The following is a 57,017-nucleotide window of genomic DNA, read 5'->3' on the forward strand; positions in this document are numbered from 1 at the left end:
GCTGGCCGCCGGCATGCTGGCCGGTGTGCTGCTGCGCTTCGGGCTGGATGTGTTCGTCGCCATGAACACCCAGCTGGTGCTCGCGCTGGCAATGTTCGCCACCTGGCTGGCCGGGCGCCGGCTGTTCCCGCGCTATGCGGTGATCGCCACGTTGCTGGTCGGCATCGCCGTCGCCGCGAGCCGTGGCCTGCTGCACGCCCAGCAGGTGCATCTGCAACTGGCGATCCCGCAGTGGGTGACGCCCTCGCTGTCGTGGACCGCCGTGGCCGGCATTGCCCTGCCCCTGTTCGTGGTCACCATGGCCTCGCAGAACATTCCCGGTGTGGCGGTGATGCGCGCGTCCGGCTACGACGCCCCGGTGTCGCCGTTGATCGGCTGGATCGGTGTAGTCAATACGCTGCTGGCGCCGTTCGGCGCGTATGCACTGAACCTGGCGGCGATCACCGCCGCCATCTGCATGGGCCGCGATGCGCACGAGGATCCGGCGCGCCGCTACACCGCAGCGATGGCGGCCGGCGCCTTCTACATTGTCATCGGGCTGTTCGGCGCCACGGTGGCCGCACTGTTCGCAGCCTTCCCCAGGGAGCTGGTGGCCTGCGTGGCCGGTATCGCGCTGTTCGGCACCATCGGCAACAGCCTGGCCAGCGCCCTGGCGGTGGAGCGCGACCGCGAGGCTGCACTCGTCACCTTCCTGGTCACCGCCTCGGGGGTCTCCCTGGCCGGGATCGGTTCGGCGTTCTGGGGACTGCTGGCCGGTGCACTCTGCCTGCTGGTGTTGCGGGCACGGACAGCGGCCTGAGCAACCCTATCAGGCCGGCATGATCAGGCCGCCATGCGGGCGACGGTATTGATCACCGCGTTGGCCGCCATGCCGATCACCACCGCCCACACGCTGGTGCCGCCACGACGCTGCAGTTCGGCACGGATGCGGTTGTGCTGCCCGGCGTGGGCGGCCTTCACTTTGCCCAGCAGTCGCGTGCAGTAGCGCAGGTACAGGGTGTTGGCGGTCACCGCGATGGCGAACCGAGGCACCGCCAGCAACGCCACCGTGAGCAGCGGGTTGGCGCGTGCCGCCAGCAGCGCGATGCCGATCAGGACCAGCTCGAAGAGGATGGCTGCCAGGTACATCTTCCGGTGCAGCAGCCAGTACGTCGGCACCAGGAAGGCGGGCCAGTGCCACGGTCGCGGCGGCTTCGGCACCGGGCTGCCCAGGTGCCAGCGCTGGCGATAGAGCGCCGCGTTGGGGCCGACGAGGAGGTTCAGGTAGTCCGCGTCGGACGGAGCGGGCGCGTCGTCCACCTCTGTGGCGGGCGCAAGATAGGGATTGTCATCCGCCGGGGAAACCGGCGGAGTATCCAGATGATTCATGTCGGCGATTCCTTGCCCAGGACGATCCCGCGGTAGCGGCAGCCACCGCTGGATCTGAAGCCTTCCCGGCCTCAGCCTGCCAGCGCCTGCCCCACCAGCATCACCGCAACGACGGCGATGGCCACCACCGCCGCCGCCAGTGCATTGGTGTCACCCCGTCTGGCCAGCTCGCTGCGCAGGCGCGCCTCGTCATCTCCCACCAACGCGCGCGCTCGGGCGATCTCACGCTGGCAATGCGCCAGGTACCAGCGGTTGGCATACACCGCGGCGGTGATGTTGATGACGAGGGTGATGACCGTCGACACGCCTTCCGGAACGCCCAGCAACGCCTCGGCGATGCTGAAGAACACCAGCACGCCGGCCCAGATCGCCGCCAGCCGGTACATCCTGCGGTACACCATCCAGATCACGCCGATCAGGAACGCCGGCCAGTGCCAGGTGCCGTTGCCGTCGGCAATGCCCTGGTCGAGCCGCCAGCGCTGTCGATAGATCGGGAAGTTGCCGCCGACCACGGCGGCGTACAAGGCGATGTCGCCTTCCAGCTGCGGCGCGGTCGCGGCCACCGGCGAAGCTGCCGGCGCACGATAGGGGTCGGACGGATCAGCGGTCGATGCGCCGCTGGCGCTGACGGCCTGCGCCGGTTCAATCGACGGCGGGGTCGGATCCATCGGCGCCACCGAAGGATCCAGCTCGGCCAGCGGCCGCCACGATGCCATTCCTTCCCGCCACATCAGCGTACGGGCGGTTACCGTGCCGTCCTGCTGCAGACGGCGCAGCCCGGCCAGGTCCACCGGCCCTTCGCTCTGCTTGCTGTTGGCGTACCACCACCGTGCGTCCTGCATGCCATCCATTCCTGTCGATCCCATGGTTACTCCGAACACCCCGCCACGGCCTGCAGCGGTTCACTGGCCAGTACCTGCACCAGCTGGTGGCGCGCGCCGGGTGCAAGGGCAATCTGCTCCGGCCCGGCATTGGCTACTTCCAGGCACACGTAATCGTGCCAACCGTCGCCGACATCGGCCATCTTCGCCGCCGCCTCCGCGCCCGGATTCCACGCCACCAGGGTCTGGCTGCCTTCGCTGCGGATCTCGATCCGCCGCTGCAGGACGGGATCGCGAAGCACGTAGTGGCCACCGGCACCGGTATAGATGCGGTCGCTGCGCCCCGGATCGCGCGGGTCACGCAGCGACCAGGGCCCCTGCTGCCGGCGCAGCTGCGTGTAATCCTCGTACTTGTCCAGATAGTGCAGGCCATCGAGGCCATCAACCTCGACACGACGGGCATCGCCTACCCGGAAGTAGCTGTGCAGGGCCTGTGTGAAAGCCACCGGGGACGGGCCGGTGTTCTCGGTGGTCAACTGCTGGCGCAGCTGGCGACCGATGCGCAGCTGCATCTGCAGGCGCAGGCCACACTCGGCAATCGACAGGGGCGCCAGCTGCAGCTCCAGTTCACCGTCATCGTCCTGGCGGGCCTGCAGCAGCTCCCAGCGCGCGGTGCGTACCAGGCCGTGTGCCGGCACGTCATCACCCTGGCCCTGGCGACCGAACCACGGCCAGCACACTGGAACGCCACCCCGGATCGGCGTGGGCAGCCCGGCCCGTTTCGGCGACAGCCACAGCAGGTCCGGCTGCCCCTCCGGGATGAACGACAGCAGCTGTCCGCCGAACACGCTGATGACCGCGGTGGCGCTGGGCGTGCGTATCTGCCAGGCCTCGAGCCCGTGGTACAGGCCGGTGCTGATGTCCGGGTTCGACTGCATGCTATGACGCTCCTTGAAGACCGCGGCGATGATGTCGCGGCCAGCCTGTGATCGGCAAGGTCTAGCGGGTGGCAGGCGTCCCTGCGGCTGCCTCCTGCTGCAACGCGCGCAGGATGCGCTGGCCGGCGCGCCCATCCGCATTGGCCCAGCCCAGGCGCTGCTGCTCGGCCTGGATCGCGCGGCGCGTGGCGGTGCCGATCATGCCGTCCGCGCTGCCGATGTCGTGGCCGCGGGCCAGCAGCAGGGTCTGCAGCTGGCGGCGTTCATCGCGGCCGATGCCGGGATCATCGGTCGGCCAGGCGGTGGCCAGGCCGGTGCCGCCACGCAGCTGGTCGGCCAGCGTGGCGATGGCCAGTGCATAGCTTTCGGCGGCGTTGTAGCTGTAGATCGCATCGTAGTTGCGGAACACCAGCAGCGCCGGGCCCTTGATGCCGGCCGGCAGCAGCAGGGCGGCGCGCGCGTCGGCCGGCAGATTGGGCGGCACCAGCGCGCTGCCATCCAGCGCGGTCACGCCCTGCACGCGCCAATCGGCGAGGGCTCTACGTTGGGTGCGGCCCGCTTGGCTGGCATTGAAACCGGGGGGAACACGGACCTCCATGCCCCACGGTTCGCCACTGCGCCAACCCGCACGCTTGAGGTAGTTGGCGGTGGACGCCAGCGCGTCGGGAATGCTGCCGACCAGATCGCGGCGGCCATCGCCATCACCATCGACCGCGATACGTGCGTAGGTGCTGGGCATGAACTGCGTATGCCCGAAGGCGCCGGCCCAGGAACCGGTGAGCCCCTGGGCCTGCAGGTCGCCGCGGTCGATCAGCTTGAGCAGCGCCAGCAGTTCGCCACGGAAGAAGGCCTGGCGGCGGCCGGCGCAGGACAGCGTGGCCAGCGACTGCAGCAGCGGGCGCTTGCCGAAGACGCGGCCATAGTCGCTCTCCACCCCCCAGACCGCGACGATGGTGGCCGGGTCGACGCCATACTGCGCGGAGACGCGATCGAGCAGATCGCGATGTTGCTGCAGCAGGGTGCGCCCATCATCGACGCGCTGGCGGTCGACCAGCGCGGCCAGGTAATCCCAGATCGGCGTGGTGAATTCCGGCTGTGCGTCCAGCAGTCCGAGCACGCTCGGGTCCGGCGTGAGCCCGGTGGTGATCTCGTTGAAACGGTCGGCGCCGATGCCCTGGGTTGCGGCGGTGGCCTGCAGGCCCGCCAGGCAGCGGCTGAACGCCGGATCGTTGCTGGCGGCGGGGGCTGCAGGCAGCGTCGGGGTCGACGCGAGGGCGGCCGCCAGGCCGAGCGTGGTCAGAATGGGCATGGCGTCCTCCGTGTTGCCGTTGCACGGCCATCTTAGGGGCAGCAGTGCGGCCGAACCTGAAGGGGCACCGGCTGGCCGTCCCCCCTAGGCAACGCGCAGCAGGCGCAGGCCATAGGCGGGACTTTCGGCATCCCAACGCTGTGCGACCTGCAGGCCCGCCTGCTGCAACAGCGCGTCGAAGCTGTCATCGGTGTACTTGTGGCTGTACTCGACGCGGATGGGTTCACCGGCAGCAAAGTGGAAGGTGCGGCCACCGAGGTGGACGTCCTGCGGCCACTGGCTGACCAGGTCGGTTTCGATGCGCAGCCGCGCGGTGCTGTAACGGGCGCGGTGGCGGAACCCATCGAGATCGAAATCGCTTCCGATCTCACGGTTGAGGCGGGCCAGCAGGTTGAGGGTGAATGCCGCAGTGACGCCCTGCGCATCGTTGTAGGCCGCTTCGATCAGCGCCGTGTCCTTGTGCAGGTCGATGCCGATCAGGGCCAGGCCGTCGCGGCCCATCGTCTGGCGCATCGCCCGCAACAGGGCGACGGCCTCCACTTCGGCGAAATTGCCCAATGTGGAACCGGGGAAAAACAGCAGCCGTCGCGCGGGTTCGCGTTCGGGCATGGGCACGGCGACGGCGCGGGTGAAGTCCGCGCAGACCGGCAGCATCTCGACCTCGGGCAGCGCCGGCGCCAGGTGGTCGATGCTGGACAGCAGTGCGGCCCGCGAGATCTCGATCGGCGTATAGGCCACCGGATCCTGGAGCGCGGCCAGCAGCAACGCGGTCTTGCGGCCACTGCCGCTGCCCAGCTCGACCACATGCAGGCGCGGGCCGACCACGCGCGCGACATCGGGCAGCACCCGGGCCAGCAGCGCCAGCTCGGTGCGCGTGGGGTAGTACTCGCGGGTCTGGGTGATCTGTTCAAACAGACGCGAGCCGCGGGCATCGTAGAAGTACTTGGAAGGCAGCTGCCGCGATGCGCAAGACAGACCGGCCAGCGCATCGGCCAGGATCTGCTGGCGGCTGGGGGTCAGGTCGGTCAGCGCCTGCAGCGCGTCATGCACCGTGCTCATATGAGGTCCCTGGCCAGGCGCAATCCGGAGAACTGCCAGCGCGCCGGCGGCATGAAGAAATTGCGGTAGCTGGCGCGCACATGGTCGCGGGGCGTGGCACAGCTGCCGCCGCGCAGCACCCATTGCCCGCACATGAACTTGCCGTTGTATTCGCCGAGGTTGCCGTCAAAAGGACGGAAGCCCGGGTAGGCGCCATAGGCGCTGGCGGTCCACTCCCAGACGTCACCGAACAGTTGCCGCAGCCCACTGCCCTGCCCGGCCTGCGGGTGCAGGTGATCGTCATCGGCGAAATGACCGCGCAGGGGCTGCGACGCGGCGGCCGCTTCCCACTCGAACTCGCTGGGCAGGCGCGCACCGGCCCAGCGGGCGCAGGCGTCGGCCTCGTAGTAGCTGAGGTGGCAGACCGGCGCATGCGGATCCAGCTCGCGCCAACCACCCAGCGTGTACTCCCGCTGCAGGGCATCATCCCAGTACAGGGGGTGCTGCCAGCCTTCGGCTTCACGCAGCGCCCAACCTTCGCTGAGCCACCAGCGCGGCTCGCGGTAGCCCCCCGCCTCGATGAAGCTGCGGTACTCGGCATTGCTGACGGGGCGTTCGGCCAAGGCATGCGCGGGCAGCAGCACACGGTGTGGCGGCGATTCGTTGTCGTAGGCGAAGGCGGCGTGCCGGGGCCATGCCGCGGCACCGACGGTGACGATGCGTTCGGGCGATTCGATCCAGCCCTGCGCCGTGGCGGTGCTGGCGCCGGGCCGCAGGTCCTCGCGATACGGTGGCTGCAGTGGATTGCACCAGAACGCATGCTTGATGTCGGTCAGCAACAGTTCCTGGTGCTGTTGTTCGTGCTGCAGCCCCAACTGCAGATGGTGCAGCGCCTGCGCGTCGAGGTCACCGGCCGCCAGCCGTGACTGCACCTGCATGTCGACCTGTTGCCGGTAGTCGCGCACCTGCTGCAGCGAGGGCCGCGACAGCAGCCCGCGCTGCGGCCGCGCATGCGCCGGGCCGATGCTCTTGTAGTAGCTGTTGAACAGATAGTCCCAGGCCGGGTCATGCGCGGGCGTGGTGGCGAAACCGGCCAGCACGAAGCGTTCGAAAAACCAGGTGGTATGGGCCAGGTGCCACTTGCTGGGACTGGCGTCGGCCATGCTCTGCAGCATGGCGTCCTCGGCACTGAGCGGCGCGGCCAGCTGCAGGCTGCGCGCCCGCACCTGTGCGAAGCGGCGGGCGAGATCGCGCTGCGGGGCAGCGACGGCGGTGGGTACGCTGTCCATGCCGGAAGCATCGGCGCAGGACGGTGAGCGCAACGTCATGGCACCACATCACCACGTTCACATGACAGCGGGCACGCGCATTCAAGAAGCGCGTGGGGACGCCGCTAACGGCAATGTTGCGGCCGCATCGTCACCGCACTGGACTTACCGCGTGCCCCTGCATCCGCTCCGCCAGCCTGCGCATTACCTGTTCGTGCTGCCCGCCGTGCTGGTCGTCCTGGTGCTGTGGATGGCGCTGGGCACCGAGGATGTCGCCAGCCCGGCGCAGCGCATCCTGCCCTGGCTGCTGGCCTGTCTCGGTGCAGGCCTGGCCCTGCTCTACCACCAGATGCGCACGTTGTGCCTGCTGCTGGTGGTGGCGGTGGTATTCGCCCTGCTGCACCGGGACGTCGGTGGCTACCTGCGCAGCGGCCATGTCGACGCCTTGACCCCGCTGCGCTTCCACGCGATCTCGGCGTGGGTGCCGCTGCTGTTCGCCGGACTGGCACGATGGCCGGAACGCGGACGCCGACGCCAGGACCTGCTGCTGCGCGGCGTAGTGTGCGGCGCGGCGCTGATGATCTTCCTGCTGCTGGCGGCACAGCAGCCGCAGGGATGCACGATCTGCTGTCGAACCGTCACTGGGCCTGGATTCCCGCCAACTGGAACGCGTTGGCGCAGTTGCCGGCGCTGCTGTTCCTGCTGGCGACCGCAGCATTGGGCTGGCAGGCGTGGCGGCATCCGCGGCCACTGCACACGGCAATGCTGCTGGCCCTGCTGTGCCTGTGGTGGATGCTGCCGCGGATCTTCCTGCAGCCGGTGCTGCTGCCGGCGCTGAGCAGTGCCGCCCTGCTGCTGATGCTGGGCGCGATGCTGCAGGAATCCTTCCACATGGCCTTCCGCGATGAGCTGACCGGCCTGCCGGGGCGACGGGCGTTCAACGAGACCCTGCAGCGGGCACGCGGTACCTACAGCATCGCGATGGTGGACGTTGACCACTTCAAGTCATTCAACGACACCCATGGTCACGACACCGGCGACGATGTGCTGCGCCTGGTGGCGTCGCGGCTGGCGCGGGTGGGCGACGGTGGCCGTGCGTTCCGCTATGGCGGCGAGGAGTTCGCGGTGGTGTTCCTGGACCGGCCGGCGGCAGCCTGTGTCGATGCCGTGGAAGCATTGCGGCAGAGCATCGAGGACACCCGCATGCAGCTTCGCGACCGCAGCACCCGCAGCCGTGACGACGAAGCCGGCCGCCAGCGGCGCGGACGCGGTGGCAGCGGCCAGGTGGTGCAGGTGACGGTGAGCATCGGGCTGGCCGACAGCTGCGTGGATCCGCGGCCGATGGCCGTGGTCAAGGCCGCCGACCAGGCCCTGTATGTGGCCAAGGACGGGGGCCGCAACCAGGTGCGCGCGCACGGCGGCCAGCGCGTTCTGGCAGCGCACAGCGCGTAGTGCTCAGACCGCGTCGAGGTAGTACCAGCGGCCGTCGATGCGTTGGAAGCGGCTATGCTCGGTCATCCTCACCGCGCTGCCGCCGCCGATGCGGTAGCGCGCGGTGAAGCGGACTTCGGCGCTGTCAGCACCGGTGACAGTGTGCTCGTGCACGGTCAGGCCCAGCCAATGGGTGCGCTGGCCGGGGGCATCGTCCAGCGACAGCTCGGCCGGACGCGTGTCCGGATGCCAGGACTGGCGCAGGTAGTCAGCCAGGCCACGCACATAGGCGCTGTAGCGCGAACGCATCAGGTGCTCTGCATCAGGCGCGGCTTCACCGGCATGGAAACGGCCACAGCAGGCGGCATAGTCGGCGGGAAGGCCACAGGGGCAGGGATCGGCGGGTTTTCGGCTCATGCCGGCATTGTCGCCGGGTTGCCGGGATTGATCCACGCGGGGCCGCAGTCGCCCGGAGCAGGACAGGCGTATGCTGTCGCGCCCCCTCCTTGATTGATCGCCGTGCTGGAACTGGTTCCCCCTGAGTTGTGGTGGCTGGTGGTGATCGCCTTCATCGCCGGCCTTGTGGATGCCGCCGTCGGTGGCGGTGGCCTGGTGCAGCTGCCCGGCCTGTTCACGGTGCTGCCGCAGCAGACGCCGGCGATGCTGTTCGGTACCAACAAGTTCAGTTCGATGTTCGGTACCGGTGCGGCCGCCTGGCGCTATGCGCGCAACGTGCGCTTCCCGTGGAAGCCGGTACTGTTCGCGGCCGGTACCGCCTTCATCTTCTCCTTCGCCGGGGCCACCGCGGTGAGCCTGCTGCCCAAGGACGCGGTGCGCCCACTGGTGCTGGTGCTGCTGATCGCGATGCTGGCCTACACGTTGTGGAAGAAGGACTTCGGCGCGTTGCACCGGCCGCAGGAGATCGGCCGCCGCGAACTGGCGATCGCGCTGGCGATCGGTGCGGCGATCGGCTTCTACGACGGCTTCTTCGGGCCGGGCACCGGCAGCTTCCTGATCTTCCTGTTCGTGCGCTTCTTCGGCCTGGATTTCCTGCGTGCGTCAGCGGCGTCGAAGGTGGTGAACCTGGCGACCAATGTGGCGGCAATCTCGTTCTTCGTACCGACCGGCAACATCCTGTGGCTGTTCGCGCTGCCGATGGCGGCGGCCAACATCATCGGCTCGGTGGTGGGCACGCGCCTGGCGTTGAAGGGCGGCACGCCGTTCATCCGCAAGTTGTTCGTGGGGCTGGTGGTGGTACTGATCGCGCGGATGGCGTGGGATACCTTCCGCGGTGCGTGAATGCGGTTGCCGGCCAGCGGCCGGCACTACCGGGTCATGAACGCTGCCCATGGGTAGTGCCGGCCGCTGGCCGGCATCCCCATCCGATCAGGTCGTGAACCCCGCCCATGGGTAATGCCGGCCGCTGGCCGGCATCCCCATTCAATCGACCGGGTCAGGCTTCGGCTTCTTCCGGTTCGTTGGCCTGCTGGCGGCTGCGCTCGGGCAGCTTCAGGCGCTTGCCTTCTTCGTCGTACTCGATCAGCAGCACGCCGGAGTCGTGGCGGCCGCTGATCTCGACGAAGCAGGCGCCACCGATGAACGGCTCCAGCGTCATCACCGACTTCAGCGGGGTGGCGACCACCATCTGGAAACCGAAGTTGTCGAAGATGTTCATCGCCAGCGCGGTGAACTCGTTGTCGGCCTTGTCGAAGGCTTCGTCAAGCACGACGGCGGCGTAGCTGGGCAGCTGGCTGTCGGCGCCGCCGAGCTGGTAGCGCAGTGCCGCAGCCAGGCAGGTGGTGGCCAGTTTCTGGCGCTGGCCACCGGACTTGCCCGCGCCACTACGGTAGATCTCGACCTGCTGGCGCGTTTCCGCATCCAGCTCGACGCCGATGAACTCCACGTGCATGCGTACGTCCAGCACCAGCTCGCGCCAGCGCTTGTCCTCGCCTTCCTGCGAACCCAGGCGGTTGACCAGCTGGCGCAGCACGGTGAACTGCGATTCGGCCAGCTCGCGCTGCTCGGTCTGCTGCTGCGCCAGCACCTCGCGCAGCTGCAGGTGGAACTCGCCGACTTCCGGCAGGCGGCGGTCGCTCAGTTCGATGGTCAGCAGCGTGCCACGGTTGAACGGCACCTGCTCCAGGCTGGCGTTCACTTCGTCCAGGCGCTGGCCGATCGACTTGCGGGCCTCGGCGCTGTGGCGCTGCAGGGCCAGCAGGTTGTTCTTGCTCTGGTTCTGCAGCAGATCGAAGAAGCGTTCTTCGTGCTGCGGCAGGCCGTCGCGCTCCAGGCGCTCGAGGCGGGCAAGGAAATCCTCGGCCGAGGCCACCGATACGGTGAAGTCGCCCGATTCCTCCGGCCACTGCTGGATGAAGCGACGGAAGCAACCGATCAGCTGGTTCTCGATGCGGTTGAGGTCCTGCTGCGAGGTCGACAGCTGCTCGTTCAGCGCGTTGCTGACCTGGCGCATGTGCGCCTCCAGCGTTTCCAGGCTGAGCGGGCCCTGCTCCTGCAGGCGCTCGGCGAGCCCGGCTTCCTGCTCCTGGGCCAGGCTCGGCAGCACCAGCGCACGGCTCTGCTGGCGGGCGCGGTCGAGGCGATCGCGTTCCTTGACCAGCTGGCCGCGCTCGACGCGGACGTCTTCATAGGTGCGGCGGGCCTGCTCGATGTCGGCGCGCACGGCGTCGATCTGCTTGGCCAGCTTGGCCAGGTCGGCATTGCCTTCGCGCAGGTCGCGCAGGGTGGCCTCGATATCGGTCAGGCGCTGCTGCGGGGCGGCGATGTCGATCTCGTTCCAGCTGATGCTGACCAGCTCGTGGCAGGCCAGGCGACGTTCGTTGTCGCGGTCACGCTGCCCACGCAGGCGCGCGATGTCGGTCTCGCAGCTGGCGATGCGCTTGGCCAGTTCCTGGGCTTCGCGCTCGAAGGCGCCCACCTTGTCGTGGTTGTTGAAGCCGAGGATCCAGCGACGGCGGTCGCCCACCGCACTGCGGTCGTCCTTCTCGAAGCGGTCGCCGGGATGCTTGACCTGGCCTTCTCGGGTGATGCCGCGGTCGACGTTGCGCAGCTGCTTGGCATCCACGCACTCGTAGTCGAAGCGCTTGCCGAGCTCACGGCGCAGCCAGCTTTCGAATACGTGCTCGCGCAGCTCCAGCTTGTGCAGCAGCGACTTCGCCGACGGCTCGCGCGCGAACGCATCATCGTTGCGGCGCACACGGTAGTAGGTGAAGCGCATGCCCAGGTGAGTGCGATTCACCCACTCGGCGACGTCGTTGTAGTGCTTGTCATCGACCAGCAGCGACAGCGCGAAGCCACCCAGCACACGCTCGATGGCACCCTGCCAGCCCTGCTCTTCCGAGCGGACCTGGATCAGCTCGCCGACGAACGGCAGCGCCGCCTCGGCAATGCCGGTTTCCTCGGCCAGGCGCGCGCGCAGCTTCTGCATCGGCGCCGGGATGTTGGAGGGCGTGCGCTGCATCGCTTCGAGTTCCGCACGGACTTCGCCGAAACGGCGCTCGTCATCGCGCTTGCCACCCAGGCGATCGCTGATCGCATCGTCCAGCGCCGAAGAGGCACGCTGGCGGTCCTGCAGTTCGTTCTGCGCACGCTCGACCAGCTCGGCGAAGCCGTGTGCGTCGTCCGGAAGTTCAGCCCCGAGCTGCTGCGCGGCCAGGCTTGCCTGCTCGCGCTTGGCTTGGCGGCGGTCACGCTCGGCTTCGGCGCGGCCCTGCTCGCGTTCCAGTTCCTCGATGCGCTCACCGCCCTGCTGGCGACGCTGCAGTTCCAGTTCGGCCAGGCGCTCGGTGTGGTTGTCCAGTGCGGCACGGCGCTGGGCTTCTTCCCCGAGCAGGCCACGGTCACGCACGTCCATCTCGCGCAGGCGCGCCTCGATCAGCGCCTGGCGGCGGCTTTCACGGAAGCTGTCGACGCCAAGCTTGAGGGCTTCGTCGTCGCCGCGCCGGCGGTGCATTTCCTTCAGGTCGTTGTAGTAGGCGCGTGCCGGCAGCAGGGTCTCCACCTGGCGGCGGGCGGTGACCACGGCCTGGTGCGCGCCATCGAGTTCGGCGAAGTCGCTGACCAGGCGCTCGGCGGCGTCGAAGGTCTTCGGCGTGTCGAGCATGAAGTCGCGCAGGAAGACGTTGAGGTCGCCCAGGTTCTTCGCCGACTGCGTCTTGTGCAGCAGGCGCAGCGCCATCTCGTTGTCGATGCCGAGCAGGTCGCGGAAGCGCTCGGCGTAGCCGGAGAAGGTGTCGAAGTGGTGCAGGTCGGACAACTTCTGCTTGAGCTTGCGCAGGTCCAGGTCGAAGCCGCCAAGATCCTTGGCGATGTCGAACGGACGCTCGGCGATCATGTAGTGCTTGCGCACGTCACCGGCCGAGGTTCCGTTGCCGGAGATCCACAGCAGGCGCACCAGGCTGACCACGCGGCCATCGCCGGCGCGGTACTCCAGCACCAGCGCAGTCCAGGTCGCGCCCTTGCGCAGGTACTGGGTGGCGATTTCGCCGGTGCCGCTGTCCTGCTGGTCGGCCCACGCGCCACGCACGTAGGACACCAGGTTGCGGTCGCGGCCACTGCGCTCGGCTTCACGCGCGGCGGCGTTGAAATCGACGATGGCCGGCGGCGTCAGCAGCGCGGACATGGCATCGAGCAGGGTCGACTTGCCCGAGCCGGAACGGCCGACGAACAGGAAGCCACGCTCGGCGATCGGTACTTCGGTCAGGCCGTTGAACGTGCCCCAGTTGTGCACCTGCAGGCGACGCATGCGGAACTGCTGCAGGCGCGGGTCCGGCAGGCCTTCGTTGAACAGGGCGGGAGTGTGCTTGGAGATAGCCATGCGATGGTCGGGTCTCTCAGGCCTCGGCGGCCGGGGTGTCACGCAGCTGGCGGTAGACCGCCGAAAGCTGGGATACGTCTTCGGCGGAGAACAGCAGCTTCAGCGCCGGCGAGACTTCGTGGCGGTCTTCCTGGCCGCTGAGGCGGGTCAGGATGTGGTTGTCCTTCATCTTCTGCACCGCCGAAGCGACGCGGCGATTGAAGCCGGCGCGGTCGGTGGACAGGTTCTTTTCGTAGATGGCCAGCGCTTCGGCCATCTCGGCGTCGGCGACCACCGCGCGGTTGCCGCGCGCATCGGCCTCGGCCAGCTGCTGGCGCAGGTACAGCAGCAGCACCGAGTCGATGAAGGTCAGCGGCGAGGTGCGCAGCAGCACCGGCGCATCCACGTCTTCGGTATCGGCCTGGCGGGTGAAGGCCACGCCGCTGTCACGGTCGAGCACCAGTTCCAGGAACAGGTCCGCCAGCGAGGAGCGGATGGCCGCCTCGCTGCGGATCAGTGCCGGCCACAGCTTGGCGTGGCGCAGCTGGTCGATGCTGGGGCCGATCAGCAGCTGGCACAGCGCGCGGCGTGCATCCAGCGGCAGGCGCCCGGTGTCGCCGAGGTAATACACGTCATTGCCACGGCGGGGCTGCGCCACGGCCGCCACCGGTTCGGCTTCGTAGGCGTCTTCCGCCACGTCGGCCTGCGGTGCGTCGATGGGATCTTCATGCCAGCTCATGGCGTCTCTCCTGGGTGAACCAAACCAGCGGGATGCGGGCGCGACGGACCTGGCCGTCGCCACCACGCCATTCGGCAAGCTCCTGCTCACCAGCGATCACGTTGCCGAAGCGCGTGCCCAGCGACAGGTAGCCGATGACGCTGCCAAGACCCTGCGGCGCTTCGCGCTGCGACAGTGCCTGGGCGATGCTGAGCCGCGGCTGTGCATCGAGCAGGTCGTGCAGGTCGCGGCGCAGGGTGCGGAAGTCGATTTCAGACGAAGCGACCAGATCACCGACGCTCTCCAGACTGATGGCTGCGGCGTCGTTGTACTCGACGTTGCCATCGACCTGGGCGCTGCGCGGATCGTGCAGCTTCCACTGCGACCACGAGCGCAGGCGGCTGGTGGTCAGCTGCAGGTCGCGGCCGATGCCGCGTTGTGCGGGGAATTCGTCGCGCAGGGCCAGCGCTTCGGACTGCGCCTGCTTCAGCAGCTGGTTGAGGCGGCGCTGTTCCAGATAGCCACGGCTCTGCACGAAGCCACGCAGGCTGCGCGCGAAATTCTGCAGCACGTCGTGCACCTGGCCACCGCGCTCGAGCATGGTGCTGGTGAAGCCGCGCAGGAAGTTCCGTTCATTGCGGTCCAGGCGGCGGGCGAAGCCACGCGCCAGCACCGCTTCCAGCGCGGCATCGAGCTGGGCGCTCTGTTCGGCGTCGTTGAGCAGGCGCCAGAAGGCCTGGAAGCTGCGACCGGCATCGCTCTCGCCGATCACATCCACGCCTTCGAACAGCTGCGACAGCACATCGCCGCGCTCGCCCTCGTCGTCGATGATGCGTTCGCGGAAGTCGCGGTTGAGCTGCTCGAAATCGTCGCGCACGCGACGGAAATCCTCGGTCAGCTCGTCGGCCAGGCCGATGATCTGGCGCGCGCGCTCCAGCGCGCGCTTGCCATCCAGCGCGATCACACGTCCGGCACCGACGCGGGCGATCTCGGCGTCGATGCGGTCGCGCTCGTCGCGCAGTGCTGACAGGCGTGCATCCGGGTCGGACTCGGTCTGCGCGGCCAACTGCGAGAGCTGTTCGATGACCAGCGCCAGGCGGCTTTCGGTGGCGGCCACGCGGGCCTGCTCAAGACCATCGGCGAAGCGGATGGCCTGCAGTGCCGCAGTCGACAGCTCGTACTGCTCCTGGTCGGCGCCTTCGGGCAGGCGGCGTTCCAGCCAGCCCTGGGCCAGCCAGTGCGCGATGTAGGCCTGCGCGGTACGCGGCAGCTCACGCGACAGTTCGTCGCCGTTGAGCTGGTCCAGCGCACGCTGCAGGCGCTCGTTGAGCACCGACGACGGCAGCGTGCGCTCGCCGTCCATCAGCAGCCCCTGCAGCAGGCCGATGATTTCCGGGGCGTGGTCGGCGGCAAGCAGCTTCCACTGGGGCTGTTCGCGCAGATGGCGGTAACGGGAGATGCGTTCGCGGTGCTTCATGCAGCGAAAGGAGTCATGAGGGCTGGCGGGGACGAGCAGCCGCCCGCGGCGGCCGCGCGGGCAGCCGTGGGCATGCCGGCCCGCAGAGGACGGCGCAGTGCGGTCAAGCGGCTCAGCGCTTGCCGCCCACTTCGATGAAGCGCAGGAACTCGGCGCGGGTACGCGCGTCGTCGCGGAAGCTGCCCAGCATCTTCGAGGTGACCATGCTGACGCCGCGCTTGTGGATGCCGCGGGTGGTCATGCATTCGTGGGCACCTTCGACGACCACACCGACGCCGATCGGCTGCAGCACATCCTGGATGCACTGGGCGATCTGCGCGGTCATCTTCTCCTGCACCTGGAAACGGCGGGCGTAGGCTTCGACAACGCGGGCCAGCTTGCTGATGCCCACCACCTTGCCGGCCGGCAGGTAGCCGACGTGGACGCGGCCGATGATCGGCGCCATGTGGTGCTCGCAGTGGCTTTCGTACTCGATGTCACGCAGGACGATCAGTTCGTCGTAACCGGCCACTTCCTCGAAGGTCCGCTCCATGTAGGCGCGCGGGTCGTCGCGGTAACCGCTGAACCAGTCGCCATAGGCTTCGGCGACACGGCGGGGGGTATCCAGCAGGCCTTCGCGGGACGGGTCCTCACCGGCCCAGCGCAGCAGGGTGCGCACGGCATCCTCGGCCTGGTCCTGGGTCACGTCGCCCTGCGGGGCGGCCTTTTCGTTGTTCTTGCTCATTGCGTACAGCGTCCCGAACGGGGGGCGAGCATCGTACCCGACCGGGGGGTGGGTCGTCCTGTTGGGACGGTTCATCGGGGGGTTCTTCCGGCGCCTCGTCGCTGCTGAGCGAGAGGGGGAAGGGGCAGGCCGGGCAGGACACGCCGCAAGTACGTCCCTGTAGGCTCGGCCACGGCATCCATGCCGTGGACGGTCCTGCCCGGCCTGCCCCTCCCCCTCTCCGACGGTTTCCTGCGGGCGCGGCCGGACCGCCCGAAAGCGGGGGCAAAAGCGGGGGTTCATGGCTTCGGAAGCACCGCGGGCCGCTGCTGCGGTGGGTGCGGGCCGTTGGTCCGCACTGCTCCTGCCTTTAAAGAGCCAACCCACCGCGCTCGCGGGGTGATGGGAGGGCAGCGGGGGCCGGGCGGGGCAGGACCGTCCGCGGCATGGATGCCGCGGCCGAGCCTACAGGGACGTACTTGCGGCGTGTCCTGCACCGTCCGGCCCCCGCTGCCCCACCCGACACCAAGCGGGCGCAACGCTTTCCTCAGTATTCCTGCCCACCCATTCAGCAATACCTATTGATAGGAATGAAATTAGTAGTATCCTATCTATCTCTTATGGACCGACCCCTCGACGAGCGCACCGTGCTGCAGATGCAGCTCAGCTCCGGCCTGCTGTACGCAGGGCGGCAGTGGCAGCGCCTGGCCGACAGCCGGCTCGGCAGCTACGGCATCTCCACCGCCTGCACCATGCCCCTGCTGATGATCGGCCGCTCCGGCGGTGGCATCCGCCAGGTGGCGCTGGCCCAGCAGCTGGGCATGGAGGGTCCTTCCCTGGTGCGCCTGCTGGACAAGCTGTGCGCCAGCGACCTGGTCCGCCGCGAGAGCGACGCCAGCGACCGCCGCGCCAACCTGCTGTGGCTGACCGACGCGGGCCATGCGCTGGTCAGCGAGCTGGAAGACCAGTTGATCGGCCTGCGCCAGGACGTGTTCGGCGAGCTTTCCATGGATGAACTGCACGCCGTGCTGAAGGCATGGCGCCTGCTGGCCGAGGCCGCCGACCGCATCACGTAAGACCGCTGCCCCCGAATACCGCCGCTGCCGTGCACACGCCAGCGGCTTTTACCCGTTTCTGTTGTTTCGTTGTTCCTCCCCTCCCCCACCTCGCCCCCGCCCCTACCGATGCCCGGTGAATTCAGTCTCCACGGAGTGTTCGTCCCGACCCTGCTCGGGCTGATGTTGTTGGCCTACCTGGTCAACAGCGGCCTGCACGCGCTGCTGCAGCGTGCCGGCGCCTATCGCCACGTATGGCACCCGGCGCTGTTCAACCTGGCCCTGTACGGGATCGTGCTTGGCCTGCTGTTCCACCTCCTGCGTTGGATGCAATCGTGAACAAGATCGTGAAGAAGACCCTGCCGGTGCTGCTCACCAGCGCAGCCGTGATCATCGCCCTGCTGGTGCTGCGCCAGCTGTGGGTCTATTACATGGATGAGCCGTGGACCCGCGATGCCCATGTCGGCGCCGACGTGGTGCAGGTGGCGCCGGACGTGTCCGGGCTGGTGGAAACGGTGCAGGTGGCCGACAACCAGGCGGTGAAGAAGGGTGACCTGCTGTTCGTGGTCGACCGCGCCCGCTACCGCATCGCGCTGGAGCAGGCCCGCGCCAACCTGGCCGAGCGCCAGGCATCGGTGGCGCAGCTGCGCCGCGAGATCGGCCGTGACCGCAGCCTGCAGGACCTGGTCGCCGCCGAGGACGCCGAAGTGCGCCGCGCCAAGCTGCAGGCCGCACAGGCTGCGCTGGCCACCGCACAGGCGGCGGTCGACCTGGCCGAGCTCAACCTGGGCCGCACCGAAGTGCGCGCACCGGCCGATGGCCGGGTCAACGACCGCACCCTGCGCGTGGGCGACTACGTGGTAGCCGGCAAGCCGGTGCTGGCGCTGCTGGATACCGGCTCGTTCCGCATCGATGGCTACTTCGAGGAAACCCGCCTGCGCGGCGTGGCCCCGGGGCAGCGCGTGGACATCCGCCTGATGGGCGAGTCGGCCCCGCTGCGTGGCCATGTGGAGAGCATCGCCGCCGGCATCGAAGACCGCTACCGCAGCAACGGCAGCACCCTGCTGCCGAACGTGACCCCGGCCTTCGACTGGGTGCGGCTGGCACAACGCATTCCGGTGCGCATCGCCATCGACGAAGTACCCAAGGGCGTGGAACTGATCGCCGGCCGTACCGCCACGGTGACCGTGGACACCGGCCGCCATCCGCACACCGACAAGGCCGGCACTGCGCCGACACAGGCGGGCCTGTGAACGCCGCCCTGCCCCGTCTCGGCCTGATCGTTGCGCTGGCCAGCCTGGCGGCCTGCAAGACCGTCGGCCCGGATTACGCCCTGCCGGAAGGCTCGGCCTTCAAGCGCCCGCAGGCCAATGCGGCCTTCATCGATACGCAGAACCCGCAGGTGGCCGCCAACCAGGCGCTGCCCGACCGCTGGTGGTCGCTGTACAACGACCCGGTGCTGGACGGCCTGATCACGCAGGCGCTGCGTGACAACGTCGAGCTGAAGGCCGCCGATGCACACCTGCGCCGTGCCGCGGCGGTGTACGAGCAGGCGCTGGACGCCGGTGGCTTCGAGTACGAGGCCGAGGCCGGGGTCAGCCGCGCGCAGCTGTCGGCCGAATCGTTCCTGCAGGAGCACGAGCTGCCGGTGATCAACCTGGCCGATGGCAAGTTCGCGGTCAGCTACCAGTTCGACCTGTTCGGCAAGCTCAAGCGCGGCGCCGAGGCAGCGCGTGCCGACGAGCAGTCCGTTGCTGCCGCGCGCGACCTGGCCCAGGTCAGCGTGGTCGCGCAGGTGGCCGACAGCTATCTGGAAATCTGCCACGCCAACCACGAGCTGCACGTGGCCGAACATTCGCTGCAGCTGCAGCAACGCAGCCGTACGGTCACTCAGCGCCTGATCGCGGCTGGCCGTGGCACGCCGCCGGAACTGGCCCGCGCCAATGCCCAGGTCGCGCTGCTGGAAGCCGCGCTGCCGCCGCTGCGCGCGCAGCGTTCGGCGGCCGCCTATTCGCTGGCCGCCCTGCTCGGGCAGACCCCGGGCCAGCTGCCGGCCGGCGTGATCGACTGTGCACACGCCCCCGGCCTGGCGCAGCCGCTGCCGGTCGGTGATGGCCGTGCACTGCTGCAGCGCCGCCCGGACGTGCGCCAGGCCGAACGCAAGCTGGCTTCGGCCACCGCGCGGATTGGCGTCGCCACCGCTGAGCTGTATCCGGACATCCGCCTGGGGGCCTCGCTCGGTGCCGCCGGCCTGCTGGAGGATTTCGGCACGCCGATGACCCAGCAGTGGTCGATCGGCCCGCTGATCTCGTGGACGCTGCCGTCGTCCGGCACGCACGCACGCATCCACGCTGCCGAAGCGGGCGCCGATGCGGCCCTGGCCGAGTTCGACCACACCGTGCTGCAGGCGCTGCGCGAGACCCAGACCGCGCTGGACCGCTACGCGCAGGACCTGCGCCGGCTGCAGTCGCTGCGCACTGCGCAGGAACAGGCCGCATTGGCCGCCGAGCAGAACCGCCGGCTGTACCAGGGTGGCCGCACGCCGTACCTGTCCAGCCTGGATGCCGACCGCAGCCTGGCCACCAGCGATGCCACCCTGGCGGCCGCCGAAGCGCAGGTCTCGCGCGACCAGATCCATCTGTTCCTGGTGCTGGGCGGTGGCTGGCAGGCAAGCGCCACCGCGCCCAACGCCTCGACCGCAGCGAAGTAAACCATGAACGCGCTGACCGACCGCCAGGCCTGGCTGTTCTCGATCAAGACCTACCTGGCCGCGGTGGCCGCGCTGTACATCGCCATGGCCGGCAACCTGTCGCGCCCGTACTGGGCGATGGGCACGGTGTACATCGTCAGCCAGCCGCTGCTGGGCCCGACCCGCGCCAAGGGCGTGTACCGCATCGTTGGCACCCTGGTGGCCGGCCTGGCCACCCTGCTGGTGCTGCCGGCGCTGGTGGAAACGCCGCTGGTGCTGAGCGCGGCGATGTCGATCTGGCTGGCCGGCTGCCTGTTCATGGCCCTGCTCAACCGCGGCCCGCGCGGTTACGCGTTCCTGCTGGCCGGCTACACCACCGCCTTCATCGGTTTCCCTGCGGTGACTTCGCCGGAGACCATCTTCGACACGGTGGTGGCACGCAGCGAGGAGATCATCCTCGGCACGGTCGTGGCGGTGCTGGCCGCTTCGCTGCTGTTCCCGGCCTCGGTACGCCCGATGCTGCGCGCGCGCATCGGCAACTGGATGGAGGACGCCGCGCAGTGGTGCCGGCAGATCCTTGAACGTGGACGCGCGCACGCGCCGCGCAACCGGCTGGCCGCCGACCTGGTGCAGTTCGAGGCACTGATCGAATTCCTGCGCCGCGATGATCCGCGCCATGCCGGGTCTGCGGTGTCGATGGACCGCCTGCGTGAGCGCATGCTGCTGCTGTTGCCAGTGCTGTCCTCGATTGCCGATCGCCTGAGTGCGCTGCGCAGCGACGGCCAGGCCCTGCCCGAAGGGCTGCCGGCGCTGGTCGATGACATCCACGATTGGCTGGATGGCCCGACCAACGCCAGTGAATACGCCCGCCTGCGCGCGCGCATCAGCGCGCTGAAGCCGCAGGTGGACCGCGACCTGCAGCATCTGCAGCTGGCCAGCCTGCTGCTGCGCCTGGAGGAACTGGTGGACCTGTGGCAGGACTGCCGCACCCTGCAGCACGCCATCGACCACGGCACCGCGCCGCTGGACCGCGCGCATTACCGCATCCGTACCGAACGCGTGGCCGCCGACAAGCACGTCGACTACGGCATGGCGCTGTTCTCCGCGCTCAGTGCCGGCGTGGCACTGATGAGCTACTGCGTGCTGTGGATCGCGCTGGGTTGGGAGGGCGGTGGCAACGGCGCGATGATGGCGGCGGTGACGGCGGCGTTCTTCGCCGCGCAGGACGACCCGGCACCGAGCATGGTGTCGTTCCTGGTGTGGGCCATGGTCGCCTCGGTGGTGGCCGGCGTGTACCTGTTCGGCGTGTTCCCGGCCGTGCACGACTTCGGCCTGCTGGCGCTGGTGCTGGCGGTGGCGTTCCTGCCGCTGGGGCTGATGCTGCACCACCCCAAGAGCGCGCTGTTCGCACTGCCGCTGACGGTGAACCTGGCCGCGCTGCTGAGCCTGCAGAACACCTACAGCGCCAACATCCAGACCTTCCTCAACTCGTCGATCGCGATGTTCATCGGCATTGGCTTTGCGGTGGTGATGACCCGCCTGTTCCGTTCGGTGGGTGCCGAGTGGACCGCGCGCCGGCTGGTGCGGCAGGGCTGGACCACGCTGGCCGAGGCCGCCGAAGGGCGCGGCCAGCAGGACCGCCAGCGCTTCGCCGCACGCATGCTCGACCTGCTGGGCCTGCTCGCGCCGCGCCTGGCGGCGACGCCGGAGGGCAGCGACATCGCCTCGGTGGACATGCTCAATGAAGCACGCATCGGCCTGAACATCCTGCAGCTGCGCCGCGCGCGGCTGGAACTGCCCGAGCGCAGCCGCGAAGCGGTCGAGCACATCCTGGAAGAGGTCGCCGTGCACTACCGGCGGCAGATTGCCGCACGCAAGCCGATGGTGGCGGCCGACGCATTGCGCGAGCGGCTGGATACCTCGCTGGGACGGGTCGGCAGCGTAGCCGCCTGCAAGGCACGCGACGAGGCGCTGATGGGCCTGATCGGCCTGCGCTTCGCGCTGTTCCCGGAGGCGAAGGCGCTGGCGCCGGGCCTGGCCATGAGTGCAGCCGAACAGCCGTAGCGCGATACCCTGTGCGTCCACAGCCCCCGTTGCCGGGGTCGGATCCTTCGCCGCCGGCGAAGGCGCTGACCCCTGCTCTGCACAGGAAGCTCCAATGAGTTACGACATGATGGTGTTCGAGGCCAGCGCCGCGCCACGCGAGGCGGCAGCCTTCATCGCCTGGTTCGAAAAGCAGACGCAGTGGAACGAGCGCCACGAGTACGACGACCCGGCAGTCAGCAGCGCGGCGCTGCAGGCGTGGTTCGCGGAGATGGCGCAGGACTTCCCGCCGTTGAACGGTCCATTGAGCAACGACGATGACGACCGCGCCGAGGTGACCGAGTACAGCATCGGCCGGCAGGTGATCTACGGTGCGTTTGCCTATTCGGTGGCCGAGCGTGCGCATGGCCGCGTGCAGGACCTGGCCGAGAAGCACGGCGTGGGCTTCTTCGATGTGAGTGCCGATGAAGCGGCGATCGTGTTCCCGGATGGGCTGGTGTTGATCGCGGAATAGGTGTGGCGGCAGGGCTGCGCCCTGCACCTGCCGAATCAACGTCAACGTCAGCGGCAAAAGCCTGCATTCCGTGGGTTGGCGGGGTGGGTCCGGTTGCGGGGGACGCTGCAAGTACATCCCTGTAAGCTCGGTCACCGCATCCATGCGGCTCACGCCCCCGCAACCGGACCCACCCCGCCTTCGACAGTTTCCTGCGATCTGTCGGCGCGGCGTTCTGCTCTGGTGGGTGTCGACCTTGGTCGACACGGTAGATCCACGCCATGCGTGGATGAACGTCGGAATGATCGAAGTACGCTTTTGTAGAGTCGAGCCATGCTCGACTGCTTCTGGCTAGCGATTCAGGAACAGATCAACCGCTTCGTCAGCCTCGTAAGCGGTTATCTGCCCAAGCATCCGCGCGACACCTGTGTTCTCATGGACCAGGGCAAGCGCTGTCAGCAACGCTGAACTCATACTCTTGTCATGTTTATCAAGAATTACGCTTGCGGCGAAGCGTGCGAGGCTTTGAAACGCTTCCGAGTACTCAGGCTCCACGAGTTCAGGAATCGAGATTTCGGCCTCTCGTCGCTCTATCTCGATTGTGATCGGCAGTTCGATGAAGTTAAACATGAAGAGCTCTGGCTGCTGCAGAAGCGCATCAACAATGTGCGGCACAGCCGCAAACGAAGCGCTGTAGACATCCCCTTGATGGCACAAGCTGCTCCAAAGTTCCTCCCAGGTATCTTCAATCGGATCGTCGTCCGCTCTTTCACCCTTCGGAATACTCAGATTCGCCAGCAACTCCGGAATGTCATCCGCAGCCCCGTAGGCATGCTGCAGTTCGGCCCAGCGCGGGTCATCCAGGGCGATAAGTGCCATGTGCCGGTTCCTGTGTCGTGGGGTAGCAACGCAGGATAGGTAGCGCCGACGGCGTCATCAAAGGGCAAATGCGACATCGGGGCGACCGGGGTTAGAGCCCATTCCCGGTGGGAAGGGGATCCGACCCCGATTCAGAACAACTGGCCCTGCACCGTGGGCTGTTCGGCGCGCGTTGGTGCTTCAACCACGTCTTCCGCACCCAGCCGCCAGGCCAGGCCACCCAACCGACTGGCATGCCGCTTCAACGCTGCCTGCAGCACCTCTGCGCTGCCCGCCACATGCAGCACCTGGCGGGCGCGGGTGAGGCCGGTGTAGACCAGTTCGCGCGACAGCACACGGCTGTCCTGGCGTGGCAGCTGCAACCACACTTCATCGAACTCCGAGCCCTGTGCCTTGTGCACGGTCATCGCAAAGGCGCTTTCGTGCGCGGGCAGTGCCGCCGGGTGGAAGGCGCGCGGCTGCTCGACGGTGTCGCCGGGGAACCAGGCCACCATCGCGCCGCTGCGGTCGCGCAGGCAGATGCCGATATCGCCGTTGAACAGGCGGTGCCGGTAGCTGTTCTCGGTCACCAGCAGCAGGCGGCCCTGGAAGTAGCCCGGGGTGTTGCCCGCCAGGAGTTGCTCGATACGGCTGTTGAGGCCACGCGCGCCCTGCGGGCCTTCGCGCAGCGCGGTCAGCACGCGCAGGCGCCCGGCCTGCTGCAGGGCAAGCACCGGATCGGCGGCGTCGGCCAACGCACGCCAATGGCCCAGCAGGTGCTCGCGCTGGCCGCGCAGCGGGTCTGCCTCGCCTTCATGGAAATGCACGCCTGCCAGTTCACCGCCGCGCAGCAGCTGCAAAGCGGCGACGGCGTCACCCTCGCGCACGGCATCTGCCAACGGGGCCAGCACCAGTGCATCGCTCTGCCGGTACCCTCGTTGCAGCTGCACGCGGCGGCCGGCGAAGGTGTTCGGTTCGGCCTGGGGCTGCAGCGTGGACGGCGCCAGCAATCCACGCAGCGCCTGCGCGTCATCGGCGCGGGTGCCGATGCCATCACCGCTGGCACGCAGGATCGCACTGAGTACGTCGCCGGCCTCCACCGACGGCAGCTGGTCGGGATCGCCGAGCAGGATCAGCCGCGTGCCGCTGGCGATCGCATCGACCAGCTTGGCCATCATCGGCAGATCGATCATCGAGGCTTCGTCGACCACCACCACGTCCACCGGCAGCGGGTTGTCGGCGTGGTGGCGGAAGCGCGGCGAATCCGGGATCACGCCGAGCAGGCGATGCAGGGTGGTGCCGGAACTGGGCAGTGCCGCGCACAGCGCCGGGTCCACGCCGTGCTCCTGCAGGCGCTGCACGGCCAGCCGCAGGCTCTCGGCCATGCGTTCGGCGGCGCGCCCGGTGGGCGCGGCCAGCGCCACCTCGGGCAGCGGCTGGCCAGCGTGCCGGGCCTGTGCGGCCAGCAGCAGCAACAGCCGCGCGATGGTGGTGGTCTTGCCGGTGCCGGGACCGCCGGTGACCAGCGCCAGCGGATGGCGCAGGGTCACGCCGGCGGCGCGTGCCTGGTGATCCTCGCTGCCCAGTGCCTGCGGGAACAGCTGCGCGAACAACGGTGCCAGCGCGGCCATGTCCGGTGCCGGCAGCGGATGCCGGCCGATGCGCTGCAGCCCGGCCGCCAACTGCCGCTCGTACTCGCGATAGCGGCGCAGGTAGAGCAGGCCGTTCTCCAGCACCAGCGGCGCATCCTCGGCGATGGCATCGGCCTGCTCCGGCGTCGCTACCCAGGGCGATGCGCGCAGCTGCGCCAGCCAGTCCTGCGCGGCAGGCCACTCGGGCACGCCGTCCAGCAACCGCTGCGGCTGTGCCGGATCAAACCCGGCGTGGCCCTGCGACACCGCCAGCGAGGCGAGCGCGGCCGCCAGCGCCACACTGTCCGGCGTGTCGTCGCGCAACCGCTGCAGGCTGATCGCCAACGCGTGATCGAGGGTGCGCAGCAGGCCCTTCTGGTGCAGTTCCTTCAGCAGGCTCATGCGCTGGCCCCACGGGCACGTGCGGCCAGTTCGGCCTGGGCCTGCTCGCCACCTGCGAACAGCGCGTCGAGTGCATCCACCAGCGCGAACGGGAAGCGGTCCACATGCACGCCGTTGCCGGCTGCATCCAGGCCGCGGCAGAACAGGTAGCGGATGCCCCCCATGTCGCGCTCGTAATCGTAGGCCGCGCCCAGACGGAAGCGCAGCCAGCGATGCAAGGCCACGGTATAGATCAGCGCCTGCAGGTCGTACTCGCTGTGGCGCATGGCAATGGCCAGCAGGTCCGGACTGTAGCCGGGCAGCCGGTTGGATTTGTAGTCGAGCACGTACCAGCGCCCGTCGCGCACGTAGGTCAGGTCGATCATGCCGGTCATCAGCCCTTCCAGGCGGCGGCGCTGGCCGAAGCCGCGACGCGCACTGGAAACCCCATGTGCATGCAGCAGCTGCAACAGCGCCGGTACCGTGGTCGGTTCGATGGCGAAATGGAAGTCGATTTCCGCGCGCCGCTCGCCTTCGCCCAGGCTGTGCAGCGCACCGCCCTCGGGCAGTGGCACGGTGAGCGTGTGGCCGACCAACGGCACCAGCACCGCCACGCCATCGTCCAGGTCGACGTCGGCATAGCCTTCATCGTGCAGCGCCTTGCGCAGCACCTCGGCCTGGCCCTCGGGCGCTTCCAGGCCCGGCTGCCAGCCCCCCCACGCAGCGAAGTCGACGTTCTCCATCGCCTCGTGCAGCACGTTGCCGAAGCGGCTGCCCATGAAGCGCGGGTCGACCGGCGGGCTGTCTTCGACGGCGGCGGGTTCCGGCAGCGCGGGCTCCAGCGGCAGTTCCGGGCCCGCGGGTTCGTCGGCGGCGGGCGCCGGCAGCTCGGTGGCGGCGGCTTCAATATCACTGCCAGCGCCCGCGTCGGCATGCGCCAGCTGGGTGAAGCTGTACACCCACCAGTCGTGCGGCACGCGCCGGGTCAGTGCACGCACTGCCGGAAGATCCCCTTCCACTTCGGCCGCCAGCTGCGGCAGCGCGGCCACTGTCTCACTGTCATCGATGTGCACGTCGGCGTGCGCGCGCAGCGCCTGCAGGTCGCCCAGCAGCGGCGCCAGGCGCGTCTTGCCAAGCCCGGCCAGATCACCCACGGCGATCCACAGCGCATGCTCGGCGCGGGTCAGTCCCACATACAACAGGCGCGCATCCTCGGCCCGCTGCTCACGCTCGCGCTGTGTGCTGGCCGCTTCCCAGGCCTCGTCCCTGTCCAGCTTCCAGTGCAGCTGGCGCTGGCCATCGACGTGCACGGTGCAGTGCGAGGCGGTGTTCGGTGCGCCGCCGTCGATGCCGACGAAGGGCAGGAACACCAGCGGATACTCCAGGCCCTTGCTCTTGTGCAGGGTGATGATCTGCACGCGGCGCGCATCCGATTCCAGGCGCAGCAACTGCTGCTCGTCATCCTGGTCGGCGCTGGCCATCTGCCCCTGCAGCCAGTCCAGCAGGCCATGCATGCCCAGCGCCTGCGCCGAGGCTTCCTGCAGCAGTTCGCCCAGTTGCAGGTAGTTGGTCAGACGGCGCTCGCCGTCGATCAGCGCCAGCAGGCGTTCGCCGTGCGCGGCACAGACATCGGCGATCACCGCGAACGGACCACCGCGCTGCCAGCGCTCGCGCCAGTGCAGCAGCTGCGCCTGGAACCCGCGCTGCAGGTCGCCCTCGCGCTCCATCGCCGCGATCGCACTGGCCCGCTGGCCCAGCAACACCGTGGCCAGCGCTGCACGCAGGCGGCCTTCGTCTGCCGGTTGCAGCAGCGCCAGCAGCAGCGCGCGCAGATCACGTGCCTCACTGGTGGCGAACAGGCTCTGCTTGCCCGCCGCCACTGCGGGTATGCCCACCGCAGCCAGCGCGCGCTGCACCAGCGTCGCCTCGCGATGCGAGCGCACCAGCACCGCGATATCACCAGGCTGCACCGGGCGCCCACGCAACACCGCTTTGCCCGCACGCGCCTCGACCAGGGCCTGGTGGATCGCAGCCACGCAGGCCTGGGTCGCTGCCTCACGCGAGGCATCGGCACTCATCGCCTTGTCACCCCCGCTGCGCAGCACGCGCAGGGTGAGTGCCTTGGCGGCGTGGCCGTCGTGCAGATAGTCCTCATCGGTGCGCACGCCACCGGGACGCACCGGCTCGAACTGGATGTCACGCTCGAGGAAGGCGTCCTCACCCCCGTTGTCGTACAGCGCCTGCAACGCGCGCAGCACTGACGGTCGCGAGCGGAAGTTCTGGTCCAGCACCGGCGCCTGCTGCGCCACCTGCTTGGCCTTCAGGTAGGTGTGGATGTCGCCGCCGCGGAACCCGTAGATCGCCTGCTTGGGATCGCCGATCAGGAACAGCGCCGGTGCCAGGCCGAGTTCGCGCACCTCCGGCGAATTGCCGAACACGGTGTGGAAGATGTTCCACTGGCGATCATCGGCGTCCTGGAACTCATCGACCAGCGCAATGCGGTACTGCGCGCGCAGCTGCCTTACCAGCGGCAGCCGCTGCGGGCCTTCCAGGGCCAGTGCCACGCCATCGATCAGATCGTCATAGGTCTGCACCCGGCGCGTGCGCTTCAGCGCCTGCAGGCGCTGCATGGCTTCGGCGCGAAGCGCGTGCAGGAAATTCAGCGCGGTACCACGCAGCCAGGCATCGCGTTCGGCCAGCAGCGCGACATAGCGCGCCAACGGCACCTGCACTGGCGACGACGGCGTGCGGTCGGGGAACTTCTTGTTGGTCTTGTCGGCCAGCACCTCCGGCAGCAGTGCCGGCAGGCGCTCGCTGGCCAGCAGCTCGCGCGGGTCGCCCCGCTCGGCCCAGGCCAGCAGCTGCCGGCCCAGCGTGTGCAGCCAACCCAGCTTGTAGGACACCCCGTTGATCCACTTGTTGTCGACGGCATCGCAGAGGTCGATGAAGAACTGCTCGCCATGCCCGCGCAGCGCCTGCTGCAGTTCGGTGGCGGCGGCCCGCAATGCCGGCTGTGGATCGGCCAGCGCCACCGGCCGTGGCAACGGGCGCAGAGGCGGCGCAGCCAGCAACGCGCGCAGATCGGTGGCCAGCGCGTCCGGGTTGGACCACAGCCAGGTCAGCGGCTCCAGCGTGGCCGCGTCGTTGGCGTGCACCCGCCACAGATCGGCCGCCAGTTCCTCCAACAGCTCACGGTCGCTGGCCAGTAGTTCCGGCGGATCGAAGGTATGGCCGCTCTCCAGCGCATGCTCGCGCAGCACGCGGGTGCAGAAGCCGTGGATGGTGAAGATCGACGCCAGGTCGATCTCATCGGCGGCCACCTGCAGGCGGCGCTTCAGTGCGGCGGCGCTCTCGGTGCCCCCCTGCAGATGGCGCTGCAGCACCTGGCGGGTCAGCCTCGTGTCCGGTGCTTCGCCCTCGGCCGGTTCCAGATCGACCAGGCGCGCGGCCAGCGACAGGCGCTCGCGGATGCGCTTGCGCAGTTCCTGGGTGGCGGCATCGGTGAAGGTCACCGCCAGGATCTGGCCGATGCGCAGGCCCTGCTCCACCACCAGGCGGGTGAACAGCGTGGCCAGGGTGAAGGTCTTGCCGGTACCGGCGCTGGCCTCGATCAGGCGGATACCATCCAGCGGCAGGGCCAGATAGGGATCGCCCGCCATGCGCTGGGAGTCCTCATCGACGATGGCGGTGCTCATGTGCTGCCCTCCTGGCGTGCATCGGCGCCAAGGGTGCGGCCTTCGCGCACCGCGCTGAAGACCACCTGGCTGTTGCACAGCAGATCGGCATAGCCGGCGTCGGTGGCAAATGGATCGGCACCGCGCAGCAGCAGCTGCCAGGCGTCGCTGCTGGATTCACCCCAACTGCGGTCGCTGCCGTGCCACTGCTTCCAGCCTTCGCTGCGCTGCTTTTCGGCCGGCGCGTTGTACAGCACCCAGCCGGTGTAGGGGGCAAAGCGCAGCGGTTCACGCAGTCCGCGTTGGCGCAACTGCAGCAATGCGCGCAATGCCGCGCGTGCAGCAGGAGCGCTCAGTGCCGGCAGTACATGCGGGCCGGGACCGGCGTCGCCGCCATCATGGAACTGCACCAGCGGCAGGGCATCGCCGGCAGCGTTGGCCAGCAGCCAATCCAGGCCCTGGCGGATCACCGCAGTGCCATTGAGGGTGCCAGCGCGCAGGCGCACCAGCCCGTCGGGGTGTCGATCGGCCACACGGCCATGCAGGCGCACGCCATCGATCTCCACTTCATAGCGGCGGCTTTCCAGCGGCTCGCCCCGCATCCAGCCCAGCAATGCACTGGCATACGGGCGGGTCTTCAACTGCTCCACCTCGAACTGGCGCTCACCCAGGGGGCCCGACGGCAGCAGGCCACGCGCGCGCAGCCGCGGATACAACGGCTCGGTATCGCCACTGAGCGTGGCGCGTACCACCGCCGCCTGCACGCTGCGCTTTTCCGGCCCGCGCGAGGACAGCACCAGCGGTTCCAGGTCATCGACCTCCTCGACATCGTCGGCCAGGCGCAGGCCCAGCGACTGCGCCAGGAACTGCCCGGCCGGATCGCACAGGAAGCGGCGCAGGGTATCGAGTGCAACGTCGTCTTCCACCGCATCGTCGAGCGGCGGCAACGCGGCATCGAACCACGGCTGCAGGCCTCCGCGCGCGCCGGTGAGGCGACCGGCGGCCGGATGCCATTGGCGGCGATAGCTGAAGCGGCGTGGATCACCGTCACCGAACGCCGCCGGAGAGAACGGCTGCAGTGCGTGGCGCACGGTGAAGTCGCGGACCGCCGCAGGCGGATCGAGGTGATACGCAGCGGCGGCATCGATCAGTTCACTGACCAGCACCGACGGCTCACGCGCGCTGCCATCGCGCGGATCGGCACCGAGGTAGCTCAGGTAGAACACCTCCTGCGCGGCGGCGAACAGCTGCAGGAACAGGAAGCGGTCGTCTTCGCGGGTGGAGCGGTCGCCGGGCCGGCGGCGCGGCGTGTCCAGCTCGGCAGTAAGCTGGTTGAGACCGGCAGCCGGGTCACGGCGCGGGAAATCGCCATCATTGAGACCGAGCACGCAGATCACCCGGAACGGCAGCAGGCGCATCGGCACCATGCGGCCAAAGCTGATGCCACCGGTCAGCAGCGGCGCGCGCGTATCGGCCTCGCCCAGTGCTCCGGCGAAGTGCGCGCGCACGACCTCCGGCGGCACCCCGTCCGTGAAGCCGGCCTTGGCGGCATCATCGGCGAACTGGTTGAGCAGCTTGCGCAGGCGCTCCAGGGCACGCTGGCTGTTGGGCGAACTGGGCGCAGTCGGCAGCAGCGCGTCCAGCAGCGACAGCAGGCGTTGCCGCCACTGCGCCGGCGTCAGCAGTTCGCCGAGGCGGCGCTGGTAGACCGCCAACACGCGCAACAGGCGCAGCAGCCGGTCCAGGGCGTCCAATGCGCCGCCCTCCAGCTCGATCCACGGGGCAACACCGGCCAGGTCGGCCTCGCTGCCGGTGGCATGACCGAGCACCAGGCGATCCAGCGCGAACTGCCAGGTGTAGGCGTCGTCGGCCGGGGCCTGGTGCTGGTTGCGGTGCTTCGCATCCAGGCCCCAGCGTGCGCCAGCCTGCTGCAGCCAGCCATGCAGGCGATCAAAGTCCACCGCCTCCAGCCCGGCCGCTTCGGCCAGCGGCGCGCTGGCCAGCAGGTCCAGCACTTCGTTCAGGCCGAAACGCGAGACCGGCAGGCCCAGCAGGTGCACGAACACGTCGGCCAGTGGCTCGCCGGCGAGCGGACTGCTGTCGGCCAGCGCATAGGGAATGTGCTCGTCCTCGCCCCCACGGCCGCCGAACACTGCTTCCAGATACGGCACATAGGGGTCGATGTCCGGTGCAAGCACGGCGATCTCCCGCGCCTGCAGCGGCGGGTCGAAGCGCGGGTCCTGCAGCAGGCTGCGCAGCTGGTCGTGCAGCACCTGCAGTTCGCGCAGGCGGGTATGGCAGGCATGCACCTGCAGGCTGGGATCGTCGCTGCGCAGCCCGTCGCGCAGCTCGCCCGAGGGCAGCGCACGGCGGTGGAACAGATCGCGCTGCAGGCGATGCAGCAGGCTGTCGGACAGTCCACCTTCGGCCAGCGTCGGCCGGGTGTCGTCCTCCGGATCCGAATACGCGGCAATCTCGCCGGCCGGGTGCACCACCTCGTAGCTGCCCAGCACCGCCATGAAATCGCGCCCGGCCGCGCCCCAGGCTTCCAGCAGGCGGTTCTCACCGGCCGCTTCACCGAAGGGATCGGGCGCGCCGCTGCGCAGGCGCTCGGCCAGCGTCTGCAGGTCACCCCAGTACGACTGCACCGGCGTGGGCATATAGAAGTTCAGCTCGCCCACCCGCGCCTGGGTGGCCATCACCCGCAGCACATCGGGCGAGATGTTGAGCGTCGCGAACGCGGACATGCGTGGTGGCAGGCCCTGCGGCAACGGCTGGCCGGCGCCCTCGAAGCGGTCCAGGTAAGCCTGGATGCGGCGCGCGCGGTAGTCGTGGCCAGCGGCGATGCTGCGCCAGAGGATGGCCTGCGGGTCGGCCGGGTCGGCGCCGGCCTCCCAGCGCAGCAGCCAGTCGCGGCGCCAGGCCTGGTACTTCTCGAACACCGACGCCAGTTCACCGGCCAACGCCCACGGCTTCAATGCATCGCTACCGGCAAGATAGGACTGCAGCGCGCGCATCGGTGGCTGCGCCAGCAACGCCGGGTCGCGCAGTGCCTGGTACACCTTCCAGTGCAGGCCGGCCGCGTCCAGGTCGTCGCGTTCGCCGGGCACATTGGCGTTGAGTGCACGGGCAACGAACTCGCCCGGGGTCAGGAACTCAAGATTGGCGGCCACGCCATATTCGGCAGCGAGTGTTGCTTGCAGCCAACGCCGCATCGCCACCTGCGGAATCAGCACCACCTCCGGCGCCAGCAGCGGCTGACCCGCAACCGGCGCACGCACGTTGCGCGCCAGCAGCGCGGCCAGCACGTCCAGGGAGTTGGAATGGTAGAGGCGGAAATCGCTGCCCGGGTCACTCATCATGCACAGTGTGCAGCACGGCAGGCAGTATTCAATGGCCGGCCCATCGCCGGTACGGATTGTTCCGGGCTGCCGGCCGATTATCCCGGCCTGGCAGGGATCTTGCCGTGCCACAATACTGGACCGTCCAGTCTGCTTATGTTCAGCCGACGGGCCCGATCCTTCGATGTCTAAAAAACGTTAATGGTGCCCATGTCGGCTTCCACCTCCAGTCTGGTGCAGTTATCCAACGTCCGCATCGACCGGAGCGGGCGCACGATCCTGCGCGACGTGTCGCTGCAGGTGCCCAAAGGCAGCATCACGGCCGTGCTGGGTCCGTCCGGCAGCGGCAAGTCGACCCTGCTGGCGGCACTGACCGGCGAACTGCGCCCGGTGGCTGGCGAGGTCACCCTGTTCGGCAAGCCGATTCCGCAGGACAGCGGCGCGCTGCTGGAAATGCGCAAGAGTGTGGGGGTACTGCTGCAGGGCAACGGCCTGCTGACCGACCTCACTGTGGCCGAAAACGTCGCGCTGCCGCTGCGCACGCATACCCGCCTGCCGACCGCCGTGCTGCGCCGCCTTGTGGAAATGAAGCTGCATGCGGTGGGCCTGCTGGCCGCTGCCGATGCCTGGCCGCGCGAGCTGTCCGGTGGCATGGCGCGCCGCGTCGCGCTGGCCCGCGCGCTGGCGCTGGACCCGCCGCTGATGATCTACGACGAGCCACTGACCGGGCTGGACCCGATCGCCTCTGGCGTGATCATGAGCCTGATCCAGCGCCTCAACCACAGCCTGGGCCTGACCAGCATCATCGTCAGCCACCACGTGCACGAGACCCTGCCGATCTGCGACCAGGTGATCGCCATCGCCAATGGCGGCATCGTGTTCCAGGGCACGCCCGAGGCGCTGCAGTCCAGCCAGGACCCGTTGCTGCGGCAGTTCCTGCACGGCCAGCCTGACGGCCCCATCCCGTTCGATGCCGCACCGCGCGCGAGGGTCGCCTGATGCCGTTCGTCCAAGCCACCCGCTCGCTCGGCCGCGCCGGCCTGTTCTCGCTGACCGTGCTGCGTGGTTCGCTGCCGACCCGTGATTTCCTGGCCGAACTGACCCGCGAGATCTACAAGATCGGCGCGCGCTCGCTGCCGATCATCGCCGTCGGTGGCGCCTTCGTCGGCCTGGTGCTGACGCTGCAGGGCTACCGCACGCTGACCACCTTCGGTGCGGCCGACGCGCTGTCGACCCTGCTCGGCCTGTCGCTGTACCGCGAACTGGCACCGGTGCTGACCGCGCTGCTGTTCATCGGCCGCGCCGGCAGCTCGATCGCCGCCGAACTGGGCCTGATGCGCGCCACCGACCAGATCAAGGCACTGGAGCTGATGGCGATCGACCCGGTGGCCAAGGCCGTGGCGCCGCGCTTCTGGGCGGCGGTGCTGACCGTGCCCCTGCTGACCGGCATCTTCTGTTCGCTGGCGATCAGTGCCAGCTACTTCGAAGCGGTACACGTGCTGGGCCTGGACAATGGCGTGTTCTGGTCGGCGCTGCGCAACAGCGTCGATTTCTGGGATGACTTCGGCGTGGCGATGCTGAAGTCGGCGATCTTCGGCGGCACCGCCGCGCTGGTCGCCGCCTACGTTGGTTTCCACGCCGAGCCGACCATCGAGGGCACCTCGGTGGCGACCACCCGTGCGGTGGTCAACGCCTCGCTGCTGGTACTGATGTTCAACTTCGTGCTGTCGGCAATGTTGTTCACCTAACCCCTCCACCGGCGGTGCGCAGGCGCGCGCGGCCACCACGACTCGATCAGGTAATCCACATGGCCATCCGCGGTCCCAGACTCGAATTCTCCGTCGGCGCCTTCCTGCTGCTGGCCCTGGCCTCGCTGATGGTGCTGGCCGTGGCCTCGACCAACCAGCGCTGGAGCTGGGGCAGCCAGGGCTACGAGCTGAAGGCGCGTTTCTCCCAGGTCGGCCAGCTGCGCAAGCAGGCGCCGGTGAAGATCGGCGGCGTCACCGTCGGCCAGGTCGCCTCGATCGACCTGGATCCGGTGAAGTTCGAATCCATCGTGACCCTGCGCATGGACAGCAAGGTCAAGGACCTGCCGGCGGACACCTCGGCCGGCATCTTCACCAGTGGTTTGCTCGGCGAGAGCTATATCGGTCTGCAGCCGGGCGGTGACCCGGACGTGCTCAAGGCCGGTGACGAGATCGTCTTCACCCAGCCGGCGGTGGACCTGATCCAGCTGGTCGGCAAGTACATGTTCAGTGGCGGCGCCGGTGGTGGCGCAGGCCAGAAGCCCAACGATGGCGCGCAGGCGCCTGCAACGGAACCGCAACCATGAAGATGAAACTGATCCCGGCCCTGCTCGCCTCGGCGCTGCTGGCGGCTACTCCATTCCTCGCCCAGGCCCAGTCCACCGCCCCCGCCGCTGCCGCGGCGCAGGGCCAGGCCGGCAAGGTGGTGATCGATGCCAGCACGCGCATCCTCACCACCCTGCAGCAGCGCCGCAGCGAGTTCAGCAGCAACCCGGCCAGCCTGCGCAGCTACATCGACAGCGAACTGAACCGCACCTTCGATCGCGACTATGCCGCGCGCCTGGTGCTGGGCCCGCACGCCCGCGGCGCCTCGGATGCCGACATCAAGCTGTTCGCCGATGCCATGGCCGACAGCCTGATGCAGCGCTACGGTTCGACCCTGCTCAACATCCAGGGCAAGCCGAGCTTCCGCCTGAAGGGTGAAAGCCCGCTGCCGGGCAACCGTGGCGTGCGCGTGAGCACCGAACTGGTGCGCGCCGGCAACGAACCGACCCCGGTCGAATACTGGATGCGCAACGTGAACGGCCAGTGGAAGATCTTCGACGTCAACATCGAAGGCATCTCCTACGTGCAGACCTTCCGCAACCAGTTCGATACCCCGCTGCGCCAGAAGGGCATCAAGCAGGTGGCCAGCGAGCTGCACAGCGGCAGCATGCAGGCCGGGCCCGCGGGCAATGGCAAGTAACGCACTTGCGCTGCTGGAAGGCGACACCCTGCGCCTGCGCGGGGTGCTTGACCGTGCCGCGGTGATCGCACTGTGGCCGCAGCTGCAGGCCCTGCCGGCCAAGCTGGCGCGGCTGGAGCTGGGTGAGGTCGAGCGCGTGGACAGCGCCGGCCTGGCGCTGCTGGCCGAGCTGGCGGCCCGTGCACGCAAGGCGGGCCATGCGCTGGCCATTTCCGGCGCGCCCGCCGGCTTCAACGAGCTGAGCGCAGCCTACCGGCTGTCGCCCGACCTGGATTTCAACGCTACTTCTGCTGCGAGCTGACATGAACGTCGTACGCACTTTCCCCCTGATCCTCCTGGCCACCGCCCTGACCGCCTGTGCCGGCAAGCCCGCGCGCAGCGATGCACCGGTCGCCAGCACCGTGGTTGCGCCCGGCCCCGCTGCTCCGGCCGCAACGGCCGACACCGGCGGGGTCGACGCTGCTCCGGTCGCCTCCGTGGCCAACCCTGCCGAGCCCACCGCTTCAGCGCCGACGGCTGCGCCGCAGGGCGCAGAGGCCAGGCCACCGAAGGCCGCAGCGTCCACCGCCGCCGCCGGCGACGATGATTTCGACGCCCTCTATGGTGGTACCGGCAACACCGGCAACGCGGCGGCCTACGATCCGTGGGAACCGTTCAACCGCAAGGTGCACACCTTCAACAATGCGGTCGACCGCGGCGTGGCGCGCCCGCTGGCCACCGCCTATACCCATGTGGTGCCGCGCTTCGCGCGCACCGGCGTCAGCAACTTCTTCAGCAACCTGCGTGCGCCGGTGACCATCACCAACCAGTTGCTGCAGGGCCGTGGTGCCGATGCGTGGGACAGCCTCGGCCGCTTCCTGATGAACAGCACGCTGGGCATCGGTGGCCTGTTCGATCCAGCCAGCAAGGCGATGGTGCCGCGTCGCAATGAAGACTTCGGCCAGACCCTGGGTGCCTGGGGCTGGCGTCGTTCGCGCTACGTGGAACTGCCGTTCTTCGGCCCGCGTACCGTACGCGACGTGTTCGGCCTGGCCGGTGACATCCCGTTGTCGCCGATCCGGCGCGTCGAGGAAGACAAGATCCGCATCGGCCTGCAGGGCCTGCAGCTGGTCGACACCCGCGCACAGCTGCTGGCGATCGACGATCTGCGCGACACCGCAGTGGACGAATACGCCCTGGTCCGCGATGCCTGGATGCAGCGCCGCAACTACCAGATCGAGAACGATCTGCGCAGCAAGCGCGACCGCGGCCATGACGATGCCAATTCGCCGATCCCGGTCGATGCGATGCCGATGCCGCAGTGGACCCACTGAGGCCGTGCGACGGTGCATGAAAAACCCCGCCTCGGCGGGGTTTTTCTTTTCCGGTGGATGCCAACCCTGGTTGGCACGCCGTGCTCAGGCCGCCAGCGCGGCCTCGATGGCCTCGCGCAGGCGCGCGTCATCGGCGGCCACGTCCGGGGCAAAGCGTGCGACGACCTTGCCATCACGGCCGACCAGGAACTTCTCGAAGTTCCACAGCACCGCCGGTGCCGGATGGATCGGGATCTCCTTGCTGGCCAGGCGCTCACGCAGCGGGCCTTCGCCGATCGACTGCGGCTGCGCGGCGGTCAGCTGCTGGTACAGCGGGTGGGTATCCTCGCCAGCCACGCTGATCTTGGAGAACATCGGGAAACTGACATCGTAGGTGAGCTGGCAGAACTGCTGGATCTCGGCCTCGCTGCCCGGCTCCTGGCCAAGGAAGTTGTTGGCGGGGAAGCCCAGCACTTCCAGGCCCTGCGCGTGCTTTTCCGCATACAGCGCCTGCAGGCCTTCGTACTGCGGGGTCAGGCCGCACTTGGAGGCGACGTTGACCAGCAGCAGCACCTTGCCCTGGTAGTCGGCAAGCGAGGACGGCTGGCCGTCGATGGTGGTGAGGGGAATGTCCTGGATCGGGGTGCTCACGCGGGGGCTCCGGCTACGGCGGGGAATGGCCCACCAGCATAGCGCCGCGCGCGCTGTTGTAGAGCCGAGCCCATGCTCGGCTGATGGTATGGCAGCCGAGCGTGGGCTCGGCTCTACAGGCAGGATTCAGTCCACGCAGATCGTGCCCTGCGCCTTGCCATCATCGATGCGCTGGCGGCACCCGAAGTTCTGGCGCACATCACGCTGGCAGGTACCGGTGGCGGCACTGCCGGCGGCCACCTCGGCTCCGGCCAGGCACTGGCCCGTGCAGTCGCTCTTGCGGCTGCAGGCCTTGCCGGCGTCCGCATAGGGAATCACGCACTGCTCGCGCTGCAGGCGGCCGAGCCGCTGCAGCGTGCCGCCAGCGGCCTGGCAGTCGACGTCACGTGCTTCGCGGTAGGCCTCGCTGGCTTCCGGCGCAGGAGCGGCCGTAGTCGTGTCGGCGACCGGGGGCGTGCTGCTGCACGCAGCCAGCAACGCAGCCAGGACAAGAACGGCACAGGAGCGCAAGCGCATGTCGATACCCGCCACGGACTCAGGGTGCCCAGCATAGCCAGGCGCAGGTGCACGGGACGTGTCAACCCGCATTGCCGTCCTCGTCGTCCTCCGGCGCGCCCAGCTGCTGCATCGGGTCCGGGGTCAGCTCCGGTGGCAGCGCGCGCTTGGCCTTGCTGCCCAGTTCGGCAAGCCGACGGGCGCGGCTGATGGCCGACTGCGGCGAATCGATCAGGCGATTGCGCGCATCGGCGTAGGCCTTGCCGGCATCGTCCAGCTTCTTGCCCATGGCGGTGAAGTCCTGCAGGAACCCGGTCAGGGCGTCCAGCACCAGACCGCCGGCCTCGCTGATCTTCAGCGCCTGCTTCTGCACCTTGTCGCGCGTCCACAGGCGCTCGGCCACGCGCAGCAGCGCCATCAGGGTGTTGGGCGAGGCGAACACCACGCGGTTGTCGAAGGCGAACGCCTGCAGGCTGCCATCGGCGCCCAGTGCGGCTGACAAGGCACCCTCGATGGGAACGAAGGCGATGGTGATGTCCAGCGTCTCGCTGCCCAACGCCTTCGGATAATTCTTCTCGCCCAGGTCCTTAACGTGCTGGCGCAGCGCAACCGCGTGCCTGCGCAACGCGTCTTCCGACTGCTCCGGGGTAGTGGCATTCATGGCTTCCTGCCAGGCGATCAGGTTCACCTTGCTGTCGATCACCACGCTGCGTTCGTCGGGGAACTGCACCACCACGTCCGGTCGCAGGCGCGCACCTTCGTCATCCACGGCATGCTTCTGCCGCTGGTAGTGCACGCCCTCTTCCAGCCCCGATCCGCGCAGTACGTTGTCGAGCATCAGCTCGCCCCAGTCGCCGCGGACCTTGGCATTGCCCTTCAGCGCATTCGTCAGCGCCGATGCCTGCGCCGCCATGTCCTGGTTGAGCGTCTTCAGTTCGCCCACCGCACCCAGCAGGCTGGCGCGTTGCCGCGCTTCCTCGCCATACAGCGTATCGACGCGGGTGCGGAAATCGCCCAGCTTGTCGGCGAACGGCTTGAGCAGCCCCTCGATGTCCGCGCGTGACTGCACTGTCGCCTGCCGCACGTTCTTCTCGAACTGCTGTCCGCGTTCGTCGAACACCTTGCCCGCCAGTTCGGCGAAGGCGCCCGACAGCTTTTCCTTGGCGGTATCAAGATAGCTGCGCAGTTCGGCACTGGCCCGTTCGGAGTGCTGCAGATTGGCCACCGCGCGGGCATGTTCACCGTGCAACTGCTGGTAGCGCTGCTGCGCCTGCTGCAGCTCGCTGCTGGTCTCCGCAACGGCAGCGCGCGCCTGCGCCAGGGCCGCTTCACGTTCGGCCAGCTGTGCTTCGCGACTGGCCGACAGCGCTGCTTCGCGCTCCACCCGGGCGGTCAGCGTAGTGACGGCCTGTGCGTGCTGTTGGCTGCGGCTCCGTTCGTTCTCCAGTTCAGCGCTGAGCGCATCGAGGCGGCCGCGCAGCTGGCCGGCATCGACCAGGGCGAGGCGATGCTGTTCGCGTTCGCTGTCCAGCAGCCGCTGCAGTTCGTCGGAGGGTGCACCGCCAGCACTGCGACGCCACAGCAGCACCAGCGCGACCAGGGTCGCCAGCAGCAGGACCACTGCCAGGATCAAGAGGACTTCGATATTCATGCGATCAGTTTAGCCCCGCTGCGCTAGGCTGGGTCGGTCTGCCCCGGAAGCCCCCATGCTCGCTCTGTACGGAAAACCCACCTCCATCAACGTGCGCAAGGTGCTCTGGCTGTGCGCCGGCCTCGACCTGCCACTTCACCACGAGCCAGCGCCGCCGGCGGACCTGCTGGCCACACTGAACCCGAACCGGCAGGTGCCGGTGCTGCGCGATGGCGGCTTCGTGCTGTGGGAATCCAACAGCATCTGCCGCTACCTGGCCGTACGCGCTGGCCGTGATGACCTGCTGCCCCGCGCGGCACAGGATCGTGCGCGGGTCGAACAATGGATGGACTGGCAGGCCAGCGACCTCAACAGTGCCTGGCGGCACGTGTTCATGGCACGCGTGCGCCAGCATCCGGACTACCCGGACGATGCCCGCGCCGAGGCCAGCCTGGTCCAGTGGAACGGCTTGATGGGCGTGCTTGATGCCCAGTTGGCCGCTGGCGGCTACGCCGCTGGCAACACCTTCACCCTCGCCGACATCGTGCTCGGGCTGTCGACCCAGCGCTGGCGCAGCACACCGGGCCACAAGCCGGCGCTGGCACACGTGGGCGCCTGGTTCGAGCGCCTGCGACAGCAGCCGGGCTTCACCACCCACGTCGACAACGGCGTGGCCTGAGGCAGGGGTCGGATCCCTTTCCCGGGGCAAAGGGATCTGACCCCAAGGGCGCGGGAACGACCCGGCCTTACCAGCCTTCCAGCACGATCTTGCCCTTGGCGCGGTGGCTCTCCAGCAGCGCGTGGGCGCGCCGCAGGTTGGCCGCGTCGATGCGCCCGAAGTGCTCGCCCAGCGTGGTCTGCAGCACGCCCGTGTCGATCAGCTCGGCCACACGGTTCAGCAGGTCGTGCTGGCGCTGCATGTCGGCGGTGCGGTACAGCGGCCGGGTGAACATCGACTCCCAGTGCAGTGACAACGCCTTGCGCTTGAGCGCCATCACGTCCACCTGGCCAGGATCATCGATCAGCCCCAGCTGGCCCTGCGGCGCCAGCAGTTCCACGATCTGCGCGTAGTACTGGTCGGAGTGGGTCAGGCTGGCCACATGCTGCACTTCGCTGATGCCGAGCCGCGCCAGTCCCTCGGCCAGAGGCAGGCGGTGGTCGATCACGTGGTGCGCGCCCATTGCGTATGCCCAGTCCTGGGTATCCGGACGCGAGGCGGTGCCGATCACGGTCAGCCTGGTCAGCTTCCGCGCCAGCTGCACCAGGATCGAACCGACACCACCGGCAGCACCGATCACCAGCAGGGTCTGGCCCTCGCCACCACCCTCGGGGATGCGCAGGCGGTCGAACAGCAGCTCCCAGGCGGTGATTGCAGTCAATGGCAGCGCCGCGGCGGCGGCATCATCGAGGCTGGCCGGCTTGCGCCCGACGCTGCGCTCGTCCACCAGCTGGTACTCGGCATTGCTGCCCGGGCGGTCGATGACGCCGGCGTAGTAGACCGCGTCGCCGGGCTGGAACAGGGTCACCTCGCTGCCCACCGCGTCGACGATGCCGACCGCATCCCAGCCCAGTACGCGCGGGCCATCGGTGGCCACGCCGCGGCGGACCTTGGTGTCGACCGGGTTCACCGCCACCGCGCGTACCGCCACGCGCAGGTCGCGGGGGCCGGGCTGCGGCAGCTCCAGTTCGATGTCGATCAGGGCCCGGGCATCATCGATCGGCAGGCCGGCGTGGGTATAGGCAATGGCGCGCATGGCAGCGGTCCAGTGGGGAAGGAGGCGACAGGTTGCGCCGCGCGCGCTCCCTCGGAAAGGCGCAGAATCGGGCAGCACTTTCACTCTGGCGATGAAGATGATCCGCTTCGACGATCTGCAGCTGTTCGTCCGCACTGCCGCGCTGGGCAGCTTCTCGCAGGCCGCCCGCGAGGCCGACCTGCTGCCCGGGCAGGTCGCTGCGGCGGTGGCACGGCTGGAGCGCGAGCTGGACCTGCGCCTGTTCGTGCGCACGACCCGCAGCCTGCGCCTGACCGGCGAGGGCGCGCTCTACCTGCCGTATGCGCAGGAGGTGCTGGCCACCCTGCGCGAAGGCCAGGCCCGCGTGCAGGGCGAGGACACCGAGCTGCACGGCATCCTGCAGCTGTCGGCGCCGTCGGACTTCGGCCGCAACCTGCTGCTGCCCTGGCTGAGCGCGTTCCGCGCCGCGCACCCGCGGCTGCGCCTGCACCTGCGCCTGTCCGACGAGGTCGCCGACGTGTTCCGCGAACCGGTCGACGTGGCCATCCGCATCGGCCACTTCGATGACGCCAACTACGTAGCCCTGCCCCTGCTGGAAGGCAACCGGCGCGTGCTGGCCGCCTCACCCGGCTACCTGCAGCGGCGTGGCCCGCCCACGCGCCTGGAGGATCTGCGCGAGCACGACTGCCTGGTCTATCAACTCAATGGCCGCGCCTACGATCGCTGGTCGTTCGAGGTGGACGGGCGCCGCAGCGTGGTTCCGGTACGCGGCCCGCTGGTCTGCGACGACGCCGACGTGGTGCGGCGCTGGGCCGTGGCCGGCGAAGGCATCACCTACAAGTCCTGGCTGGACCTGCGCGAGGATGTGCTGGCCGGGCGCCTGCAGGTGCTGCTGGACGGCGTTGGCAGCAGCATCCCGCTGCAGCTGGTGTGCCCGCATCGCAAGCAGTTCTCACCCGCCGTGCGGCAGCTGCACGCGCAGCTGCGCCAGCACCTGCAACCGCTGCTGTCCCCGGGATGCCGGTTGGCCCCACCGGCCCCCTGTCGCCCGCCGCAGCGCTGGCCGACAATGGCGGCCCCCCGTAACAGAAGAGCACCGCCATGCCGTGGATGGGCATCCAGGACCTGTGGACGTTTCTGGTCGCCGTGCTGGTGTTTCTCGCCCTGCCCGGTCCCGGTACCTTCACGCTGCTGACTGCCACCGGCCGTGGCGGCGTGCGCGGCGGCTACACCGCACTGGCCGGCCTGCTGGTCGGCGACCAGATCCTGATGTGGCTGGCGCTGGCCGGCGTGGCCGCACTGCTGAAGGCCAATCCTCTGGTATTCCACGCCGTGCAGTACCTCGGCGCGGCCTACCTGGTGTGGGTCGGCATCAGCCTGCTGCGCACGCCCAAGCACGAGGGCGGCGACGCCGGCCCGATCCGCATGCAACCCGGCCGCTACTTCCAGCAGGCGATCCTGGTCAGCCTGCTCAACCCGAAGGCGATCCTGTTCTACATGGCCTTCCTGCCGTTGTTCATCGATCCGAAGGCGCACCAGGGCATCGCCACCTTCGCCGCGCTGGCCGGCATCATCCTGGTGGTCAGCATCGCCTACTGCTCGATGCTGATCGGCGTGGGCAACCTGGCCCGCCGCCGGTTGATCCAGCACCCGCGGATCAGCGATGCGCTGCGCCGCGTGGCCGGCCTGTTCCTGGTGGGGTTCGGCATCCGCCTGGGGCTGAACGGATGAACGGGCGGCTGCCACTGCTCGGCATGACCCTGCTGCTGGCCGGTGCCGCCTCTGCCGGCACCGTGCAGGACCATCGCTGCCTGACGGGCGGTCGCAACGACAACATCCACCTGGAATGGCGCTGGCTGGAAGACGGCCGGGCCGACGTGCGTTACGCCGGCCAGCGCGAGCGCCTGCCCCTGCACCGGATCTCGATGGAGACCACGGTGCTGGCCGAGGATCGCCCGTACCAGTTCGACAGCGTGTGGGAAGAGCGCATCGACGGGCGCCTCAACGGCCGCTACCTGCTGAGCACGCAGGGCGCGCTGGTACTGGATCTGAGCTACGAACGCGCCCGTGATGGCCGTCGCACCACCTTCCACGATGACAGCCAGGCGTGGCAGGAGGATGGCTGCCATTGGCCGGGAGGCGTAGCGGCGCGCGTGGTCGATTGGAGCATGCCAACCAAGGTTGGCATCTACCGGTCGTGCATCTCCGCGCGCAGGTGGTCGATGAACACCCGCAGCTTGGGCGCCATCTGCTCACGCGCGGGGTAGTACAGGTGGAAGCCGGGGAATGGCGGCTGCCAGTCCTGCAGCACGCTCTGCAGTCGCCCAGCGTTGATGTCGTCGGCCATCAACGAGGCGAAGCCTTGGGCCATTCCCAGACCCGCCAGCACGGCACCATGGGCGACGCCGGCATCGTTGAACACCAGCCGCCCGCTCACTTGCACGTCCAGGTCGTGGCCGTCGCGGCTGAACTCCCAGGGCATCAGCCGGCCGTTGGCCAGCCGGTGCACGATGCAGGCGTGGCCCTGCAGGTCATGCGGGGTCTGCGGCACGCCATGGCGTTCGAAATAGGCCGGCGTGGCCACCACCACCTGCCGCTCGGGTGGCCCGACCGGCACCGCGATCATGCCCTGTGCGAGTGATTCGCCGAGGCGGATGCCGGCATCGAAGCCCTCGGCCACCAGATCGGTCAGCGCGGGGTCGACGCACAGTTCCACCTGCACCTGCGGGTAACGCGCAAGGAAGTCGGGCAGCCGCGGCAGCACCATGCGATCGGCGACGATGCGCGGCAGGGTCACGCGCAGCCGCCCGGCAGGCACCGAGCGCGCGCTGTCCAGTTCGGCAAGTGCCTGGTCGATCTGGTCCAAGCCGCCGCGCACGCGCTGCAGGAAACGCGCGCCGTGCTCGGTCAGGTTGACCCGCCGCGTGGTCCGCTGCAGCAGCCGCACGCCCATCCGCGCTTCCAGCGCGCGCACGCTTTGCGACAGCGCCGAGGTCGACACACCCAGGGCATCGGCGGCGCGGGTAAAGCTGGCGTGTTCGGCCACGTGGACGAAAGCGACCACAGCAGTGAGCGGGACGGAGGCATCCATTGTGAAGGCAGCCTTCAAGGTAAGTCCGGTGACACGCAGTTTATCCACATGATGGCGTGGAGGATGCTGTGCCCCTCGCCACTGCCCATCCAGACGTGGCGCCTTCCCCAAGGAGATCCACATGAAGACCCGTACTCTCGGCCCCGCCGGCCCCACCGTGTCCGCCCTCGGCCTGGGGTGCATGGGCATGAGCGCGTATTACGGCGGCCGCGGCAGTGACGATGACGGCATTGCCGTCATCCGGCACGCGCTGGACCGTGGCGTGACCCTGCTCGACACCGCCGATGTGTATGGCCCGCACACCAACGAGGTGCTGGTCGGTCGCGCGATTGCCGGCCGCCGCAACCAGGTGTTCCTGGCCAGCAAGTTCGGCATCGGCCTGGACCCGGCTGACCCGAAGGCGCGGCAGATCAACGGCCACCCGGACTATGTGCAGGCCGCCTGCGAGGCCAGCCTGCGTCGCCTGGGCGTGGACCACATCGACCTGTACTACCAGCACCGCGTCGACCCGACCGTGCCGATCGAGGACACCGTGGGTGCCATGGCACGCCTGGTGGAACAGGGCAAGGTGCGCTGGCTGGGCCTGTCCGAGGCCTCGGCGGCCACCCTCCGCCGCGCCCATGCGGTGCACCCGATCACGGCGGTGCAGAGCGAGTACTCGCTGTGGTCGCGCGAGCCGGAGCAGAACGGAGTGCTGGCCACCACGGCGGAGCTGGGCATCGGCTTCGTGCCGTATTCGCCGCTGGGCCGTGGCTTCCTGACCGGCGCCATCCGCAGCCCGGACGACTTCGACGCCGACGATTACCGGCGCACCTCGCCCCGCTTCGAAGGCGAAAACTTCCAGCGCAACCTGGCATTGGTGGACACCGTGCAGGCGCTGGCCGCCGAGCGCGGCATCGCTGCCTCGCAGCTGGCGCTGGCCTGGGTGCTGTCGCGCGGCGGGCACATCGTGCCGATCCCGGGCACGACGCGGCGGGCACGGCTGGACGAGAACCTCGCTGCACTGCAGGTGGAACTGGATGCGGCCACGCTGGACGCATTGGATGCGGCCTTCCCGCTGCATGCCGCGGCCGGCGAACGCTATTCGGTCAGCGGCATGGCCAACATCGAGTCCTAGCGGGGGCCGGGACGAACGTACACCGGTGGCTGCCGCCGGATTATGCCGATTCCGGCAGCCTGGCCGGGGCGCAGCGCGTGCCCCGCCATGCATGACCCCCGTCAGTGGTAATGCTGCGCTGCGTTCGGTCACACTCGGGAACTTGTCGTTCTTAGTCACCCCTTCCGAGGCCTGCATGTCCCTGTTCCGGCGCAAGTCCCTAGATTCCGTCACCGTCCACGAAGCCGGCAGGCGCCTGATCCCGACGCTCAGCTGGCCGCACCTGATCGCACTGGGCATCGGTGCCATCGTCGGCACCGGCATCTACACGCTGATCGGCGTCGGTGCCAATCTGGCCGGCCCGGCCGTGCTGATCTCCTTCGCCATCGCCGGTGCGGTCTGCGCCTGTGCGGCGCTGTCCTATGCCGAGCTGTCGACGATGATGCCGGCCGCCGGCAGCGCCTACACCTACAGCTACAGTGCGCTGGGCGAGGTGTTCGCCTGGGTGGTGGGCTGGAGCCTGATCCTGGAGTACTCGCTGGTGGTGAGTACGGTGGCGGTGGGCTGGTCCGGCTACTTCGTCGGCTTCCTCGAATGGGTCCACACCCAGTTCGGCTGGAACGTGCACCTGCCGGCCTGGCTGGCAGCCGGCCCGCACGTGGAAGGCGGCATGATCAACCTGCCGGCGATCATCATCACCTGGCTGGTGGCCGGCATGCTGATGGCCGGGACCAAGGAAAGCGCCACGCTCAATGCCATCCTGGTGGTGTTCAAGCTGATCGCGCTGGCGATCTTCGTGGCCGTGGCCCTGCCTGCGTTCGACAGCGCCAACCTGCAGCCGTTCATGCCGTATGGCTTTGCCAAGTCGATGGGCCCCGATGGCGTCGAGCACGGCGTGATGGCGGCAGCGGCGATCATCTTCTTCGCCTTCTACGGCTTCGATGCGATCTCCACTGCTGCGGAGGAGACCAAGAACCCGGGCCGTGACCTGTCGATCGGCATCATCGGTTCGATGATCGGCTGCACCATTGTCTACGTGCTGGTGGCGCTGGCCGCAGTGGGTGCGATGAGCTACGCCGTGTTCGGGCACAGCGCCGAGCCGCTGGCGCTGATCATGCGCCAGCTGGGCCATCCGACAGCGGCGATGGTGATCGGCGTGATTGCGATCATCGCGCTGCCGACCGTGCTGCTGGCCTTCCTGTACGGCCAGAGCCGCATCTTCTTCGTGATGAGCCGCGACGGCCTGCTGCCGCGTGGCCTGTCCAAGGTCAACGCGCGTACCGGCACGCCGGTGGCGACCACACTGTTCACTGCGGTGGTGGTGTCGGCGCTGGCCGGCGTGGCCCGCCTGGACGAGATCGCCGCGCTGGCCAATGCCGGTACCCTGGCCGCGTTCACTGCAGTGGGCGTCTGCCTGGTGGTGCTGCGCCTGCGCGAGCCGGACCGCGCGCGCACGTTCCGCACGCCGCTGGCCTTCGTGGTTGGCCCGCTGGCCGCGCTGGGTTGCATCTACCTGTTCATCAGCCTGCCGCACACCACCCAGCTGTACTTCCTGTTGTGGAACGTGGCCGGCCTGGTGCTGTACCTGCTGTACAGCCGACGCCATGCGCTGATCGCGAAATAGACCGATCACCGGTAGTGCCGGCCGCTGGCCGGCAACCCGAATCCTGTTGATAGGGGCAATGCCGGCCGCTGGCCGGCACCACCGCAGGGCGGTCAACCGCCCTGCTTTGCGGCGTAATCCTGCGCCTGGCGCATCACCCGCAGCAGGTTGCCGCCCCAGATGCCGGCAATCTGCTGCTCGGTATAGCCCTTGCGCAGCAGCCAGGCGGTGATCTTCGGCAGCTGGCTGACATCGGGCAGGTCACTCAGGCCGCCGCCGCCATCCCAGTCCAGGCCGATACCCACGTGCTCGGGGCCGACCACCTTGAGGATGTGCTCGAAGTGGGCGAAGAAGTCGTCCAGGCTGGCATGCCGCACGGGGTGTTCATGGTCCAGTGCCTGTTCGGCTTTCAGCAGGGCCACGCCCTGCTCGATGCCCATCCCTTCCCAGCCGCCCAGCTGCCTGCTCAGCGCTTCTTCGGCCTGCGTGCGCTCGGGCGTCTTCGCGGTGTCGATCAGGTAGCCGCCATAGGCGTTCACCTGGATCACGCCGCCGGCCTTGGCCAGCTTGCGCAGCCGCGCGTCATCCAGATTGCGCGGATGGTCGTAGACCGCCTTGGCCGAGCTGTGCGACAGCACGAACGGCACCGGCATCATCGCCAGCAGGTCATCGAACACCGCGTCCGATGCATGTGACTGGTCGATCACGATGCCCAGCTTCACCGCCTGCCGCACCAGTTCCTTGCCGGCCGGGCTCAGGCCCTTCCACTCCGCGCCCTTGGGGTCGGTGGCCGAATCGGCGAACTCGTTGTTGGCGAAGTGCACGGTGCTGAGCAGGCGCAGGCCGGCGCGGTGGTAGAACGAGAGCAGGCTGGGGTCTTCCACCAGCGGGCTGGCGTTTTCCATGCTGATGTAGACCACGCGCTTGCCGGCGGCCTTGATCCGCGCCGCATCATCGGCGGTCAGTGCCAGCGCGAAGCGCGCGGGATTGGCCGCCAGCATCTCGCGGATTTCCAGCAGTCGCTGCAGGCCGTGGTCACGCTCGGCCAGGTGGGCCGCTGCGCTGCGATCGCCCTGGTCGGTGTAGATCGCCCAGAAACCGCCATCGAGCGCACCTTCGACCATGCGCGGGTAGTCCACCTGCGAAAGCGCGTTGCGGTCGTGGCGCTGCTCGATGTCGAAGCCGGTCCGGCCGAAATTTGCCGGCGTATCCAGGTGGCTGTCGAGCGTGACCAGGCGCTGCTGCAGCGCCTTGGCACGGGCCAGTTCCTCGGCGCTGAACTCGATGGCGTGAGCCGAAAGCGGCGCGCACAGCGCCACGGCGAGCACGACGGACAGGTGGCGCAACGAAGGCATGGGCTCTCACCGGCATTGGGAAGAGCCCGACCATAGCGCTGCACCCGGCCTTTTTGTAGAGCCGAGCCCATGCTCGGCTGCCAGACAGATCAGCCGAGCGTGGGCTCGGCTCTACAGAGATCGGCAGTGACGCGGTCAGTCCACCACGCGGCAGAACACGGCCTTCAGGTAACGCGATTCCTGCACGTGGGCCATGAACGGGTGGTCCGGACCGGCGCCGGCCACCTTCAGGATCTGGATCGTGCGGCCGGAGAAATACGCCGCGCGGCGCAGCATGTCGAGGAACTGGTCCTCGGCCACCAGGCCGGTGCAGGAGAACGTGGCGAACAGGCCGCCCGGCTTGACCACGCCCAGCGCCAGCTTGTTCATGTCCAGGTACTTCTTCAGCGCAGTGATGACCTGGTCGCGGTCGCGGGTCATCTTCGCCGGGTCCAGGATCACCACGTCGTACTGCTCACCACGATTGGCCGCATCACGCAGCCACGGGAAGATGTCGGACTGGACGAACTTCGGGCGCACGTTGTTCAGGCGCGAATTGCCCTTGGCGATCTGGATGACGTCTTCATCGATGTCGATGCCGACCACTTCCGAGGCGCCTCGCGCCGCCGCGTACACCGCAAAACCGCCGGTGTTGCAGCACAGGTCCAGCACGCGCTTGCCTTCCACCTGCTGGCTCAGCCACTCGCGGTTCTCGCGCTGGTCGGCGAAGAAGCCGGTCTTGTGCGCACCGGCCGGGTCGGCGCGGAACTTGATGCCGTACTCGGTGATCACCGACGCTTCGGTGGTGGTATTGCCGTGGAAATCGAAGCTTTCCTGTTTCTGCACGTGCTCATCGGCGAAGCTGTGGAAGCGGCAACCCGGGAACTGCTCGCGCAGGGCGTCGTAGATCCACTCGCGGTGGCGGAACATGCCGGCGGCGAAGAATTCGACCACCACCAGGTCGCCGTAGCGATCCACCACCAGGCCGGACAGGCCGTCGCCTTCGCTGTGCACCACGCGCCAGGCGTCGGAGACCGCGTCGAGCTTGAGCACCTCACGGCGCAGCGACACCGCCTGGGCAATCTTGCGCGAGAACCAGCCGGCATCCACCGGCACGTTCTGGTCGGTCTCAAGGATGCGCACGGCAATGCGCGAATGCCCGTTGTAGAACCCGCGGCCAACGAACTCGCCATCAATGCCGACCACGTCGACGATGGAACCGGGCTTGGGCCGGACGGTCGGCTTCTCGACCAGTTTCTGGAAGATCCACGGGTGGCTGGAGCGCCACGCATTCTTGAGGCGGACAATTGGAAGGGGGGTATTCATCCACCCATTGTAAACCGGGCGCCGGGGTCAGATCCCCGAAGGGGCTCTGACCCCCGCCGGCGTGCCAACCAAGGTTGGCACCCACCAGGCCGGAACGGGCTCGGGAATGGGGTCAGAGCCCCTACGGGGATCCGACCCCTCGTCCCCCATTTGACGTCGGCCCAGCCAGACGGCAGAATCGGCGCCAGAAGGGGAGTAGCTCCCAGACGTTGTCGCCGTCATTTCGAGCCCGCAGGCTCCGGTGCAACGGCAGTTCCAGCCGACTGGAACTGCGAGCGAGACCTTCGCCGTACTGGCGAAGCTCTGTCCCTGGATCCCCCTCCCGATCCTCCGTTGCAGATCCTCGCCGTCCGGCCTGGCATTCATCTTTCCAACGGACATTCCCAATGCAGACGATCGGTAACGTGTGGTTGTGGGGCGGCTTCGCAGCGGTGGTGGTCATCGCCCTGCTGGTCGACCTCGTGTTGATGCGCCATGGTGGACCGCACAAGGTCACCTTCAAGGAAGCCCTGTGGTGGTCGATCGGCTGGGTCGCGCTGGCCCTGCTGTTCAACGCCGGCCTCTGGTACTACCTGAATGAGACCGCCGGCCAGGTGGTGGCCAACAAGGTCGGCCTCGAATTCCTGACCGGCTACCTGGTCGAGAAGGCGCTGGCGGTCGACAACATCTTTGTGTTCCTGATGATCATGAGCTACTTCGCAGTACCGGAGGAGCAGCGCCAGAAGGTGCTGATCATCGGCATCCTGGGTGCGATCGTGCTGCGTACGATCATGATCTTCGCCGGCAGCGTGCTGATCAGCCAGTTCCATTGGCTGCTCTACGTGTTCGGTGCCTTCCTGCTGTTCACCGGCTGGAAGATGTGGTTCGCCGCCGGCCAGGAACCGGATCTGGAAACCAACCCCGCCCTGCGCTGGATGCGCAAGCACCTGCGCCTGCTGCCGGACTACGCCGGCAACGCGCTGAGCGTGAAGCGCGATGGCGTGCGCTGGTTCACCCCGCTGTTCGCGGTGCTGATCCTGATCGCGGTCACCGACGTGATCTTCGCCGTGGACAGCATCCCGGCGATCTTCGCGATCACCACCGACCCGTTCATCGTGCTCACCTCCAACGTGTTCGCGGTGCTGGGCCTGCGTGCGATGTTCTTCCTGCTGGCCGGCATGGCCGACCGCTTCCACCTGCTGCCGTACGGCCTGGCGCTGGTGTTGGCCTTCATCGGCATCAAGATGATGATCATCGACCTGTTCAAGATCCCGACCCCGGTGTCGCTGGGCGTGGTCGCGGTGATCATCGCCGCCACCGTGGTGCTGAGCCTGAAGTACCCGCCGAAGGAAGGCTCGGGCCACGCCTGAGCCTGAGCGGTGGGAAGACGCGGCCGGCGGGATTGTCCCGCCGGCCGCACCCACTCTCCCGCAACAGTGGCCTTGGTTTCGCGCCAGCCACCGCCATTGCTGAGGTATGGACAACAACACGCCCCTGCCCGCCGGCGACGTGCCGGCCCCCCGCACTGACCGCTCGCGCATCCTGCGGGCGTTCAATGTCAGCCTGGCGGCCGTGCTGGTGCTGGTGGCCGTGTTCGCCCTGCAGGGCACGTTCGACTGGCGACCGTGGGCGGTTGCGCCGCTGGAAGCCAAGGGCCTGCTCGGCCTGATCGGCGGCCCGATGCTGCATGCCTCGGTCGAGCACATCGCCGCCAACAGCATCGCCATCCTGATCCTCGGCACCCTGGCCGGCAGTGTGTATCCCAAAGCCACCGTGCGCGCCCTGCCCCTGCTGTGGCTGGGTTCGGGCCTCGGCGCGTGGATGCTGGGCAATCCGGGCAGCGTGCACCTGGGTGCCAGTGGCGTGACCCATGGCCTGATGTTCCTGCTGGCCAGCCTCGGCCTGCTGCGCCGCGACCGTGCGGCAATCGCCACCGGCCTGATCGGCATGCTGTTCTATGGCGGCATGCTGATGACCGTATTGCCGCACGCCGATGGCGTGTCCTGGCAGTCGCACATGGGCGGCGCCTTCGCCGGCATCATCGCCGCGCTGCTGTTCCGCAACGCCGATCCGCTGCCGCCGCGCCAGCGCTACAGCTGGGAAGACGAAGAAGACGAGGCCGAGCCGCTGGCCGACGACGAGCTGGAGCCGCCGTCTCCGCAGCGCGTACCGGTGTTGTGGCAGCCGCGCGAGGGCCAGGACTACGTGGTGATCCCGTTCCGCCGCCCGGACGAGCCGCGCGGTTGAGGGGACGGTCGTGCCGGCCGCTGGCCGGCAACCTCATGAACCGGTAGTGGCCGACCTTGGTCAGCGCGGTTGTTGCGTGCCAACCAAGGTTGGCACCTACCAGAGCACACCGGCCCCCGGGTAGCGCCGGGCCATGCCCGGCGCGTTGATCGCTCAGTTCCCCGCTGTGCCCATCCCATCCACCGCCTGCCGGCCCAGCGCCGGATCATCGGTGAAGAAGGCATCGATGCCGGTCGCCAGGTAGGCGCGCATCTCGGCGATCGAGCCTTCGACGTTGCGCGCGTTGTCGGCGCCCTTGCGCAGGTTGCTGGGCTGGAAATGGTTTTCGGGGCGGAAGGTGTACGGAATCACCATCAGGCCGGCCGCGTGCGCATCTCGTACCAGCGAGGTCGGCGTGCCCAGCGCGCCCTTGGCATCCAGCGGAATGATCGAGCGCAGCTCGGGGCCGATGCCATCGGCGTAGGCGGCGATGTCCTTCAGCCCGGCCGGGGTCATCATCTGCGCATAGGTCAGCGTGCCGCCGGCCTTGGCGATGTCGGCCGGCTGGGTATCGCCCTTCCACAGCAGCTGCAGCAGGCGGATGTTGCTGCCCCGGCCGATCTTGCCATGCAGGTAGCGCAGGTTGGCAGTCTCGAATGACTGGATCGTGACCGGGCCGACATTGGTGTACGCGTTGCCACGCAGCGCGGCCAGCAGCTTGTCTTCCATCGGCAGGCCGATGGACTGGAAATAGGTCGGGTGCTTGATCTCCGGCACGAGGCCGATGCCACGGTTGGCGCGCCCGGCCTGCTGCACCAGGAAGGCCAGGATCTCGTCCAGGCTGGCGATGCGGAACTGGCCGTCGTAGGCGGTGCTGCGCAGCTCCGGCAGGCGCTCACGGGCGTACAGGGTCTTCAGCTCGGCCAGGGTGAAGTCCTCGGTGAACCAGCCCTCGACCTGCTGCCCATCGATCACCTTGCGGGTACGGCGGTTGGCGAACTCCGGATGCGAGGCGACGTCGGTGGTGCCGCCGATCTCGTTCTCGTGGCGGGCCACCATCACCCCGTCCCGGGTCATCACCAGGTCCGGTTCGATGTAGTCGGCGCCATCGGCGATGGCCTGCGCATACGAGGCCAGGGTGTGCTCGGGCAGCAGTGCGCTTGCCCCGCGATGGCCGTAGACCGACACCTTGGGCACGGCCGGGGTGGAGGATTCAGCACTCATGGCCACCGATGGTGCCACGGCCAGCGACAACAGCAACGCACAACCCCACGACTTCACTGCGACTTCCCCAAGCGGTATGTGATGGGCGTCAGTATGCGGCGGCAATGTGACAGGTGGGGGAAGCCAGTCCCTGTAGAGCCGAGCCCATGCTCGGCTGACGGGTAGAACAGCCGAGCATGGGCTCGGCTCTACAGTTACTTGCCGATGCAGAAACTGGAGAAGATCCTCCCCAGCAGATCATCGGCACTCATCTGCCCGGTGATCTCACCCAGCGCATCGTGGGCCAGCCGCAGTTCCTCGGCGGCCAGCTCCAGGTGCTCGTGCGCCAGCTCGCCATCGGCGCGCTGCGCATGTTCCTGCGCGCGTTCAATCGCATCCACGTGGCGCGTGCGCGCGGAGAACTCGCCGTCCACCTGCTCACCGGCACCGGCCGAAGCAATCGAACGCAGGCGCGCATGCAGGTCGTCGAGCCCGGCGCCGGTGGCGGCCGAAACGAACACCCGATCCGGATCAGCCAGCGACGGCAACGCCGCCAGCAGATCCGACTTGTTGTGGATATAGACCTTGTGCGGTACCGCCGCCACGGCCTCGCCCAGCGCCGCTTCACCGGCCGCCGGATCGCGCGCATCCAGCACGATCAGCGCCAGGTCGGTGCGCTCGATTTCCACGTGGGCGCGGCGCATGCCTTCGCGTTCGATGGCGTCGCCGCCGTCGCGCAGGCCGGCGGTGTCGACCAGGGTCAGCTCCAGGCCATCCAGGCGGATGGTTTCGCGCAGGGTGTCGCGGGTGGTGCCGGCGATGTCGGTGACGATGGCGCGTTCGCTGCCGGCCAGCGCGTTGAGCAATGAACTCTTGCCCGCATTCGGCGGACCGATCAGCACCGCGTGCAGGCCATCGCGCAGGCGACGGCCGCGTTCGGCATCGCGGCGCAGAATGGCCAGATCGCTGCGCGCCTGTTCCAGCCCACGCCGCACCTGCGCGCCACCGAGGGTATCCAGCGGTTCGTCGGCGAAGTCGATGGCCGCTTCCACGTGGATGCGCAGCAGCACCAGCTGCTCGACCACCGCATCGATGCGGCGCGAGAACACGCCATCCAGTGAACGACGCGCCGCGCGTGCGGCACGGTTGTCGCCCGCGGCGATCAGGTCGGCGATGGCCTCGGCCTGGGCCAGGTCCAGCTTGCCGTTGAGGAACGCCCGTTCGCTGAACTCACCCGGCCGCGCCTGGCGCGCACCGAGCGCGATGCAGCGCGCGACCAGCTGCTGCAGCAGCACCGGGCTGCCATGGCCCTGCAGTTCCACCACCTCTTCGCCGGTGAAACTGTTCGGTGCCGGGAACCACAGCACGATGCCATCGTCGATGACCTCGCCGTCGGCATCACGCAGGCGCGCGTAGTGCGCGTGGCGCGGGCGCAGTGCAGGCGCCCCCAGCGCATTGGCAATCGCCGCAGCGCGCGGACCGGACAGGCGCAACAGGCCGACACCGCCGGCGCCGGGGGCGCTGGCGATGGCCACGATGGTGTCGGTGCGGATCGCGTCGTTCATGGCTCAGAGCTTCTCCAGCTGCGCGCGCGCCTGGGCCGCGCCACTGCCCTGCGGCTGCAGCGCCAGGTAGGTGGTGTAGGCCTGCTTCGCCTTGGCCTTGTCGCCGGCGTTGAAGTAGGCATCGCCCAGGTTCAGATGGGCCACCGCGCGCGACGGGTCGATCTTCAGCGTGTTCTCCAGCCAGCGCGCGGCTTCTGCATAGCGCTGCTGGCGGTAGTAGACGAAGCCGAGGTTGTTGGCGGCCTGGGCGAAATCAGGACGCAGCTTCAGCGCTTCGGCGAACTGCGCGGCTGCCTCGTCGTACTGCTTCTCGCGGTACAGCTGCAGGCCGCGGTCGTTGGCCTGCTGCGCGCGCTGGCGGTCTGACGCCGGGCCAGCGGTGGGCACCACCAGCTTGGCCTTGCCACCCTGCAGGTCGGCCACCGTCACCGGCGCCTGGCTGCCCTTGGCCTCGCTGGCCGCATCCACCTTGTTGTTCAGCGCGATCGCATCGGCGGTCAGCTGGCGCGTATCGGCGTTGAGGAATTCCTGGCTGCCCGGCACCTGGAACACGAACTCGCCGCCCTGCGAACCGGGCAGGCTGCCGAAGGCCGGGGTCTGGTGCGAGACCGCCGATACGGCCGGCGCCACGTAGGCGGCCAGCTCGGTACCGGTGATCAGGCCGTCGCCGTTGAGGTCGCCCTTGCCGGCCAGCGCCTGCAACAGCACCCAGGTGAACACTGAGTGGCCGTTGGGGCCAGCATCGGCCACCTGCTGGTCGGCACCACCGGCGGTCAGCATCTGCCGCGCGCTGCGACGCGCGTTCTCGCGCAGGAACGACGACGACGACGGGCCACCGCGGGTCAGGCCCAGGCCGCTGTAGCAGGCATCCATCACGAACATCACATGCTTGGCCTGCATGCTCTCGGCAATGTTCTGGATGTCGGTCATCGCGATGGCGTCGGTGGCGAATTCCTTCGGGTCCGAATCGACCGGAATGATGTAGCCCAGGTCGCGCCCGGAAGCGAGCTGGCGGGTCGCGCCATGGCCGGCGAAGAACACGAACACGCGGTCGTTCTTGCCGGTGCGGTCATCGGCCAGGCGATCGTGGAAGGCCGCGAGGATGTTGTTGCGGGTCGCCTGCTCGTTCTTCAGCACGATCACCTGCGAGGACGGGAAGCCGAACTGCCCGGTCAGGGTATCGGCCACCGCCTGCGCGTCGTGGCTGGCGTACTCCAGCTTCGGCCACTTGGCATAGTTGTCGATGCCGACCACGATCGCCCAGGACTTCTCGTAGCCGGTGGTGACCGTGGCGGCACCGGCATCACCCTTGCGCGCACGGGCGACAGTGAAGTCACGGCCGTTCCAGCCGGCGAACTGGTAACCATCGGCGATCAGCCGGTCGAGGATCTGCGGCAGCGCCTTCACCGCACGATCGTGGATGTCGTGGAACAGGATGATGCCGCGCTGTTCCTTGTTCACCTGGTCTAGCACGCGCTGCACGATCGATTCCGGTACCGGGTCGGCCCAGTCCATCGAGTCGATGTTCCACATGATCGACTTCAGCCCGGCCTCGTTGAGCAGCTGCAGGCCTTCGGCATTGCGCGCGCCATACGGGAAACGGAACAGCGGCGCGCGCTTGCTGTCGACATCCTTCAGCAGCGTGTCGGTGTCGAGCACCTGCTGGCGCAGCGCGTCACCGGTGGTGCGCGACAGCTGGGCGTGGGTCAGGCTGTGGTTGCCGACCGCATAGCCCTCTTCCATCAGGTTGCGGCTGATCTTCGCCATCGGGCCGAGGCTGACCTTGCCATCGGCCTCGACCTTGCCCAGGTTGCGGCCCACTTCAAAGAACACGCCCGGCACGTCGTAGCGCTTGAGGATGGCCACCACTTCATCGGTATAGGCCTTGTGCGGGCCATCGTCGAAGGTCAGCACCACGGTCCTGGCCGGCAGGTCGCGGCCGAAGATCTCGCGGTCGCTGTCCTTCATCGACATCGGGTAGGGCTCGATCACGCCGTAGTCGCGCAGGATCGCTTCGCGGCTGTAGTCCTTGTGCAGGTGGGCGATGTAGTCGTCCCACTTCTCACGCTTCAGCCCGATGGCACGGGTGCGCTCGAAGCGGCTGAAGATGCGGGTCAGTTCCTGGTTGTAGTTTCGCTCGATCTCGTCGAGTGCCTCCAGGTCCTCGCCGATGCGCTGGTGCAGCTTGACCGCCGGCAGCGACGAATCAGTGCCGACCCGCTCATGCAGATCACGCAGCACTTCGCGGAAGGCCAGGCGGTCGGCGTCGAACAGTTCCGGCGCCGACTCGATGTAGTCCAGCACGGTGCCGAGGGTGGCGAAGCGCTGCGGGCTGGAGCCGCGCAGCAGGGTGTCGAACTGCGCGGCGATCGCCGTGCGCTGTTCCAGGCCATCGTGGAACAGCTGCTGGCCCACACGCGTGGAGGTGCCGCGGTCGGCGGCCGATTGCTGTTCCTCGTCTGCCAGCAGCACGATGATCCGGCGGTAGCCGTCGAGCTGCTTCTGCAGCGCCGCCAGCAACGGCGCGGCGGCCGGATCGGCGGCGGCCGCGGCCTGCGCGCTTGGCTGGGTGACGGTGGTCGCCGGCGCCTTCGCGTCCTTGTCGCCGCAGCCGGCAACAACCAGGGTCAACAACAGCGAGGGCAGGAACAGGCGGAACGACGACGCACGCGGCATGGCGAACTCGAAGGTGGGAGGAACGGTGTGCCGGCGATTCTACCGCCGCATGCGAAAAGCCCGCCTTGCGGCGGGCT

At 68.5% G+C, this 57,017-nt stretch carries 45 protein-coding genes and 3 pseudogenes (1 of these 48 running past the window's edge); 23 read left to right on the forward strand and 25 right to left on the reverse strand.

Features of this window, described 5'->3' with window-relative positions; translation table 11 throughout:
* A protein-coding gene (locus ACT6SE_RS20895) for a benzoate/H(+) symporter BenE family transporter (protein WP_046433322.1) crosses the window boundary here: on the forward strand, positions 1-799 show its 3' portion. It extends 389 nt beyond the left edge of the window; the window shows 799 of its 1,188 coding nt (coding positions 390-1,188); its start codon lies off the left edge, out of view; the stop codon is at positions 797-799.
* Between the two features lie 23 nt (positions 800-822).
* On the opposite strand, the gene ACT6SE_RS20900 is transcribed toward ACT6SE_RS20895, so the two are convergent.
* From ACT6SE_RS20900 to egtB, 6 genes are all read right to left on the reverse strand, one after another.
* Positions 823-1,368, reverse strand: coding sequence for a DUF2628 domain-containing protein (locus ACT6SE_RS20900; protein WP_014648914.1), 546 nt, complete (start codon positions 1,366-1,368; stop codon positions 823-825).
* Between the two features lie 71 nt (positions 1,369-1,439).
* On the reverse strand, positions 1,440-2,210 hold the full coding sequence (locus ACT6SE_RS20905) for a GYF domain-containing protein (RefSeq protein ID WP_046433326.1): 771 nt from the start codon (positions 2,208-2,210) through the stop codon (positions 1,440-1,442).
* A 26-nt stretch (positions 2,211-2,236) separates the two neighbouring features.
* Positions 2,237-3,127 carry a D-hexose-6-phosphate mutarotase gene (locus ACT6SE_RS20910; RefSeq protein WP_046433327.1) on the reverse strand — a complete coding sequence of 297 codons (891 nt, stop codon included), beginning with the start codon at positions 3,125-3,127 and terminating at the stop codon, positions 2,237-2,239.
* Positions 3,128-3,188: 61 nt separating this feature from the next.
* Positions 3,189-4,436: a lytic murein transglycosylase gene (locus ACT6SE_RS20915; protein ID WP_032960158.1), complete on the reverse strand. Its 1,248-nt coding sequence runs from the start codon at positions 4,434-4,436 to the stop codon at positions 3,189-3,191.
* Between the two features lie 84 nt (positions 4,437-4,520).
* Entirely contained in the window at positions 4,521-5,495 is a 975-nt protein-coding gene (gene egtD / locus ACT6SE_RS20920; protein ID WP_046433329.1) for an L-histidine N(alpha)-methyltransferase, read from the reverse strand.
* Positions 5,492-6,763, reverse strand: a complete 1,272-nt coding sequence (gene egtB / locus ACT6SE_RS20925; RefSeq protein ID WP_046433332.1) for an ergothioneine biosynthesis protein EgtB — start codon at positions 6,761-6,763, stop codon at positions 5,492-5,494. The genes egtD and egtB overlap by 4 nt, the downstream gene beginning before the upstream one ends.
* Positions 6,764-6,914: 151 nt before the next feature.
* Here egtB and ACT6SE_RS20930 point away from each other — a divergent pair.
* Positions 6,915-8,194: pseudogene (locus tag ACT6SE_RS20930) on the forward strand (diguanylate cyclase).
* A 3-nt stretch (positions 8,195-8,197) separates the two neighbouring features.
* Here ACT6SE_RS20930 and ACT6SE_RS20935 read toward each other — a convergent pair.
* Positions 8,198-8,590, reverse strand: coding sequence for a YchJ family protein (locus ACT6SE_RS20935; RefSeq protein WP_041863982.1), 393 nt, complete (start codon positions 8,588-8,590; stop codon positions 8,198-8,200).
* Between the two features lie 102 nt (positions 8,591-8,692).
* Between ACT6SE_RS20935 and ACT6SE_RS20940 the strand changes: the two genes are divergently transcribed.
* Complete coding sequence (locus ACT6SE_RS20940) at positions 8,693-9,472, forward strand: sulfite exporter TauE/SafE family protein (protein ID WP_032960169.1); 780 nt, start codon at positions 8,693-8,695, stop codon at positions 9,470-9,472.
* A gap of 154 nt (positions 9,473-9,626) precedes the next feature.
* Here the strand turns inward: ACT6SE_RS20940 and ACT6SE_RS20945 are convergent, their stop codons facing one another.
* The 4 genes from ACT6SE_RS20945 to folE all read right to left on the reverse strand — a co-directional run bounded on the left by ACT6SE_RS20945 (position 9,627) and on the right by folE (position 15,905).
* Positions 9,627-13,007: an ATP-binding protein gene (locus tag ACT6SE_RS20945; RefSeq protein ID WP_032960149.1), complete on the reverse strand. Its 3,381-nt coding sequence runs from the start codon at positions 13,005-13,007 to the stop codon at positions 9,627-9,629.
* Between the two features lie 16 nt (positions 13,008-13,023).
* Positions 13,024-13,725 (reverse strand): DUF4194 domain-containing protein, encoded by a 702-nt coding sequence (locus ACT6SE_RS20950; protein ID WP_046433335.1) that lies wholly within the window; start codon positions 13,723-13,725, stop codon positions 13,024-13,026.
* The gene (locus tag ACT6SE_RS20955; protein ID WP_014648925.1) at positions 13,712-15,181 is read right to left on the reverse strand and encodes a DUF3375 domain-containing protein; all 1,470 of its coding nucleotides are present in this window, start codon (positions 15,179-15,181) and stop codon (positions 13,712-13,714) included. The genes ACT6SE_RS20950 and ACT6SE_RS20955 overlap by 14 nt, the downstream gene beginning before the upstream one ends.
* A 112-nt stretch (positions 15,182-15,293) precedes the next feature.
* Positions 15,294-15,905 (reverse strand): GTP cyclohydrolase I FolE, encoded by a 612-nt coding sequence (folE, locus tag ACT6SE_RS20960; protein ID WP_004141296.1) that lies wholly within the window; start codon positions 15,903-15,905, stop codon positions 15,294-15,296.
* A gap of 599 nt (positions 15,906-16,504) precedes the next feature.
* On the opposite strand from folE, the gene ACT6SE_RS20965 reads away from it, so the two are divergent.
* The 6 genes from ACT6SE_RS20965 to ACT6SE_RS20990 all read left to right on the forward strand — a co-directional run bounded on the left by ACT6SE_RS20965 (position 16,505) and on the right by ACT6SE_RS20990 (position 22,185).
* Positions 16,505-16,960 carry a MarR family winged helix-turn-helix transcriptional regulator gene (locus ACT6SE_RS20965; protein WP_012481667.1) on the forward strand — a complete coding sequence of 152 codons (456 nt, stop codon included), beginning with the start codon at positions 16,505-16,507 and terminating at the stop codon, positions 16,958-16,960.
* 108 nt (positions 16,961-17,068) lie between these two features.
* Positions 17,069-17,278, forward strand: coding sequence for a DUF1656 domain-containing protein (locus ACT6SE_RS20970; protein WP_010487502.1), 210 nt, complete (start codon positions 17,069-17,071; stop codon positions 17,276-17,278).
* Positions 17,275-18,192, forward strand: a complete 918-nt coding sequence (locus ACT6SE_RS20975; RefSeq protein ID WP_049420768.1) for an efflux RND transporter periplasmic adaptor subunit — start codon at positions 17,275-17,277, stop codon at positions 18,190-18,192. Before ACT6SE_RS20970 ends, ACT6SE_RS20975 begins: the two co-directional genes overlap by 4 nt.
* A complete protein-coding gene (locus ACT6SE_RS20980) occupies positions 18,189-19,649 on the forward strand; it encodes an efflux transporter outer membrane subunit (RefSeq protein ID WP_032955852.1) in 1,461 nt (486 codons plus the stop codon). Before ACT6SE_RS20975 ends, ACT6SE_RS20980 begins: the two co-directional genes overlap by 4 nt.
* A gap of 3 nt (positions 19,650-19,652) precedes the next feature.
* Entirely contained in the window at positions 19,653-21,692 is a 2,040-nt protein-coding gene (locus tag ACT6SE_RS20985) for an FUSC family protein (RefSeq protein WP_046433350.1), read from the forward strand.
* A gap of 94 nt (positions 21,693-21,786) precedes the next feature.
* Positions 21,787-22,185, forward strand: a complete 399-nt coding sequence (locus tag ACT6SE_RS20990; protein WP_046433354.1) for a hypothetical protein — start codon at positions 21,787-21,789, stop codon at positions 22,183-22,185.
* Positions 22,186-22,515: 330 nt separating this feature from the next.
* Here the strand turns inward: ACT6SE_RS20990 and ACT6SE_RS20995 are convergent, their stop codons facing one another.
* The 4 genes from ACT6SE_RS20995 to recC form a co-directional block, all read right to left on the reverse strand.
* Positions 22,516-23,043 carry a hypothetical protein gene (locus ACT6SE_RS20995; protein WP_046433360.1) on the reverse strand — a complete coding sequence of 176 codons (528 nt, stop codon included), beginning with the start codon at positions 23,041-23,043 and terminating at the stop codon, positions 22,516-22,518.
* Positions 23,044-23,174: 131 nt separating this feature from the next.
* On the reverse strand, positions 23,175-25,055 hold the full coding sequence (gene recD / locus ACT6SE_RS21000) for an exodeoxyribonuclease V subunit alpha (RefSeq protein ID WP_046433363.1): 1,881 nt from the start codon (positions 25,053-25,055) through the stop codon (positions 23,175-23,177).
* Positions 25,052-28,729, reverse strand: coding sequence for an exodeoxyribonuclease V subunit beta (gene recB, locus ACT6SE_RS21005; protein WP_046433366.1), 3,678 nt, complete (start codon positions 28,727-28,729; stop codon positions 25,052-25,054). The genes recD and recB overlap by 4 nt, the downstream gene beginning before the upstream one ends.
* A complete protein-coding gene (recC, locus tag ACT6SE_RS21010) occupies positions 28,726-32,070 on the reverse strand; it encodes an exodeoxyribonuclease V subunit gamma (RefSeq protein WP_444811052.1) in 3,345 nt (1,114 codons plus the stop codon). The genes recB and recC overlap by 4 nt, the downstream gene beginning before the upstream one ends.
* Positions 32,071-32,259: 189 nt before the next feature.
* On the opposite strand from recC, the gene ACT6SE_RS21015 reads away from it, so the two are divergent.
* The 6 genes from ACT6SE_RS21015 to ACT6SE_RS21040 are packed head-to-tail and all read left to right on the forward strand — an operon-like array spanning position 32,260 to position 36,353.
* Positions 32,260-33,048 carry an ABC transporter ATP-binding protein gene (locus ACT6SE_RS21015; protein ID WP_014648934.1) on the forward strand — a complete coding sequence of 263 codons (789 nt, stop codon included), beginning with the start codon at positions 32,260-32,262 and terminating at the stop codon, positions 33,046-33,048.
* Positions 33,048-33,797, forward strand: a complete 750-nt coding sequence (locus tag ACT6SE_RS21020) for an MlaE family lipid ABC transporter permease subunit (RefSeq protein ID WP_005414955.1) — start codon at positions 33,048-33,050, stop codon at positions 33,795-33,797. Before ACT6SE_RS21015 ends, ACT6SE_RS21020 begins: the two co-directional genes overlap by 1 nt.
* A gap of 59 nt (positions 33,798-33,856) precedes the next feature.
* Complete coding sequence (gene mlaD / locus ACT6SE_RS21025) at positions 33,857-34,381, forward strand: outer membrane lipid asymmetry maintenance protein MlaD (protein ID WP_014039020.1); 525 nt, start codon at positions 33,857-33,859, stop codon at positions 34,379-34,381.
* The gene (locus ACT6SE_RS21030; protein WP_046433372.1) at positions 34,378-35,040 is read left to right on the forward strand and encodes an MlaC/ttg2D family ABC transporter substrate-binding protein; all 663 of its coding nucleotides are present in this window, start codon (positions 34,378-34,380) and stop codon (positions 35,038-35,040) included. The genes mlaD and ACT6SE_RS21030 overlap by 4 nt, the downstream gene beginning before the upstream one ends.
* Entirely contained in the window at positions 35,030-35,341 is a 312-nt protein-coding gene (locus ACT6SE_RS21035) for an STAS domain-containing protein (protein ID WP_014648936.1), read from the forward strand. Before ACT6SE_RS21030 ends, ACT6SE_RS21035 begins: the two co-directional genes overlap by 11 nt.
* 1 nt (position 35,342) lies before the next feature.
* Positions 35,343-36,353 (forward strand): MlaA family lipoprotein, encoded by a 1,011-nt coding sequence (locus ACT6SE_RS21040; protein WP_046433375.1) that lies wholly within the window; start codon positions 35,343-35,345, stop codon positions 36,351-36,353.
* A gap of 84 nt (positions 36,354-36,437) precedes the next feature.
* On the opposite strand, the gene ACT6SE_RS21045 is transcribed toward ACT6SE_RS21040, so the two are convergent.
* The 3 genes from ACT6SE_RS21045 to rmuC all read right to left on the reverse strand — a co-directional run bounded on the left by ACT6SE_RS21045 (position 36,438) and on the right by rmuC (position 39,129).
* On the reverse strand, positions 36,438-36,983 hold the full coding sequence (locus ACT6SE_RS21045) for a glutathione peroxidase (RefSeq protein ID WP_014648938.1): 546 nt from the start codon (positions 36,981-36,983) through the stop codon (positions 36,438-36,440).
* A gap of 126 nt (positions 36,984-37,109) precedes the next feature.
* The gene (locus tag ACT6SE_RS21050) at positions 37,110-37,499 is read right to left on the reverse strand and encodes a hypothetical protein (RefSeq protein WP_041863989.1); all 390 of its coding nucleotides are present in this window, start codon (positions 37,497-37,499) and stop codon (positions 37,110-37,112) included.
* A gap of 61 nt (positions 37,500-37,560) precedes the next feature.
* Complete coding sequence (gene rmuC / locus ACT6SE_RS21055) at positions 37,561-39,129, reverse strand: DNA recombination protein RmuC (RefSeq protein WP_046433378.1); 1,569 nt, start codon at positions 39,127-39,129, stop codon at positions 37,561-37,563.
* 55 nt (positions 39,130-39,184) lie between these two features.
* Here rmuC and ACT6SE_RS21060 point away from each other — a divergent pair, with 55 nt between their 5' ends.
* The gene (locus tag ACT6SE_RS21060; protein WP_046433381.1) at positions 39,185-39,787 is read left to right on the forward strand and encodes a glutathione S-transferase family protein; all 603 of its coding nucleotides are present in this window, start codon (positions 39,185-39,187) and stop codon (positions 39,785-39,787) included.
* Positions 39,788-39,854: 67 nt separating this feature from the next.
* Here ACT6SE_RS21060 and ACT6SE_RS21065 read toward each other — a convergent pair whose 3' ends face one another.
* Positions 39,855-40,862: a zinc-binding alcohol dehydrogenase family protein gene (locus ACT6SE_RS21065; RefSeq protein ID WP_014648942.1), complete on the reverse strand. Its 1,008-nt coding sequence runs from the start codon at positions 40,860-40,862 to the stop codon at positions 39,855-39,857.
* A gap of 91 nt (positions 40,863-40,953) precedes the next feature.
* On the opposite strand from ACT6SE_RS21065, the pseudogene ACT6SE_RS21070 reads away from it, so the two are divergent.
* From ACT6SE_RS21070 to ACT6SE_RS21080, 3 genes and pseudogenes are all read left to right on the forward strand, one after another.
* Positions 40,954-41,927: pseudogene (locus ACT6SE_RS21070) on the forward strand (LysR substrate-binding domain-containing protein).
* A 15-nt stretch (positions 41,928-41,942) separates the two neighbouring features.
* Complete coding sequence (gene leuE / locus ACT6SE_RS21075) at positions 41,943-42,572, forward strand: leucine efflux protein LeuE (protein WP_005411716.1); 630 nt, start codon at positions 41,943-41,945, stop codon at positions 42,570-42,572.
* Positions 42,569-42,988 (forward strand): annotated as a pseudogene (locus ACT6SE_RS21080) (hypothetical protein); the annotation flags it as partial. The gene leuE and the pseudogene ACT6SE_RS21080, both read left to right, overlap by 4 nt.
* A 41-nt stretch (positions 42,989-43,029) precedes the next feature.
* On the opposite strand, the gene ACT6SE_RS21085 reads toward ACT6SE_RS21080, so the two are convergent.
* Entirely contained in the window at positions 43,030-43,932 is a 903-nt protein-coding gene (locus ACT6SE_RS21085) for a LysR family transcriptional regulator (RefSeq protein WP_046433388.1), read from the reverse strand.
* Positions 43,933-44,053: 121 nt separating this feature from the next.
* On the opposite strand from ACT6SE_RS21085, the gene ACT6SE_RS21090 reads away from it, so the two are divergent.
* Together ACT6SE_RS21090 and ACT6SE_RS21095 are read left to right on the forward strand one after the other, a co-directional pair.
* Positions 44,054-45,049, forward strand: coding sequence for an aldo/keto reductase (locus ACT6SE_RS21090; RefSeq protein WP_046433390.1), 996 nt, complete (start codon positions 44,054-44,056; stop codon positions 45,047-45,049).
* A 175-nt stretch (positions 45,050-45,224) separates the two neighbouring features.
* The gene (locus tag ACT6SE_RS21095) at positions 45,225-46,652 is read left to right on the forward strand and encodes an amino acid permease (RefSeq protein WP_046433392.1); all 1,428 of its coding nucleotides are present in this window, start codon (positions 45,225-45,227) and stop codon (positions 46,650-46,652) included.
* A gap of 92 nt (positions 46,653-46,744) precedes the next feature.
* Here the strand turns inward: ACT6SE_RS21095 and ACT6SE_RS21100 are convergent, their stop codons facing one another.
* Positions 46,745-47,986, reverse strand: coding sequence for a dipeptidase (locus ACT6SE_RS21100; protein ID WP_046433393.1), 1,242 nt, complete (start codon positions 47,984-47,986; stop codon positions 46,745-46,747).
* A 135-nt stretch (positions 47,987-48,121) separates the two neighbouring features.
* A complete protein-coding gene (locus ACT6SE_RS21105) occupies positions 48,122-49,291 on the reverse strand; it encodes a class I SAM-dependent rRNA methyltransferase (protein WP_014648949.1) in 1,170 nt (389 codons plus the stop codon).
* A 386-nt stretch (positions 49,292-49,677) separates the two neighbouring features.
* Here ACT6SE_RS21105 and ACT6SE_RS21110 point away from each other — a divergent pair, with 386 nt between their 5' ends.
* Together ACT6SE_RS21110 and ACT6SE_RS21115 are read left to right on the forward strand one after the other, a co-directional pair.
* A complete protein-coding gene (locus ACT6SE_RS21110; RefSeq protein WP_014648950.1) occupies positions 49,678-50,640 on the forward strand; it encodes a TerC family protein in 963 nt (320 codons plus the stop codon).
* 106 nt (positions 50,641-50,746) lie between these two features.
* Positions 50,747-51,517, forward strand: coding sequence for a rhomboid family intramembrane serine protease (locus tag ACT6SE_RS21115; protein ID WP_046433395.1), 771 nt, complete (start codon positions 50,747-50,749; stop codon positions 51,515-51,517).
* Positions 51,518-51,670: 153 nt separating this feature from the next.
* On the opposite strand, the gene ACT6SE_RS21120 is transcribed toward ACT6SE_RS21115, so the two are convergent.
* From ACT6SE_RS21120 to ACT6SE_RS21130, 3 genes are all read right to left on the reverse strand, one after another.
* Positions 51,671-52,777, reverse strand: a complete 1,107-nt coding sequence (locus ACT6SE_RS21120) for a glycerophosphodiester phosphodiesterase (RefSeq protein ID WP_046433397.1) — start codon at positions 52,775-52,777, stop codon at positions 51,671-51,673.
* 137 nt (positions 52,778-52,914) lie between these two features.
* Complete coding sequence (gene mnmE / locus ACT6SE_RS21125; protein ID WP_014648953.1) at positions 52,915-54,264, reverse strand: tRNA uridine-5-carboxymethylaminomethyl(34) synthesis GTPase MnmE; 1,350 nt, start codon at positions 54,262-54,264, stop codon at positions 52,915-52,917.
* A 3-nt stretch (positions 54,265-54,267) separates the two neighbouring features.
* Positions 54,268-56,940: a polysaccharide deacetylase family protein gene (locus ACT6SE_RS21130; protein ID WP_046433398.1), complete on the reverse strand. Its 2,673-nt coding sequence runs from the start codon at positions 56,938-56,940 to the stop codon at positions 54,268-54,270.
* Positions 56,941-57,017: the final 77 nt, after the last annotated feature.

Origin of the sequence: Stenotrophomonas sp. LC732 (genome assembly GCF_052446685.1) — a bacterium.
GTDB lineage: Bacteria > Pseudomonadota > Gammaproteobacteria > Xanthomonadales > Xanthomonadaceae > Stenotrophomonas > Stenotrophomonas muris.

Excerpts from the sequence above, each read along its gene's own strand:
- rmuC (WP_046433378.1), bottom strand. The coding sequence starts at position 39,129 with ATGAATATCGAAGTCCTCTTGATCCTGGCAGTGGTCCTGCTGCTGGCG.
- ACT6SE_RS21040 (WP_046433375.1), top strand. The coding sequence starts at position 35,343 with ATGAACGTCGTACGCACTTTCCCCCTGATCCTCCTGGCCACCGCCCTG.
- egtD (WP_046433329.1), bottom strand. The coding sequence starts at position 5,495 with ATGAGCACGGTGCATGACGCGCTGCAGGCGCTGACCGACCTGACCCCC.
- ACT6SE_RS21090 (WP_046433390.1), top strand. The coding sequence starts at position 44,054 with ATGAAGACCCGTACTCTCGGCCCCGCCGGCCCCACCGTGTCCGCCCTC.
- ACT6SE_RS21020 (WP_005414955.1), top strand. The coding sequence starts at position 33,048 with ATGCCGTTCGTCCAAGCCACCCGCTCGCTCGGCCGCGCCGGCCTGTTC.
- ACT6SE_RS21105 (WP_014648949.1), bottom strand. The coding sequence starts at position 49,291 with ATGAATACCCCCCTTCCAATTGTCCGCCTCAAGAATGCGTGGCGCTCC.
- ACT6SE_RS20910 (WP_046433327.1), bottom strand. The coding sequence starts at position 3,127 with ATGCAGTCGAACCCGGACATCAGCACCGGCCTGTACCACGGGCTCGAG.
- ACT6SE_RS21030 (WP_046433372.1), top strand. The coding sequence starts at position 34,378 with ATGAAGATGAAACTGATCCCGGCCCTGCTCGCCTCGGCGCTGCTGGCG.
- ACT6SE_RS21095 (WP_046433392.1), top strand. The coding sequence starts at position 45,225 with ATGTCCCTGTTCCGGCGCAAGTCCCTAGATTCCGTCACCGTCCACGAA.
- leuE (WP_005411716.1), top strand. The coding sequence starts at position 41,943 with ATGCCGTGGATGGGCATCCAGGACCTGTGGACGTTTCTGGTCGCCGTG.
- ACT6SE_RS20965 (WP_012481667.1), top strand. The coding sequence starts at position 16,505 with ATGGACCGACCCCTCGACGAGCGCACCGTGCTGCAGATGCAGCTCAGC.
- ACT6SE_RS20945 (WP_032960149.1), bottom strand. The coding sequence starts at position 13,007 with ATGGCTATCTCCAAGCACACTCCCGCCCTGTTCAACGAAGGCCTGCCG.
- folE (WP_004141296.1), bottom strand. The coding sequence starts at position 15,905 with ATGAGCAAGAACAACGAAAAGGCCGCCCCGCAGGGCGACGTGACCCAG.
- ACT6SE_RS21050 (WP_041863989.1), bottom strand. The coding sequence starts at position 37,499 with ATGCGCTTGCGCTCCTGTGCCGTTCTTGTCCTGGCTGCGTTGCTGGCT.
- ACT6SE_RS21015 (WP_014648934.1), top strand. The coding sequence starts at position 32,260 with ATGTCGGCTTCCACCTCCAGTCTGGTGCAGTTATCCAACGTCCGCATC.
- ACT6SE_RS20950 (WP_046433335.1), bottom strand. The coding sequence starts at position 13,725 with ATGAGCTGGCATGAAGATCCCATCGACGCACCGCAGGCCGACGTGGCG.
- ACT6SE_RS20995 (WP_046433360.1), bottom strand. The coding sequence starts at position 23,043 with ATGGCACTTATCGCCCTGGATGACCCGCGCTGGGCCGAACTGCAGCAT.
- ACT6SE_RS21115 (WP_046433395.1), top strand. The coding sequence starts at position 50,747 with ATGGACAACAACACGCCCCTGCCCGCCGGCGACGTGCCGGCCCCCCGC.
- ACT6SE_RS21035 (WP_014648936.1), top strand. The coding sequence starts at position 35,030 with ATGGCAAGTAACGCACTTGCGCTGCTGGAAGGCGACACCCTGCGCCTG.
- ACT6SE_RS21085 (WP_046433388.1), bottom strand. The coding sequence starts at position 43,932 with ATGGATGCCTCCGTCCCGCTCACTGCTGTGGTCGCTTTCGTCCACGTG.
- recC (WP_444811052.1), bottom strand. The coding sequence starts at position 32,070 with ATGATGAGTGACCCGGGCAGCGATTTCCGCCTCTACCATTCCAACTCC.
- mlaD (WP_014039020.1), top strand. The coding sequence starts at position 33,857 with ATGGCCATCCGCGGTCCCAGACTCGAATTCTCCGTCGGCGCCTTCCTG.
- ACT6SE_RS20900 (WP_014648914.1), bottom strand. The coding sequence starts at position 1,368 with ATGAATCATCTGGATACTCCGCCGGTTTCCCCGGCGGATGACAATCCC.
- ACT6SE_RS20905 (WP_046433326.1), bottom strand. The coding sequence starts at position 2,210 with ATGCAGGACGCACGGTGGTGGTACGCCAACAGCAAGCAGAGCGAAGGG.
- ACT6SE_RS20955 (WP_014648925.1), bottom strand. The coding sequence starts at position 15,181 with ATGAAGCACCGCGAACGCATCTCCCGTTACCGCCATCTGCGCGAACAG.
- recD (WP_046433363.1), bottom strand. The coding sequence starts at position 25,055 with ATGAGCCTGCTGAAGGAACTGCACCAGAAGGGCCTGCTGCGCACCCTC.
- egtB (WP_046433332.1), bottom strand. The coding sequence starts at position 6,763 with ATGGACAGCGTACCCACCGCCGTCGCTGCCCCGCAGCGCGATCTCGCC.
- ACT6SE_RS20985 (WP_046433350.1), top strand. The coding sequence starts at position 19,653 with ATGAACGCGCTGACCGACCGCCAGGCCTGGCTGTTCTCGATCAAGACC.
- ACT6SE_RS21110 (WP_014648950.1), top strand. The coding sequence starts at position 49,678 with ATGCAGACGATCGGTAACGTGTGGTTGTGGGGCGGCTTCGCAGCGGTG.
- ACT6SE_RS20970 (WP_010487502.1), top strand. The coding sequence starts at position 17,069 with ATGCCCGGTGAATTCAGTCTCCACGGAGTGTTCGTCCCGACCCTGCTC.
- ACT6SE_RS21060 (WP_046433381.1), top strand. The coding sequence starts at position 39,185 with ATGCTCGCTCTGTACGGAAAACCCACCTCCATCAACGTGCGCAAGGTG.
- ACT6SE_RS20935 (WP_041863982.1), bottom strand. The coding sequence starts at position 8,590 with ATGAGCCGAAAACCCGCCGATCCCTGCCCCTGTGGCCTTCCCGCCGAC.
- ACT6SE_RS20990 (WP_046433354.1), top strand. The coding sequence starts at position 21,787 with ATGAGTTACGACATGATGGTGTTCGAGGCCAGCGCCGCGCCACGCGAG.
- ACT6SE_RS20915 (WP_032960158.1), bottom strand. The coding sequence starts at position 4,436 with ATGCCCATTCTGACCACGCTCGGCCTGGCGGCCGCCCTCGCGTCGACC.
- mnmE (WP_014648953.1), bottom strand. The coding sequence starts at position 54,264 with ATGAACGACGCGATCCGCACCGACACCATCGTGGCCATCGCCAGCGCC.
- recB (WP_046433366.1), bottom strand. The coding sequence starts at position 28,729 with ATGAGCACCGCCATCGTCGATGAGGACTCCCAGCGCATGGCGGGCGAT.
- ACT6SE_RS21130 (WP_046433398.1), bottom strand. The coding sequence starts at position 56,940 with ATGCCGCGTGCGTCGTCGTTCCGCCTGTTCCTGCCCTCGCTGTTGTTG.
- ACT6SE_RS21065 (WP_014648942.1), bottom strand. The coding sequence starts at position 40,862 with ATGCGCGCCATTGCCTATACCCACGCCGGCCTGCCGATCGATGATGCC.
- ACT6SE_RS21100 (WP_046433393.1), bottom strand. The coding sequence starts at position 47,986 with ATGCCTTCGTTGCGCCACCTGTCCGTCGTGCTCGCCGTGGCGCTGTGC.